We start from the raw sequence: 55,528 nt of genomic DNA, 5'->3' as shown, positions 1-55,528 counted from the left end.
TCGCCCAGACTTCATGAACCGCATGACGAAGGCAGGGATCACGATGACATCGACGCGCACGGAAACAGATACGTTCGGCCCCATCCAAGTGGCAAACGACCGCTATTGGGGCGCCCAGGCCGAGCGTTCCCTCGGCAACTTCAAGATCGGCTGGGAAAAACAGCCGGTCGCAATCGTCAGCGCGCTCGGCATCGTCAAGCAGGCCGCGGCCCGCACCAACATGGCGCTCGGTCGCCTGGATGCAACCATTGCCGATGCCATCGTCAAGGCCTCGCAGGAAGTCATCGACGGCAAGCTCAATGACCACTTCCCGTTGGTTGTCTGGCAAACAGGCTCCGGCACCCAGTCGAACATGAACGCCAACGAGGTCATCTCGAACCGCGCAATCGAAATGCTCGGCGGCGTCATGGGCTCGAAGACGCCGGTGCATCCGAACGACCACGTCAACATGAGCCAATCGTCCAACGATACCTATCCGACGGCGATGCACATCGCCTGCGCGGAGCGGGTGATCCATGATCTGCTGCCGGCGCTAAAGCACCTGCACGAGGCGCTCGAAGCCAAGGTCAAGGCGTTCGATCACATCATCAAGATCGGCCGCACCCACACCCAGGACGCAACCCCGCTGACGCTCGGCCAGGAATTCTCCGGTTATGCCGCCCAGGTCGCGTCCTCGATCAAGCGCATCGAGTTGACCCTGCCCGGCCTTTGCGAGCTCGCGCAGGGCGGTACCGCCGTGGGTACCGGCCTCAATGCACCCATCGGCTTTGCCGAGAAGGTCGCGGAAGAAATCGCCAAGATCACCGGCATTGCCTTCACCACGGCACCGAACAAGTTCGAAGCGCTTGCCGCCCACGATTCGATGGTCTTCAGCCACGGCGCTATCAACGCCGCAGCAGCTGCCCTCTTCAAGATTGCCAACGACATTCGCTTCCTCGGCTCCGGCCCGCGCTCGGGCCTCGGCGAGCTCTCGCTGCCGGAAAACGAACCGGGTTCGTCGATCATGCCGGGCAAGGTCAACCCGACCCAGTGCGAAGCGCTCACACAGGTCTGCGTCCAGGTGTTCGGCAACAACGCCGCACTGACCTTTGCCGGCAGCCAGGGCCATTTCGAGCTCAACGTCTTCAACCCGCTGATGGCCTATAACTTCCTGCAGTCGGTACAGTTGCTCGCCGATGCCGCGATCTCCTTCACCGACAACTGCGTCGTCGGCATCGAGGCCCGCGAAGACAACATCAAGGCAGCGCTCGACCGCTCGCTGATGCTGGTGACGGCGCTGGCGCCGAAGATCGGCTACGACAACGCGGCCAAGATCGCTAAGACCGCCCACAAGAACGGCACGACACTGCGCGAAGAAGCCGTCGGCGGCGGTTACGTCACCAACGAAGAGTTCGACGCCATCGTGCGTCCGGAAACGATGATCAGCCCGGCCTGATCCGTATACCCCTGCCGCGGCGCCTTAATCCGCGTCGCGGCTCGGCCCTCGCCCGGATCGACGGGACATTGCATTGTCTGCGTTAAGTCGAATTGTCTTCATTCGCAGAAGCAATCATTAAGACTTCGCAAATCATTTGCCCCTAAAAATCAGTACCTGTAAGCAATGAGTAATATTGGGGGTTTGCGAATGCAAACGGCCACCTCTGGAAAAACGCAAGCTCCGGATATCGCAGCACAAGTAACTCATGCGATGCGCATGATGGGCGTGTCGCCGATACCGCGCAATTACGAGCTTTATTACGAAGCCTACCTCGGTTCGAATCCGCAATTGTCCAAGGAACTCGCAGCTCTCGGCAGCCGCGCGACCCAGGAGGAACTCGACGCGATCGGCGCACAATATTTCAGCCATATCCATCGCTCGACCGGTATCGAGCGCGCCCACACCAGCCTTGCGGCCAAGCTGACCGAACTGGTCAACCTGTTGAAGGACGAGCAATATGCGCTCGAGACTTACAACAAGGTTCTCGACGAAGCCTATGTCAACATAACGAGCAAGAGCGCGTCCAGCGCCGACATCCTGCGCCACGCCATCGGTATCCTCACCGAGGCGACCGCCGACACGATGAGCCAGGGCAAGGAGCGCGTGCAGACCGTGGTGCAGAAGTCCTTCGAGATGGAGGTCATCCGCCAGGAACTCGACGAATACAAGCGGATCGCCAATACGGATTCGCTGACGCGGCTCGCCAACCGCCGTGCCTTCGACGACAATCTCGCCGCCGTCTACAACAACGATCATGAGAAGAACTTCACCGGCCTGCTGGTTGCCGATATCGACCACTTCAAGAAGGTGAACGACACGTTCGGCCATCCGGTCGGCGACAAGATCCTGGCGACGGTCGGCAGCGTCATCCGCGCCAATGTCCGCCGCGACGCCTTTGTCGCCCGCACCGGCGGAGAGGAGTTCGCGGTCATACTCAAAGACAGCAGCCAGGAAGAATGCCTGCAGGTCGCCGATCGCATTCGCACCGTACTGGCCGGCACGCCCTTTAGAAATTCCAAGACCGGCGTCAATTATGGCCCGATCACCCTGTCGGTCGGCGTCTGCATGGCGACCGCCGCGGAGGATGCCGTCGATCTCTACAACAAGGCGGATATCGCGCTCTATTCCGCCAAGAATGCCGGCCGCAACAAGACGATGCTGTTCGAAGACGGCATGCGCAAGGAATCCGGCCGCAACTGGCTGATCTACCGACGTTAGCAACGTCCGAGATACCCTTCATGAAAATGGCGTCCATCGGGCGCCATTTTCATGTCAGCACTCTCGTTCCCTTGGAAACAGCCAGGCCTGATTGCAATCGCTAGAACAGTTGCAACAGGGACCAACGGCTACGGAAAGCACGATCGGTTCCCACAATCCGAGGGGGAGAACCGACATGAAGCGCATTTTTGCAGCCGTCACCGCGATCGTCTTGATGACAGGATCAGCCGCAATCGCCGGCGAAAAGGCACAGGGTCAGATCACCGTCGCCTCCCTCGACAGCAACGCCGCCAAGACCGGTTGGCTTCAGGTCCTGTCGCAAGGCGGCGCCAGCTATAAGGCCAAGCGCGGCGACATCAGCCAGTCACCGATCGCGCGAGAACTCGTCGCCTTCCCTGAGACCGCCGCTCCCGGCACCATCATCATCGACAATTCCGAGCGTCGCCTCTACCACGTCGTCGGCCGCGGCATCGCAGTCAAATACGCCGTCAGCGTTGGGCGGAAGGGGTTTCTGTGGACCGGAACCAACACCGTGAGCCGCAAGGCCGAATGGCCCACCTGGGTGCCGCCCGAGGACATGCGCGTTCGTGAAGCCAAGAAGGGCAAGGTGCTGCCCGCCAGCATGGAGGGCGGCATCGACAATCCGCTCGGTGCCCGCGCCATGTATCTCGGCTCGACGATCTACCGCATTCACGGGACCAACCAGCCGCTGTCGATCGGCAAGGCGATGTCATCAGGCTGCATCCGCATGGCCAACGAGGATGTCGAGCACCTTTATGCCAATGTCCAGCTCGGCACGACTGTGGTCGTTCGCGACTGACCGACCAGTCAAGGCAAGGCGTCCACACTCAGCCTATCGACAGGCGGAGGCACCCGCCTGTCTTGCAATGGCGATCAGTTCCGGCCGGTACTCGAAATGCATGGTGTCGAAATGATACCAGCGGCCGCCCCAGATGAAACCATGCTTCTCGAAGACCTCGACGATCTCCAGCGGATAGCGGTTGCGGTAGGGCGCCGCGCCGCTCTTGCCTCCGCCCGCCCAGCGCCAGTAGCCGGCAAAGCCGGTGTTGAGATCGATCGCCGCGCCAAAACTGTGCACCGAGAGCGTGTGCGCGCCGGCAATGTTGCGCCAGTTGAAGGTCCCGGCACTGGGCACGAGATACCGCTTCAGCTTTGGTCGTGAGGCAAGCTCGCGCCCGACCGCCTGCAACGCCTTGGCCACACCGTGCCTGCTGGTGACGCTCAGGCGCTCGCCGAACCAGTCAACCACGACAAGATCGCGCCTGACGCCCGCAGCACTGCCCCCATAAAGACGTTTCATCAAGGCTTCGCTGCGGATGCGGCCCGGATCGAAATCCACACCCGGCGGCTTGGCACAGGGACCAAGCGGATAGATCTGCGAAAGACTGTCCTCGATATCGCCGGATGCGAGCTTTTCGGCGTGGCTCTTCTGCCTGCCATCATCGATCGGCAGCGCCGGGCCGCCATCGCGCAGGGTCAGCGTGTCTTGGCCGACCTCGGCGACCGCCTCCGGATAGGCCCTGGCGAGCAGTTCGAGCTTTTCGCTGAGCGTCGGCTCGGCCGCCAAGCCTCTGCTGACACAGGCCGAGACAAGCAGAACGGCGGCACCAAGACACGCGCTTATAGATCCACGTCGCATCACGTTTCCATCTCTGGCTTGCGTCGGCTCCGCGGTCGTTCGCAAACCCGCTCGGCCGTTCAGCCTACCACATGGTCTGGGCTGCGCGCTCCGGCCATTCGCGGTCATAGGTATCCCGATCGAAATCGGCCTTGGCGGCCTTCAGCAACGCACCGGGCGTCGGAAGCGTCGCGGGATCGATGAAGCGCTCAGGATTCCAGATCTGCGATCGCATCAAGGCGCGGGCGCACTGGAAATAGACCTCGCCGATGGTGACGACGAGGACGCTGCGCGGGTTCCTGCCATCGATCTCGAAGGAGTCAGTCAGCGCCGGATCGATGCTGACGACGGCGGTGCCGTTGATGCGCATGGTGGTGTTGGATCCAGGCACCAGGAACATCAGCGCCACGCGCGGGTCGCGCACGATGTTGGCGAGCGAATCGACGCGGTTGTTGCCGCGCCAGTCGGGCATCAGAACCGTCTTGTCGTCGGCGACCCGGACAACGCATTCGTCGTCGCCGCGCGGAGAACAGTCGAGCCCTTCGGGACCTACGGTCGCAAGTGCGGCAAAGGGAGATGCCTCGATCATCTGCCGGTACTCTGCGGTCAGCACTTTGGTGACCTTTGCCACCGATGCCTCGCTGACGCCGCCGTAAAGCGCGTTCAATTCCTCGACCGAGGTGATGATCGACATGCCGTCCTCCCGCAAATGCATGATGCCCAAACCGTTATCCGGCTTCATGCAGCCAACTCAATATCAGCAGCGGCGCTCGCCTCGCGAAAGACGGTAACACCGCGGTCGAAGTGATCCTTTCGACGGATAGCATGACGGGCATATGACGGCATCAGCGAAATCTTCCGAAGCCGTATCGGACGCGAGAACGCGGATGCGCGACCAGCCTTCGGTCAGGCAGCAGCCTTTCGATCCTCGGCATGGACGAAAGCATTGATCCTGTCGATCACCGGGCTTGCCGATACGATGCGGCGATGGCCGTAGCCATTCGCCCAGTGAAGCTCGACATTGGGTCCGGCCGCCGCATAGCGGCGCGCATGGTCGGCCGAAACCTCCTTGTCATCTTCCGCATGGATGATCAATGTCGGAACGGCCCGCACCTCAAGGATCCTGGCCGCATCGAAATCCTCCAGCCGGCGGCCGGACAGGCGTTCGACGACGCCTTCGAAGGCGCCCTGGGTTTTGGGTGAAAGGCGAAGAACTTTTCCGAAGCCCTTGAAAAGCCAGGTCATCTCGCTCGGTGCACCGATCAGGACAAGCTTTTTTGCGACATGACTAGGCACGTCGCAAACGAGACCACCGGCCGCACAGGCAAGGCTGGCGCCTCCGAAGGAATGGCCGACGCTGACGTCAAAGCCCCCGAAATGCCGCCAGGCGGCATCGATCGCCCTGACGGCGGCCGGCATCGTCAGCGTCCGCCCCGGCGAGGCGCCATGCCCGGGCCAGTCAAGTGTTACCACCTCGGCTCCGCTGGCAACCAGCCCTTCGATCATGGTGGCGAGATAATCGCTGCGCGATCCCCAGCCGTGAACCAGCAGCACGCGCTTGGCGTTGGCGGCATTGCGCGGGCTCGCGAAATGCCGTGCTAGGACCCACCCGCCGGCATAGGAAAGCGTCACCGGCTCGCCCTTGGCGATCACCGGGACGGCAGCGGCAAGGGCCGCGCGTTCCTTGGCGCTCTTCGGCTTGCGGCCGGGCGTAACACTGAACAGTTTGAAGGCGAGCCGGCCGGCGGCCTCGGGAGAAATGACCGACACGCCGGCAAGCGCATGGCGGATGACCTTGATCGCAAAGGATGCCATAGTGAGAATCTCTTGATATGTTCAATGCTGAACATTATTGTACAACGATGAACAAAAAGCAAGTGATGAACGAACAGCATCATTTCCCCTGGGACCACCCGCGTTTTCGTAGCTGGATTGCAGTCGCGCGCGCCTGTCAGTTGATGCAGCAGACGATGACGCGCTCGCTCGCGCATCTCGACATCAAGCCGCCTCATCTCGACATCCTGATCAACCTCTATCGCTTTGACGGGATCTCGCAGCAGGAGCTTGCCCGCAAGCTGCTGGTGGGGCGGTCCAACATGAGCATGCTGCTGCCGCAGCTGGAAAAACGCGGGCTGATCGAGCGCCGCGGCGACGACAAGGACAAGCGCGTGCTTCGGCTGTCGCTGACACCCACCGGGCGCACGCTGACGGAAGAGGCCATGGAGGTTCAGACCGGCCTCATCGAAAAGTCGATGGAGGGCGCACCGCTCGAGGACTGCATGGTCGTGGCACAATCCATGGAGCGGCTCATCGCCGTTCTGCTCAGGGACGAGAACGAACTCGCCTGACTGCCGGACCGGGCACGAGCCAGTCTTTAGCTGGCTGAGCCTTCCTGTGCCTCGCGGGCTTCCGCTTCCGCCCGCTCGCGCGCGGTTCGCGAGGCGATAATGTCGGACGGCTGCGCGTTGCCTCGGATCAGCTGTCGCCCGGCATAGATGCCGCCGATGGTTTCGAGCGCAAAGCGCTCCTTGTCGAGGTCGCGGAACTCTTCGATCACATCCGCAGCTGTTTCAGCATCCTCGCCCAGAACATTCAGCACTTCAGTGCCAAAAGCGAGCGCCGATTCGAACGTCTCGCGGATCTCGAAGTCCACCCCGGCGTGCAGGAGGTCGATGGCATGACCGCGGTCGAACGCGCGCGCCAGCACGGGCACCAGCGGAAACTCCTCCTTGGCGGTGTGGGCGATCTTGATCGCCGCCGCCTTGTCGTCGACGCAGATGAGGATTGCCCTTGCGGTGGCTGCGCCTGCCGCGTGCAGGATATCGCTGCGGGATCCATCGCCGTAAAAGACCCGGAAGCCGAAGTTCGAAGCGTCGCGCACGAAGTCCGCATCCTTGTCGATCAGCGAGAGCTTGTAACCGCGCGCCAGCAACGGCTGGCTGACGATCTGGCCGAAACGGCCGAAGCCGATCATCAGCACCGTGCCTTCGACATTCTCAGGCACTTCCAGATCGTCAGTCTTCGGCGGCTCGGGTTTGGCGAGACGGCCATGGATGAAGATCGCGATCGGGGTCAGCATCATCGACAGGATGATCGTCGCCGTTAGCGTCGCATTGGCTTCGGCATCGATGATGCCGGCCGAGACGGCGGCGGCATAGAGCACGAAGGCGAATTCGCCGCCCTGCGCCATCAGCACCGCCCGCTCCAGACTTTCGCTGTGGCAGGCACGCAGCAGCCGCGCGACCGCATAGATCAGCACGCCCTTCAGCGCCATATAGGCGAGCACGGAAATCACAACGACCTGCCAGTTGGCGGCGATCACCGACAGGTCGATCGCCATGCCGGCACCAAGGAAGAACAGGCCGAGCAGGATGCCGCGAAACGGCTCGATATCGGCTTCGAGCTGGTGGCGGAATGCAGACTCAGAAAGCAGCACGCCGGCAAGGAAGGCACCCATCGCCATCGACAGGCCGCTCTGCTGCATCGCCAGCGCCGAACCGAGGACCACAAGCAGCGCCGCTGCGGTCATCACCTCGCGTGCGCCCGCGGCTGCCAACAGCCGGAACAGCGGGTTCAACAGGTAACGACCGGCGATCACCAGCGCCACAAGCGCTGCAAAAGCAATGCCGATCGCCATCCAGCGCTCCGACGGCTCGCTCGCAGCCCCGCTGCTGCCAAGCAGGGTCACGAGCACCAGCAGCGGCACGATTGCCAGATCCTCGAACAGGAGGATCGCGATCATGCGCTGGCCCTTCAGCGTCGAAATCTCGTTTCGCTCCTGCAGCATCTGCATGACGATCGCCGTCGAGGTCAGCACGAAGCCGGTGCCGGCGATGAAGGAGGGAATGGGCGCAAAGCCGAGCTCTAACCCGACACCGGTCAGGCCGGCAATGCAGGCGAGCACCTGTGCCGCGCCAAGGCCAAAGATATCCTTGCGCATGCTCCAGAGCTTCGACGGCTGCATTTCCAGCCCGATGATGAACAGGAACATCACGACGCCGAGTTCGGCCACATGGAGGATCGCCTGCGGCTCGGTGAAGAAGCGCAGGCCGAACGGGCCGATCACCAATCCAGCAATGAGATAGCCGAGCACCGACCCGAGCCCGATGCGCTTGAACAGCGGCACGGCAACGACACCGGCGGTCAACAGCACGACCACCTGCATCAGGTCATTCGCATCAGATGCTTCGGCCAATAGACCCTCTCCTTTTCAGATGGTTCAGCGTGGCTTTTCGGTCTTGTCGCGCGACATGCCCTTGTCGGCGAGTTCCTGCTCGTAAGCCGCAAAAAGCTCCTCGCCCTTCTCGCCCAGCTCGCGGAGATAGGTCCAGGTAAAGATGCCGGTATCGTGAAAATCGTCGAAGCCGATCCGCACGGCGTAGTTTCCGGTCGGCTGCACCGAGATGATCTGGACGTTGCGCTTGCCCGGCACGGTCACCCGCTGACCCGGTCCATGCCCCTGCACCTCGGCAGACGGCGAAAGCACCCGCATCATCTCCGCCGAAAGGTCGAAGGTTGCGCCGTCATTGAAGGCGACGACGAGGCGGTGGCGATCTTTCGATACACGCAGTTCCGTCGGCCAGATTTCGCTCATGATGTCTGCTCCTGTTTTCAAGCTCACGCTTAACTGAAGAATCGCCCGTGGAGAATTACCCGGCTTTTCCAATCAACACTTTGCGACAGGATGCGCCTTGACGCGACCACGTTTGCTGGCGACATTGAAGGGGCTGGGAGAAAGACATTTGAACACAGCAGCGATAGTGAAAGCCGGCGCAAGGCCGCTTGAGGACAGAACCGCCCCGATGATCGATCCGTTCGGCCGGGCGATCACCTATCTGCGCGTGTCCGTTACCGATCGTTGCGATTTCCGCTGCACCTATTGCATGGCGGAACACATGACCTTCCTGCCGAAGAAGGATCTTCTGACGCTGGAAGAACTTCACCGGCTCTGTTCCGCCTTTATCGCCAAGGGTGTGCGCAAGCTGCGGTTGACCGGCGGCGAACCGCTGGTACGCAAGAACATCATGTTTCTGGTGCGCGAACTCGGCCGCGAGATCGAGGCCGGGCGCCTTGATGAGCTGACGCTGACGACCAACGGTTCGCAACTTGCGAAACACGCCGCGGAACTGGCCGATTGCGGCGTGCGCCGCATCAACGTCTCGCTCGACACGCTCGATCCCGCGAAATTCCACCAGATCACCCGCTGGGGCGATCTCGGCAAGGTCATCGAAGGCATCGACGCGGCCCAAGCCGCCGGCATCAAGGTCAAGATCAATGCCGTTGCGCTGAAAGGCTTCAACGACGCCGAGATCCCCGACCTGATGCGCTGGGCGCACGGTCGCGACATGGACCTGACATTGATCGAAACCATGCCGATGGGCGAGATCGAGGAAGATCGCACCGATCACTACATGCCGCTGTCGGAAATGCGCCGGCAGCTTGAGCAGCAGTTCACGCTGTCCGACATCGCCTACAAGACCGGCGGACCGGCCCGTTATGTCGAGGTCGCCGAAACCGGCGGCCGGCTCGGCCTCATCACGCCGATGACCCATAATTTCTGCGAAAGCTGCAATCGCGTCCGGCTGACCTGCACCGGCACGCTTTACATGTGCCTCGGCCAGAATGACGCCGCCGACCTGCGCACAGCACTGCGGGCCTCGGACGACGACGTGTATCTCGGCCAGGTGATCGACGAGGCAATCGGCCGCAAGCCGAAGGGCCACGACTTCATCATCGATCGTGAGCACAACCGCCCGGCCGTTGCCCGCCACATGAGCGTCACCGGCGGCTGATCCGCCCTCTTCTCCCCGCCAGCGGGGAGAAGAGCACGCGTGGCAGCGCTCTCGCCTCCCTTGAGCCTTGAGCCTGCGCGGCGGGCCGGACAAAGGTCAACCGCTACGAAGTGAGTCGGGCAAGGATGCGCGATCGACATGTTGGGAATGGCGCCGTAAACGAGCCGAAGCAGTCGAAAACCTGTCGCGTGGCACGTGCCCTCTCCCCGTCTGCGGGGAGAGGATTAGGGTGAGGGGCAGCCGGCAGATGCCGCCCGCCGGCTCGCTCAAGCCGCGTAGTTCGATCCATAGCCACGGCCATAGGCCTGGCTCGCGACCGTCGAGGTACCGGTCTTGAAACGCTCGATCTTTTCGTTGAGCGCCTCGACCTGCCGGCGCAGGCCGTGGATCTCGGCGGTGTTTTCCTCCACCATGGCCGCATTCTGCTGGGTGAGCAGCTCGACCTCGTGCACCGCCGAGTTGACCTCGTTGAGCCCCGTATATTGGTCGGCGGCGGCGGCCTCGATGTTGCTGACGAGCTGATGGATGGTGCCGATGTGGTCGTTGATCACTGCAAGCGCGTCGCCGGTTTCCTTCACCAGCGCCACGCCGCTTCTGACCTGCGCCGAACTGTCGGAAATCAACCCCTTAATCTCACGCGCAGCACCAGCACAACGCTGGGCGAGCTCCCGTACCTCCTGCGCGACCACGGCAAAGCCGCGACCCGCCTCGCCCGCCCGCGCCGCCTCGACGCCGGCATTGAGCGCCAGAAGGTTGGTCTGGAAGGCGATCTCGTCGATGACGCTGATGATCGTGCTGATCTTCTCGGACGAGCGGTTGATCTCCGCCATGGCGTCGATCGCCTTGGCGACGACCTGGCCAGAATGCTTGGCGTAGGAATTGGTCTCGTCGACCGAGACAGTGGTCTTGCGGGCGCTTTCGGCCGTCGAGCGAACGATCTCTGTCAGCTGGCGCAAGGCGCGCGAGCTTTCCTCGAGCGCGGCCGCCTGCTGCTCCGTCCGCCGCGCCAGATCGTCGGCCGAGGCCGAGAGATTGCTGGTGCCGCCGGTGATCTCGCCGGTCACCATACGCACATCGCTGAGCGTGGCGCGCAGTGCCTCGACAGCGTTGTTGTAGGTGCGCGCCATGATCACGTAGTCGGCCGGCAGGTCTTCCGCCATGCCTTCTTCGAGATTGCCGGCGGCAAGCTCCGCCAGCACGTCAGAAAGCGCGTTAAGCGCCTGCATCTGTTCGGCCTCGATCCTGGCACGCTCTTCGGCGCGGCGGGCTTCGTCTTCCGCCGATAACGTACGGGCGGCCTCCGCCTCGCGTCCCAACCGGACGTTTTCGACCGCGTTGTCGCGGAACACCGCTACAGAACGCACCATGTCGCCGATCTCGTCGCCGCGGTTGCGGCCTTCGATCGCCACGTCGAGATCGCCGTTGGCAAGCCGGGTCATCGTCTCGGTCACGCGCTTCAACGGGCCGCGCAGGGTCTCGACCAGCATCAGGCCGCCGACGATTGCAAGCAGCGTTCCGGCCACCATCGCCACGATCGACATGTCAGCCGAACGCTGGCTGTCGACCTTGCCGGCTTCCTGGGCGCTGCTGACGAAGCTTTCCAGCGTCGCACTCGCACCGGCAACCAGTGTCGAGGCCGCGGTCTTGGCTTCCTGCCAGCGCCCGCCGACGTCGATCAGCGCGGCCGTGCCCTTGTCGATGTTGTCGAGCGACGGCTTGAGCTTGGCCGGCAGGTCACGCAGCGCGGCATTCTTGCCACCAAGCTCCGACAGTTTCGCCGCGCTGTCACGAACGGCCTGAATATCGGCCAGCACCAGATCGCGGCCTTCCGCGTCGAGCTTGCGGTGTAGCTCGCTGATATGCAGCCGCGTGCTGTCTAGCCCCTTGAAGGTATCGCCCATCAGCGCGATCAGCGTCTTCAACTGCGAGATCTCGCTGTCCATGCCGACGAAACGCTTGGCGGCTGTGTCGGAGTTCTTGGCCGCTTCCTTGGCGAAGTCGGCCTCGTATTTCGAGAACTTGCTGAGGATCGGCACCAACGCGTTCTTCTTGGTCTCGCTGTCTTCAGCGCCGGCAAGGATCGCCTGGACCTTCAGCGCCAAATCCTTCAGCTCGGCAATCGGCTTTTGAACCTTTTCGGAAGCGATCGTCTCGGCGTCCTCGATCTGCTTGATGAGGTGCGGCAGCAACTTGCCCGCCTGATCGATCTTGGCGTCGGCGTTCGCCGCCATCGTCACCGGTAGGCGGAATTTCTTGATCCGCTCGGCGATCCCCTGATAGGCGGCGGCATCGAACAGCAGCGCCTTGGCAAACGCTTCCTTCTCACCCGATTCCTTGCGGATGATGTCGATCTGTTTGTAGGCGCTGTTGCCCTGCGTCGTCATGTCTGTCAGCGCCGCCTCGAGCGAAGCCGTCACCTGATCCTGTTCGACCTTGATCGACCAGAGCTTTTCGGTCTGGGCGCGCATGGCTTCACCGAGCGACAGCACGGAGGCGATCTCTGACTTGTCAGCCTCGCGCGTCAGTAAGCCGTCAAGCGAACGGACGCCGCTTTCCTGTTCGTCGATCTGGGCGCTGAGCGCCCCTCGCGTTTCTTCGCTCGGCGCATCGGCAAAACTCTGGAGCGCGCTGCGCAGCGCCTGGAAATCCGAGAGATTGTTGATGGTTTCGCGCGTCACGGTCATGTGGCCGTTCAGCGTTCGCGCCGTGAAGAAGCCGATGAGGCCGATACCCGCGATCAGAGCCACCAGAGGAACCACGAAGAGCAGAACCTTCGTGACGATTCGCAGTCGCTGTAATAGACGATCGATGAAAGACATTGCGGACCCCAGATTATTCTTATGTGAGACATGTCCGCGCGGTGGCTTCTTCTTGCTGGAAGCACGGGTGAAATATCGGCGGAAGCACCTCCCAGGCCCCGACCGACATCTCTGGAATGACGCGCCGCCAAGGTTCCGGCGCACGCCATCCACCGATCGCGTCATGCGATTGGAAGCGGAATCATCGATGACGATAGGCAGTGAAACTTAAGATTCCGCGAATAGAAACCGGTTCGGGAGAACGCATTTTCTGCACGGCGGACAGTCTTCGTCCGGGTTGATCTCGCCATTGCCCGAAAATTCTACTTGCGCTGGAAGAAAAATCCGCCGTCGGCGGGTTGGTGTTTGCACAAAATGGCGGCCGATGCTTAAACGGTATGCGAGATCCGGCAACGGATTCGCCTTCCCATCCGCCGTCAGGTTTCCGCCCGATCCGGCGCCGCAGGACAGCCCGCATGCAATGCTCCAGCAATTTCCGCGGCATCGTCTTCATGTGCCTGGCGATGGTCGCCTTCTCCTGCAACGACGCCTTGGTGAAATCGGTGACCGGGGCGATGAATGTCGGCCAAATCCTGTTCGTGCGCGGGCTGCTGACCACCTTGATGGTGATCGTCATCGCCCGGCATTTCCGGGCATTTCGTCCGCTTCGCACCATGATGAAGCCGGTCATCATCCTGCGCATCATCATGGAGGCGCTGGCGTCCATCACCTACATCTCGGCGCTCGGACAGATTCCGCTCGCCAATGCATCCGCGATCATGCAGGCGCTGCCGCTGGCCGTGACGCTCGGCGCCGCCGTATTCCTCGGCGAGCCGGTCGGCTGGCGGCGCTGGACCGCCATCTTCGTCGGCTTCATCGGCGTGCTGATCGTCCTTCGCCCGGGGCCGGAAGGTTTTACACCGGCCGCACTCACGGTCGTTGCCTGTGTCTTCTGCACAGCCACGCGCGATCTTTGCACCCGCCGCATCGACCACGACATCCCCTCGCTCTACATCACGGTGACGACGGCGCTCGTGACGACCCTGGTCGGTGCCGCAATGATCGTACCGCTTGGCGGATGGCAGTCGATGTCCTCGACCACGCTGACCCACATCGCTGCCGCAAGCCTGCTTCTGATGGTCGGATACCAGACGATCGTGCTTGCCATGCGCGGTGGCGATATCTCCGTTATCGCGCCCTTTCGCTACACCAGCCTGCTGTTTGCGATCACGATCGGCATTTTCTTCTTCTCGGAGAAGCCGGATGCATGGATGCTGCTTGGTGTTGCCGTGATCATCGGTTCCGGCCTCTACACCTTCTATCGCGAGAGCCGGCGCGGCAAGAAGCCGATAGCCCAAAGCTCGCTGACCGGACCGCTCGAATAGGAACAACGAAAGCCCGATGCCAACAGTCAAGACACCAGATGCGAGACACCCACCGTGGCCGGCCGTGATCCTTGCCGGCGGGCTTTCACGCCGGATGGGTCATCCGAAGTCCGGATTGAGCCTCGGCGGAAAGACGATGCTATCGCGGATTATCGACAGGCTCCGGCCACAGGTCGCAAGCATCGCCATCAACCTCAACGGCGCAGCCGAGCAGAAGACGATCGTGGGGCATCCTGTCATCGCCGATACCGTGCCCGGCTTTCTTGGCCCACTCGCCGGTGTATTGACCGCCATGCGCCACACGGCCGCCATCACGCCGGCAGCAACGCATGTCCTCGTCGTGCCCACCGATACGCCCTTCTTCCCGCACGACCTCGCCCAACGCCTGACCGATGCGATGACGCAGCGCGAGCAGATTGCCGTTGCGTTATCCGATGACGCCCTGCATCCGCTTTTTGCCCTATGGCCGGTCGCGCTCGCCGATGACCTAGAACACTGGATCACAACCGACCCAAAACGCCGCGTGCGCGCCTTCATCGAGCGCCATCCATCGGTCACGGTCGATTTTCCGATGACCACCACAGCCAGTGGATTGTTCGACCCCTTCTTCAACGTCAACACACCAGACGATCTGCTGCGGGCAGAGGAATGGCTTCGCATTCTCGGGGAGAACAGCGCATGACTGCGACGAAAATCTTCGGCATCGCCGGCTGGAAGAATTCCGGCAAGACCGGGCTTATGGTCCGGCTTGTCAGCGAACTGACACGGCGCGGCTTCGTCGTCTCGACCGTCAAGCACGCTCATCATGACTTCGACATCGACAAGGTGGGCGCCGACAGCTACCGCCACCGGGAGGCAGGCGCCCACGAAGTCACGATCGTGTCAGGCACGCGCTTCGCGATCATGCATGAACTGCGCGGCGGGCCGGAACCGAGTTTCGAGGAAATCATCGCCCGGCTCGCCCCGTGCGATCTGGTTCTGGTCGAAGGCTACAAGCGCGAGCCGATCCCGAAGATCGAGTCCCGTCGGCTGGAATCGGCCAACCGCGAACCTCTGGCTCCGACCGATCCGCATATCTGCGCCATTGCCGCCGATCACCCGGTTACGGACACGGATCTGCCCGTGTTCGATCTCGACGACACGAATACGATTGCCGATTTTGTCGAGCGCGTGACCGGCTTGCAAAGCAACAGCGGCGCTCGTTAACGCCGTCATGTCATTGCTGAGCAAGCGAAACGCAGGGCTTACCCGCGCGAAGTCACGACACGCGGTCGAACAGAGTCAGTTGGTGGCGCCGACTGTCATTTCATCGGGAATATCGTTGAGGCGGACGAAGCTGTAGCCCTTTGCCTTTAAGTCGAGAATACCGCGAGCGACGCCGGCGCCGGCGGCGTGCGTCGGCTGGTTGATATGGGCGATGATGACGTCGCCGTCCCGGGCGTTGCGGATGCGCTTCTCTGCCATGGCCGCCCCGAGCAGCGACCCGCCGTCGCCATTTACGGAATAGCCGGCGATGCGGTAGCCCATTTCGCGGATCTGGCTCATCGAGGTGTGGGTGTATTTCGCCGTCGCGCCGCGGAACCAGCGTGGTGCGGCAAGGCCATGCGCCTTGATTGCGGCCGCGCCACCGTCGACCTCGGCCGCAACGGCAGCGCTCGAGCCTGCCGCAGCCAACCCATAGACAGAGACCTTGATGTCGATCGGCGGCACATGCATGGCGCCATGATCCTCGATCTCGAACAGGTCCGGGTGCGCCTTCATCATCTCGACCACCAGCCCGTTGCGCTTCAACCAGCGCGCCGTCACAAAGATCGTCGCCGGAATGCGGTTCTCGATCAGGGTTCCGAGGATGCGCATGTCGGTTGCGCCGCTGCAGGCGTCAAGCGTCAACGCCACGCGCGGAGGTTGGTCCCTGCCCAAAGGATTGCTCGGAAGCCGCAGGTCCGGTTCGACGAGTGCCGGCGCCGCAGTGGCGGACTGGGCAAACAGGGCAAGGGAGGCAATGAGAAGAGCAGCGGTTTTCATGGCAATCCGGAATGAAGAAGAAGAATGGAAACGGCAGAAACCCGCCCTGTGACGGGCGGGTTTCCGAAGATTTGCGCGGGCGACTGTGCCCGCGCTTTGATCAGCGCTGGGCGACCGGGCGAACCAGCGGCGTCACGCGGCGAATGGTAACGCGGCGGTTCTGCTGCTCGGCGACCTCGGTGCGAACCTTGAGGAAGCGCTCGCCATAGCCCTGCGTCACCAGGTTTTCGGCAGGAATGCCGTAGACCTCGGTCAGAAGCGAGGCGACCGATTCGGCGCGCTGGTCGGAAAGCACCAGGTTCGAGCGGTCGGAGCCGACAGCGTCGGTATGACCTTCGATGAAGAAGGTTTCACCCGGATCCTTGGCCAGCACCTTCTCCATGGCGGCGGCAACGCTGCGCATGGTCTTTGCCTGCGACATCGACACTTCGGCACTGCCCGTCGGGAAGGTGATGGTGTCGAGGTCGATGCGGCGAACCTTGTCGCGCAGACGCGCGGAGTGCCGCACTTCGTCGATCGTATAGACGCGCTCTACGCGCTCCACCGGCGGTTCGGCCAGGAAGTCGTAGTAGTCACGGTCCGGATCTTCGGAAACATCGGCGATGTATTCGCGAACCGGGATGCGCAGGCGCATCGGCGGCAGCTCGTAGCCGACGTCGATGATCGCCGGACGCGGACCTTCGTCGCGCTCAGGCGCGTAGATCATCAGGTACTCGTTGCCATCACGGTCGACACGCGAGCGCTGCAGGATGTCGCCATAGCGGTTGTAGACCGTGACGATCCGGTAGCCGCCGGGACGAACGATGGTTTCGCGGGTGCGGCCACGCGGCAGCTCGTCGTAGAAGGTCTCTTCCGCATCGCGGCGAAGGCGTGGACGATCGTCGCCGCGAACGAAGATCTGGTCGCCAACGCCGAGGATGACGCGGTTGTCAATCTCCTGCACCACCTCCACATTGGTGACGTTGTTCGTCACGTTGTTGACGGTCGTGTTGTTGTTGATCACCGTGTTGTTGACAATGGTGTTGTTGACGATGTTGGTCGTCTCGGGAACGGCGAATACCGGCACTTCCTCGACGCGCGTGCCCTTCTCGTTCAGGTTCGCTTCGATCTTCTGAGGCAAGTCAGCCTGAATCTCTGCCGGTATCTGCGCCTGCGAAGAGGCGTCATCGGTCGGCGCCGGAGCGGCTTCTTCCTGCGCACGCAGTTCTTCGCGCTGCTTCTGTCGGTCTTCGCGCGACTTGTTGCCGCCGGCATTGTCGGCGTCCTTGTCGCTGTCGAGAACGGCAGCGCCGTTTTCAACCGGCAGAACGACAGTTTCGTCTGACGCCGCGGGATCTTCGGCGATCTTCTGCTTTTCTTCCTCGGTGCGGGTGTCGACCACCTCCGGTACTGGCTGGACCTGAGGCTGCTGCTCAGCCGTCGCCGGCTGCTCGGTGCCCGGAGCCGGCTGTCCCTCGCCTGTCTGCGGCTCGGTTTGAGGCTCGACGGCGGGTGCTACGGCTTCGCCGGCATTCTGCCCGTCGGTTGCAGGCGGCTGTTCACCGGCGTTCTGGCCTTCGGTCGCCGGCGGCTGACCGGTCGTCGCTTCGCCACCAGCCGGCGGGCAAGCGGTGGATGCATCCTGGCCTTCCGGCACGACGCACTCGCCCTGCTGGGCCTTCTTGGCTTCATCGGCCTGGCGCTTGGCTTCTTCCTCGGCGGCCTTCTGCTGCTCGGCCGCCTGGCGGGCGGCTTCGTCCGCAGCCTTCTGCTCGTCCGCGGCCTTCTGCTGGGCTTCGCCTTCGGCAGCCTTCTGCTCGTCGGCGGCCTTCTGGGCTTCGGCGGCCTTTTCCTGTTCGGCAGCCTGGCGCGCAGCTTCGTCTTCGGCCGCCTTCTGCTGTTCGGCGGCCTTCTGTTGTTCTGCCGCCTGACGGGCCGCCTCCTCTTCGGCAGCCTTCTGGGCTTCGGCAGCCTTTTCCTGCTCGGCGGCCTGGCGTGCGGCTTCTTCTTCAGCCGCCTTCTGCTGCTCAGCCGCTTGCTGTTCCTGCTGTTTCCGCGCGGCTTCCTCTTCCGCAGCTCGCTGCGCTTCGGCAGCCTTCTCCTGCTCGGCGGCCTGGCGTGCGGCCTCTTCCTCGGCAGCGCGCTGCTGCTCGGCCGCCTGGCGGGCAGCCTCCTCTTCGGCGGCCTTCTGCTGTTCGGCGGCCTGCTGTTCCTGTTGCTGGCGCTGCGCTTCGGCTTCCGCCGCACGCTGCTGCTCCTCAGCGGCCCGCTGTTGTTCTTCCGCTGCGCGCTGCTGCTCTTCCGCCTGGCGCTGCTGCAGCAGAAGCTCTTCTTCCGATGGCTGCCCGCTTCCTTCCTGCGCCACTTCGAACGGCTTCATCAGGCTGTCGGCAAGGGCTGGTTGCACCGCAAGCGACACCGAGAGCACCGGTAGCGCCACGGTTGCGAATAGTCTGGATCGAATCGACATAGTCTTCCTTCCTCGTCCTGGGAGGTCCCTTACCTGCCACTGTTACCCACCGGACAGCCAGTTCGGCAACAGGGGGTAGGCGTGAATTCTCAAGGGCCTTGATCCAAGCTTCCGGCTTTTTTGTGTTGCCGGCCAAACGAGCCGCCAACCCAACGCCCGCACCTCAGATCGGTTCCCGTAATAGGGCTAACCAAAGCAAGATTAACCGCCCCTGAACGCACCGTTCATGTTCGCTTGGATCATGGCCAGTGCAATCTCCGGTCGAAATTCTTTTCCCGGCGAGCGTTGTCGCTTTCCAGTTGATTTTTGCGGGAAAACAGTACGAATATCGCCTCAACCGGTGGCAAGCGCCCCGGTCAAGATAGGCATCCGTGAAGAACAAGAAACCGGATGTCGGCCAACAGAGAGGACTATCATGCGTATTTCCAGACGGCTGGCAGCCGCCGCATCGGCTGCCGTTTTCGTGCTCATGGCTGGCTCTGCCATGGCAGATGGCGAAAAGGTCGTTATCGGCACGGAAGGCGCCTACCCGCCCTTCAACAATCTCGAATCAGACGGCACGCTGACCGGCTTCGACGTCGACATCGCCAAGGCCCTCTGCGTCGAGATGAAGGTCGAATGCACGTTCGTGACGCAGGACTGGGACGGCATCATTCCGGCACTAATCGCCAAGAAGTTCGATGCAATCATCGCCTCCATGTCGATCACTGCCGAGCGCAAGGAAAAGGTCGACTTCACCAACAAGTACTACAACACGCCGCCGGCGATCGTGGTGCCGAAGGATTCGCCGATCACCGAAGCAACCGAGGCAGCACTTGCCGGCAAGTCGCTTGGTGCTCAGGGCTCGACCACCCACTCCAACTATGCCGAAGCGCATATGAAGGAAGCGGACATCAAGCTCTATCCGACCGCTGAAGAGTACAAGCTCGACATCGTCAACGGCCGCATCGACGCGGTGATCGACGACGTCGTCGTTCTTTCCGAGTGGCTGAAGTCGGCTGACGGCGCATGCTGCAAGCTGCTCGGCACGCTGCCGGTTGATCCTGTCATCAACGGCGAAGGCGCCGGCATCGCGGTGCGCAAGGGCGATGACGCGCTGCGCGAGAAGTTCAACAAGGCGATCGAAGCCATCCGCGCCAACGGCAAGTACAAGGAAATCAACGAAAAGTACTTCCCGTTCGACGTTTATGGCAGCTGATCGACGGCTTCCGGCCTGTTTTCCTAGTGAATCATGCCGGAAAAACGTTGGTTGATGAAAAAAATGCAACGGCGGATGGCTTGCCCTTCCGCCGTTTTTGTTTGACAAGAAACTAAAACATAAGCGCGATCCATATCCATAAGAACAGCGCAAAGGGGAATTCTCTGACATGAGCGGGTTGTTTACCGGCTTCTACTCGATCCTAGCCTGGATCGGCTCCATCGTGGATCCATTGTGCGGCCCTGTCGGCGTCTTTCGCTGGCTGGCACCCGGTACGCTCCTTGCCTGCGGCGACGCCGGCTGGGGCGACGAGATCGCCTACGGCTTCGTTGTCACCGCAAGCCTTGCCATCGCGACCTTGCCGGTCGGCCTTCTGATCGGCTTCTTCGTTGCACTCGGCAAACAGTCAGAAGAGCGCACGGTCCGCCTGGCATCGAACATCTACACCACCATCTTCCGCGGTCTGCCGGAACTGTTGACGCTGTTCATCGTCTACTACGGCCTGCAGATTCTGGTGCAGCAGCTTCTGGCATCGTTCGGCTACGAAGGGCCGGTCGAGATCAACGCCTTCTTTGCCGGCATGATCGCGCTTGGCGTGGTCTTCTCGGCCTATTGCTCCGAGGTTCTGCTGTCGGCCTTCAAGGCGATCCCGCATGGCCAGTACGAGGCGGGTGCGGCACTCGGGCTCCATCGCGGCCGCACCATGCGGCTGATCATCCTGCCGCAGCTCGTGCGCATCGCCTTGCCGGGCCTCGGCAATCTCTGGATGGCGCTGCTCAAGGATACGGCTCTGGTCTCGGTCGTCGGTCTGCCCGACATCCTGCGCCAGACCGGCATTGCCGCCCGCGTCACCAAGCAGGCCTTCGAGTTCTTCGGCATGGCCTGCATTCTCTTCTTGGTGCTGGCCATGGTTTCGTCGATCATATTCTCGAACCTTGAACGCTGGACCAAACGCGCGGAGATGGGTCGATGAGCTTCGTCGAAACGATGATCCCGCCGCAAGCGCCGCCACCGGCGCCGCCCAAGCCTTACACCCTGGCGCGCTTCGTCGGCAGCGTAACGCTCGGCATCTGGCTCGCCCTCGGCGTCGGCGTCTTCCTGACTGTCGTCAACGGCTGGGATCCGGCGAAATTCGCCAAATACGGTCCGAGCTTCCTGTCGGGTCTTGGCGTCACCTTGATGCTGGTCGCCTGCTCGGTGGTGCTCGGCGCCCTCCTGTCGCTGCCGGTCGCGCTCGGCCGCATGTCGAAGAACAAGATCTGGTCTTGGCTTGCCTATGGCTACGTCTACTTCTTCCGCGGCACGCCGCTGATCGCCCAGCTCTTCCTGATCTACTACGGCCTCGGCAGTTTCCGCCCGCAGCTCGAATCCGTCGGCCTCTGGTGGTTCTTTCGCGAGGCCTGGAACTGCGCCCTCTTTACCTTCACGCTGAACACCGCCGCCTACCAGGCGGAAATCCTGCGCGGCTCGATCGAGAGCGTGCCGCGCGGTCAGCGCGAAGGTGCAGCCGCCCTCGGGCTGCCGGAGCGCATCGCTTTCTACAAGATCATCCTGCCGCAGGCGATGATCGTGGCGCTGCGCCCCTACGGCAACGAGATCATCCTGATGATCAAGGGTTCGGCCATCGTCGCGATCGTCACCGTGTTCGACCTGATGGGTGAAACGCGCCGCGCCTTTTCGCGCACCTTCGACTACCAGATGTATGTCTGGGCGGCGATCCTCTATCTCCTGATGGTGGAAGTGCTGCGCAATATCTGGGCCTGGCTCGAAAACCGCCTGACCCGGCATCTGAAGCGCTAAAGCGTTATCTCGCCAAGACCGAGTTGAAATGAAATAGCGTGGCAGCACTCTGCATGGAGTGCTGCCAGGCTATTGTTTTTACGCCTAAATTTCATATTGAAGCAAATATTAGAACTTGATTAATAAATCAAGCGTTTCATCATAAAGACCAACCTTTGCGAGAAGTGAGGTTCATATGACGAACGAAATGGAACTGCAGCTGAAGGGCTACGGCGTGACCACGGCCCAGATCCTCTACCGCATGCCGGATCATCCGACATTCCTGCAGACCTACATCTGGCAGCACTACGACATCGCCCCGGATTTCCCGGAGATGCGCAGCTTCCTGAAGTTCTGGCAGGAAAAGCTGGATGGCCCGTTGCATTCGGTACGCTACGTCCACCGCAAGCTGATCTCGGCCACCGAATGGCGGGCACTCAACGGCGAGTTCATCCTGCACTGAACCCGCCCTCCGCTGCATCAGGTTTCTATTGAGCGCAAAATCATGCAGCCAGGTTGCTGCGCGCCCGGCCCGTCACACTTGACGCGCGGTGCTGTAGAGAACGACGCACCGCCGTCGGCCACAAATGCAACAATCCTTGGCGCCTATGCCGCGTCAGACATGGACCTCGCCATGGGCAAGCTCGCCCTCGCCCGGTTCCTTGTGCAGCGAGCCGTAAAGCACCACTGCGTAGAACAGCACCACCACCATGATGACGGGCCAGCCGGGCAAAGGGCCTAGCGCTGCATTCTCCGTGACATCGATCCAGGAGCGCACGTGCCCGAAGGGCTCGCCATTGGTCGACAGTTTCGGCGACGAGATCTTGAGGGCCCAGGCGAGCAGCAGGATCAGGTACATCCAGCAGTAGTTGCGCTGCAGCCGGCGGCACAACGCCTCGCGGTAGCTCATCAGGAACGCCGGTTTGCGCAGGCTCTTGGCAATCGACGCGGCCCAGTTAAGGTTGGCAGTGCCGTCCGGCGCCAGGATCTGCGCGAAATACCCGCGCTCGAGCTGGCGCACGCGGGCGCGGTAGACGTCGAAGAAGCGATAGCGGCGAGCCTCGATCAGAAGCAGTAACGTGATCAGCAGCATCGCGAACAGCAGCACGCCGTGATGGGAGTTGGGCGTCGACAACGATACCGACAGCAGGGCGGCGACCACGGTAATCGCCCAGTTGGACGTGCGGTCGATGCGATCCCGCCAGCCGGCCATCCGCCCCAATTCGCCGCGATAATAATGCACGACGGCATTGATCTGCTCCTGCGAGGTCTGGGGCAGTGGCGGGCCCTTCGGCTCCTTGATTTCCGTGCCCACAAGCAGCGGACTGAGTTCGGCAGCCATCGGCATTTCCTCCGTCTTTTCTTGTTGTTGCGATCATGAACCCTTTCCCCCTCCGGATAAATCCCGTGCTCGCCGCCGGCCGTCGTTTTTTGCATTTTCGGCGCCCCGGAGACCCAAGGATCTCGGCGGGCTGCATCTTGCGGCGCATTGCCAAAAGCGGCCTTCGGACGTAAGAAGCGCGCATGACCCAGAACACCACGAAAATCGACGAGGAAGCGCTGGCGGAAGCCTACAACCGCGCCCTCACCCTGGAAAAATCCGGCAACTTCGATGCCGCCGCCGATGCCTATGCCGAAGTGCTGGCGCTCGATCCCGAGGATCACGGCGGCGCATCCGTGCGGCTCGCCTCGATGGGGCGCGGCGAAACACCGGTGAAGGCGCCGGACGCCTATGTCGCGACGCTCTTCGATCAGCATGCCGACGTGTTCGACAACGTGCTTGTCGAGCAGCTTGGCTACTGCGTGCCGCTGCTCGTGCGCCAGCGCCTGCAGGCGCTCGAACTCGGTCCTTTCAACCGCGTGCTCGACCTTGGCTGTGGCACGGGCCTGACCGGCGGCGCCCTGCGCGACATGGCCGAAGACATCACCGGCATCGACCTCTCCGAAAACATGGTTGAGATCGCCCACGAGAAGGAGCTCTACGACACCCTCTACGTCGCCGAAGCGGTGGACTTTCTCGACGACAACGACGACGAACCCTTCGACCTGATCGTCGCAACCGACGTTCTGCCCTATATGGGCGCGCTCGAGGCATTGTTCTTCGGCGCCGTCGACAATCTCGTACCCGGCGGCCTGTTCATCTTTTCGAGCGAAACGTTGCCGGCCGAGATCTTCGCCGGTCGCCCCTTCATGGTCGGCGCGCACCAGCGCTTTGCCCATGCCGAGACCTATCTGCGCGAACGCCTGACGGCGACCGGTTTCGAAGTAATCGAAGTCGGCGACATCACCGTACGCATGGAAGAAGGCGAGCCGATCGCCGGCCACCTCGTGATCGCCCGCTTCAAACCTTAAGCAGAAAACAAAAGCTTGCGAGGGAACAGGCGTCCGCCTGTTCCCTCGCCCCTTTCGCGCACCCGCGCCATCGGCTAAACCTCACCCAGAGCAATCGGGAGTGTTTTGGAAATGGCAAAGGTCGCATTCATCGGTCTCGGCGTGATGGGTTACCCCATGGCCGGCCACCTTAGGGTACGTGGCGGACACGAACTGACGGTCTATAACCGCACCTTCGCCAAGGCCGAGAAGTGGGCCGCCGAGTTCGGCGGACGTGCAGTCAAGACGCCGGCGGAAGCGGCCGATGGCGCCGATTTCGTCTTCGCCTGCGTCGGCAACGACGACGACCTGCGCTCGGTCACCACAGGCAAGGACGGCGCCTTCGAAACGCTGGCGGCTGACGCCATCTTCATTGATAACACCACGGCCTCGGCCGAAGTCGCCCGTGAACTTTACGAGGCGGCCCAGGCCCGTGGCGCCCATTTCGTCGATGCGCCCGTGTCCGGCGGTCAGGCCGGCGCCGAGAACGGCGCGCTGACGGTGATGTGCGGCGGTGACGAGCCTGCCTTCGAGCGCGCCAAGCCGGTGATCGACGCCTTTGCCCGCATGGTCGGCTTGATGGGACCGGCCGGCGCCGGCCAGATCACCAAGATGATCAACCAGATCTGCATTGCCGGTCTCGTCCAGGGCCTCGCCGAAGGCATTCACTTCGGCAAGAAGGCCGGTCTCGACATCGAGAAAGTCATCGACGTCATCTCCAAGGGCGCTGCAGGCTCCTGGCAGATGGAAAACCGCCACAAGACGATGAATGCCGGCAAATATGATTTCGGCTTTGCCGTCGACTGGATGCGCAAGGATCTCGACATCGTGCTGACGGAAGCGCGCCGCAACGGCGCCAAGCTGCCGGTGACCGCCCTCGTCGACCAGTTTTATGGCGACGTGCAGGCCATGGGCGGAAACCGCTGGGATACGTCTTCGCTGCTCGCTCGGCTGGAAAAATGAGCCTTTCGCCGACCTCGGGCGCCGGCGACATCATCGAGCACTTGCGGACGCTGCGTTCGCAGGAGAACCTCGCCGGCATGGCACGGTTCGGCATCGTCACCGAGACGGCGCTTGGGCTCTCGAATGTCGAGCTCCACCGGATCACGCGGCTGGTGAAGGTCAACCATGCCCGCGCGCTCGAACTATGGCAGTCCGGCATCCGCGAGGCACGTATTCTCGCCGCCTTCACCGCCGACCCGAAGACGTTGACGCTCGATGATGCAAGGCTCTGGGCCGATGATTGCAATTCCTGGGAGGTCGTCGACACCATCGCCGACGTCTTCGTGGCTGCGCGCTTCGAACAGGTCCTGATCCCGGAGTTCGCGGCGGACACCCGAGAATTCGTTCGCCGCATCGCATTCGCGATGATCGCGACCGCCGCGGTGCATCTGAAGAAGGAGCCGGATGCAAGCCTTCTTGCCTGGCTGCCGCTGATCGAGCGCCACGCCAAAGATGAACGCAACTTCGTCAAGAAGGCGGTCAACTGGGCGCTGCGCCAGATCGGCAAGCGCAACGCCGCCTGTCATGGTCCTGCACTGGCACTTGCCCAAAAACTCGCAGGCAGCACCGATCGCACAGCAAGGTGGATCGGCAAGGACGCCCTGCGTGAACTGAGCAGCGACAAGGTATTGGCGAGGCTCGGTGTCGTCGGCGCCAGCACGGATCGCGCTCAATCCTAGATCGGATCGCCCAACACAAGACGGCTGCTTTGTCGGGCGCAAACCGAACGATCCGGGTCTTCTCAAGAGCTTGACGAATCAAAACGGCAACGCCATCCTTCCCTTGGCGTGACCTTCGCCTAACCTCCCAAGGCCTTCCTCAGCATGGTCTTAAACGGAGGCAAAGGGACTTCTGTCTCGGGCTATTGTCTTGGTCCGATCGTTTCGGACGTGGTTGCTGGGGAACTGACGTCCGCGACGTGAAAGGCCCGACAATGACAAAAAATGGAAATCTCAAGCGCCGCGTCCGTGCTCGCGCAGCCAAAACGGGCGAGTCCTATACATCAGCTCTCAGACACGTTCGGCAAACATCCCCTGATCATCCCGGCGCCAAATCGGTGCGTTTGGCTGTCGCGCAAACGTCGCTCTTCGACGACCCCCACGACATTTCAGGCCTTCGTGCCAGCGGAATGGAAATGCGACGCCTCATGCGGGAAGCACGCGAGACCGGCGCGCGCTTAATACATTTCCCCGAGGGAGCAACGTGCGCGCCCAACAAGCGCATCATGTCTGAAACCGGTCCCAGAGAGATCGGCCCATCCGATTGGAGCAGGTTCGAATGGACGGTTTTGCGTGAGGAGCTAAGCGTAACCAGCCAGCTAGCGAGAGAACTCAAGCTGTGGACGGTATTTGGCTCGGTCCATCAACTCACGCCACCACATTGCCCGCATAACAGCCTTTATGTCGTTTCCGATCACGGAGAACTGGTGACGCGCTACGACGAGCGCATGCTGTCGAACACGAAGATCTCGTTCATGTACGCGCCAGGGAAAATCCCGGTGACATTTGAGGTTGATGGCGTCCGCTTCGGATGCGCACTGGGTATGGAAACGCATTATCCCGAAATCTTCCGAGAATATGAAGGGCTGGACGTCGATTGCGTCCTCTTCTCAACGACAGGCGAAGTCCCTTCCGCTGCGCCGGCTTTCGCGGCTGAGGTGCTGGGCCATGCCGCGAGCAACGCATTTTGGGTCAGCTATTCCGCCCATGCGCGCCAAAGTGTAGTCGTTCCCTCGGGAATAGCCGCGCCCGACGCTCAATGGGCCGCGCAATCTTCGTCAGACGGCACCCCCGCAATCGCTATCGCGGATATCAATCCCAATCCGGAGCATCCTGCACGGCTATGGAGACGAACGGCCGGGCCGATCTTTACATGCCGCATCAGATCCACAGTGATCCAAGGAGCGACGGCCGCAACACATTCTAAGCGGCGTTCTCCGCCGCCCGTTTACCAAGCCTCAATCCTCGCTGGATTTCGCCTGATCGATCATCATGTAGTCGAGCGGAAGCTCGGTCGTGTACTTGATCTGCTCCATCGCGAAAGCTGAGGAGACGTCACGGATCTCGATCTTGGCGATCAGCCGCTTGTAGAAGGCGTCATAGGCGGCGATATCGGGAACGACAACCCGCAGCAGGTAGTCGACGTCGCCGCTCATGCGGTAGAACTCGACGACTTCGGGGAATTCGCCGACCACTTCCGAGAAGCGCCGGAGCCATTCGATCGAATGCGTGTTGGTGCGGATCGACACGAACACCGTAACCTTGGTGTTGATCTTCACCGGATCGAGCAGCGCCACACGGCGGCGGATGACGCCGTCCTCTTCCATCTTCTGGATGCGCCGCCAGCAAGGTGTGGTCGACAGGCCCACCTTCTTGGCGAGGTCAGCAACAGCCAGCGTGGAATCCTCCTGCAACAGGCGCAGGATTTTGCGGTCTAGACGATCCATGATGTCCCTCTCGAATTATTTTTCTTTCTATAGCGTGAAATCGACAAAGATAAAGAATATTTTTTCAGACAATCAACAGACCGACGCGCTCGCGCAGGAACGGCAAAACCTCCGCTTCGAACCACGGATTGCGCTTCAGCCAGCCGGTATTGCGCCAGCTCGGATGCGGCAATGGCAGGATCGCAGGCATGGCGTTGCGCATGGCGTAACGACGCCAGCCGACGACGGTCGCGGTCATTGATTTCGGACAGTCCGGCCCGATATGCCAGCGCTGCGCATAGTGACCGATGGCCAGCACCAGCTCCACCTGCGGCATCGCCGCCATCACGCTCGTGCGCCAATAAGGCGCGCATTCCCGCCGCGGCGGCAGATCGCTGCCATGGGCATCGTAGCCGGGGAAACAGAACCCCATAGGCACGATCGCCAGCTTGTCCCTGTCGTAAAACGTCTCGCGATCGACAGCGAGCCATTGCCGCAGCCGGTCGCCGGAGGCGTCGTTGAAGGGCAATCCGCTTTCATGCACCCGCAGGCCCGGTGCTTGACCCGCGATCAGCACCCGCGCGGAGCTGGAAATGACCGCAACCGGTCGCGGCTCGTGCGGCAGCCGGTCTTCCGCCCCGCGCGCCGGCTGGTCGCGACAGATACGGCAGGCGGCGATAGCGGCGCGAAGTGCTGCGAGATCATCCCGTTCCTCACCCATCGCCGATCCTCGCAAACAGCGCCGATAGGTGGTCGAACAGCCAAAGCCGGATCGCCTCAAGCCAACCGTCAACCACATGCGGCGCCTCTTCCGCATGGCGGTTGCTGCGGCGCCAGGCCTGCGGCCGGGTGAACTCGCCGGCCCAAAGCCCGACCCTCTGCCTTTCGGCCGTTGCCTCCTCCTTCTGATAGCGGCCGTAGCTCACGGCATAGCCGGTCGCCACCATCTGGCGCCCGACGTCTCGCCCATTGGTCTCGCAGGTGCCGAGATCGCGGCCATATTTGTCGCGTCCATGCAGGCGACACAGCGTCGTGCCGCCCGAGACCATTGCCTTCAACCGCTTGCGGGCATCCGCCCCACAGTCCCACTCCGCTCCATCGCGTCTGCAGGTCTGGCCGATCTCGGGCGCATCGATGCCTTCTAGGCGTATGCGCCGGCCGTCAAGGCGCAGGCTGTCGCCATCGCTCGCGGTCGCAAACCCCGAGAGTTCTCCTGTCACGGTCCGCTCTGGCGGCGGCAGTTGCGAGGCGACATAGGCGCCGGCGCAGAGCAGCAGGAAAATGACCCAACCGCCGATGGTCCCGATGTGCCCGGCAGGCGCGCCCTTTCCGCCTCCGCCCGTGAACCGATATCTCGATCTGCCCGATCTCAACTTGTCCGCATCCCCTTGTTTTTCGGTGTCTCAAGGCGATCGCCAAACACGATCGCGCCACAATGGTTGTCGAATCCTTCACCTGAGGCAGCAACTTCTTAAGGATTGCTGTCTAGACTGCAACCAGCTGTAACCTTTGCATATATGAGCATGAGTATCGCCGTCAGCACCTCGACAGATAAGATCATCGTCGACAAGTCGCGAAGCCATCGAAACAAGGCTGTTTCGAAGACGGTACGCGCGACGCGCGAACGGCTGCAAACCGGTTCGTCCGCCCCTTCCGGCTTTGAACGCGAAATGCTCAATCTCTATATCGGGTCCGCCTTGCATGGCGCCATTGCCGTGCCGTTGCTGGTTGCGCTCATCACTGCGGTCGGCATCTACCTTTCTGGCAATCTGAGCATCGTCGTCTGGGCCGTGATGACGCTTTCGACTCACGCCGTCACCGTCTTCCTGGCGCGAAAGGCGCGCAAGGAGGACATCGCCGCCGATAAGGTGCCGGTGTGGCGCCGCCGCTTCCTGATCGGCCAGCTGCTGATGGGCCTTTGCTGGGCGACGTTCGTCACGCAGGACTGCGCAACCTGCGGCGATATCCGCTATGGCCTGTTCGAAGGCGCCGGCCTGTTGATCGCGCTTGCTGCCACCGCGATGGGCACCTTCCTGCTGCGCAATGCCCTGCTCTACACGTTCGTACCTGTCGTCGCCGCTCTCGCCTTTTCCTCGCTGACCACGGCCGATCCGGTTCACGTCGGTCTCACCGGCGTGATCTCGCTGTCTCTGCTGTTCCTCGTCTTCATGACCGACCGCATGAACCGCGCCAATGTGCACATTCTGTCGATGCAATCGGAGAAGGACGACCTGATTGCCGAGCTCGAAGTGGCAAAATCGATGTCGGACGAAGCCCGTCGGCGCGCCGAGGAAGCGAACCTTGCCAAGTCGCGGTTCCTCGCCTCGATGTCGCACGAGCTGCGCACGCCGCTCAACGCCATTCTCGGCTTCTCCGAGGTCATGTCGACCGAAGTTCTCGGGCCGCTCAACAACCCGACCTACAAGGAATATACCAGCGACATCCACCGCTCGGGCGAACATCTCCTGAACCTGATCAACGAGATCCTCGATCTGTCGCGTATCGAGGCCGGCCGCTACGACCTCAACGAAGAGGCCGTCAGCCTGGTCGATATCGCCGACGATTGCATCGGCATGGTCCAGCTTCGCGCCCGCGCCAAGACGATTGCCATCCACGCGCAGTTCGAGCAGGGCATGCCTGCCGTCTGGGTCGACGAAAAGGCCATGCGCCAGGTGATCCTCAACCTGCTGTCGAATGCGGTGAAGTTCACCAGTTCCGGCGGGGAAGTCACCGTCAAGGTCGGCTGGACGGCCGGCGGCGGTCAATATCTCTCGATCAAGGACAATGGCCCGGGCATTCCCGATGAGGAGATCCCGATCGTGCTTTCGGCCTTCGGTCAGGGTTCCATCGCCATCAAGAGCGCCGAACAGGGCACTGGCCTCGGCCTGCCGATCGTGCAGGCGATCCTAGCCAAGCACAATGGCGAGTTCATCCTGCGCTCCAAGCTGCGCGAAGGCACCGAAGCCATCGCCATCCTGCCGGCCCGCCGCGTGCTCGAAAGCCTGCCCGCGGTCGAGGATGTGCCCGCCCCTGCCCGCCGCCGCAAAAGCTTCGCTTGATCCATGCAGATTGAGACACAACGCCTGCGGCTCCGGCCCTGGCAGGAGCGCGACGTCTCGCCTTTTGCGGTCATCAATGCCGATCCTGAAGTCCGGCGCTACTACTATCCCGCCATCCTGACACCTGAAGAAACCGCGGGCGTCATCGCAGAGTGTGATGCCCACTTGCGCCAACACGGCTTTGCCTTCATCGCACTGGAGCGCAACACGGATGCGGCCCTCATCGGCGGGCTCGGCCTTTCCATTGCCGGTAACGAAATTCCTGATGGTCCGCATGTCGAGATCGGCTGGATCCTCGGAAGGCCCTACTGGGGCAACGGCTATGCGCTGGAGGCGGCCTGCGCTTGCATGCAATATGCCTGGACGACGCTCGGACTTGCCGAAGTCATCGGCTACACCTCGCAGATCAACCATCCCTCACGGGCATTGATGGAAAAGCTGGGAATGCGGACCGATCCGGCTGAGGATTTCGACGACGTCACGGTGCCCGAAGGCAATCCGCTGCGGCCGCACGTGCTTTATCGGATCAGTCCGGCTGACCGATGAGCATTCCTTGGAAAAATGCGACGCGTTTTCCGCAATGAAATGTTGAAAAAGGAGATCGAGCGTTTCTACGAGTCCGTGGAAACCGGAAACGCTCTCGTGCTCAGCTCATGAAGCCGACGAAGATCACCACGTAGCCGGCATAGACGGCGTTGGCGACGATGAGGCAGAGGCAGGCGAAGGAGCCGAGGTCCTTGGCATTCTTGCCCATCTCCGAGATTTCCGGCGAGACGCGATCGACGATCTCTTCGATCGCCGTGTTGATCGCCTCGAACGCCATCATCAGCAGGAACAGGATCGCCATGGCGACATACTGGAAGAAGGTGGCGCCGGCGATGGCGAACGCGACCATCGCCACCGCGAAGGCGATCAGCTCGTGCCGGAACGCCGCCTCGCCGATCAGCCGTTTGGCGCCGCCCAGCGAATAGCTGGCGGCAGCGAACAGATGGCGGATCCCGGTCTGCTTTTCGACGGGGCCGGTCTGGCCGCGGCGGGGCGTGGTGTTGTTGGCGTCCATTTCATCTCGACTGGCTATAAACTGCGCTGCTTCGACATCGTCATTGAGGCGAATGCAAGGCGGTCTCGGTTGCAGAGACGCCGGCAGGTGGCTGCGGCGTGCATCTGCGCCTCTGGATAGGCGAGAAGAATGCGGCCAGCAAGGCCCGACACGCGTAGCGAAGCAGCGACGACAGCCAATCGACAGCAAACGGCGGGCCTTTGCTCAAAGGCCCGCCGTTTCTTCGTCAGTTCTTGTTGCTGACGCCGGCCTGCGCAAACGTCGCCATGCCGCCGTGGCAGGCGGCAGCCGCCTTGACGATGCCGGCGGCAAGGGCTGCACCCGTGCCCTCGCCAAGCCGCATGCCGAGCGCCAGCAGCGGCGTCTTGCCGAGCTTCTCGATCGCCCGCATATGCCCGGGCTCGCCGGAGACGTGGCCGATCAGGCAATGGTCGAGCGCCGAAGGATTGGCAGCCTTGAGGATGGCGCCAGCGGCCGTCGCGACGTAACCGTCGATGATGACAGGCACCTGCTGCATGCGGGCTGCCAGGATGGCGCCGGCCATGGCCGCGATCTCACGGCCGCCGAGGCGGCGCATCAACTCGAGCGGGTCGGACAGATGGTTGCGGTGCAGCGCGACTGCCTTTTCGACGGCGGCGATCTTGCGCTTCAGCACCTCTCCTTCCGAACCGGTGCCCGGACCGACCCAGTCTTCGGCAGAACCGCCGTAAAGGCCGAGATTGATCGCCGCGGCGATGGTCGTGTTGCCGATGCCCATCTCGCCGATGCACAAGAGGTCGGTACCGCCGGCGACAGCCTCCATGCCGAAGGCCATCGTTGCCGCGCAGTCGCGCTCGGAAAGTGCTGCCTCCTCGGTGATATCACCGGTCGGATAGTCGAGCGCCAGATCGAAGACCTTCAGGCCGAGATCGTGGCTGACGCAGATCTGATTGATCGCGGCACCGCCTGCGGCAAAGTTCTCGACCATCTGTGCCGTCACCGACGAGGGAAATGGCGTCACGCCCTGGCGGGTGACGCCGTGGTTGCCGGCGAAGATCGCGACGAGCGGCCGGTTGACCGCCGGCGGCTTGCCCGTCCAGGCGGCGAGCCAGAAGGCGATCTCCTCGAGCCGCCCGAGCGCGCCCGGCGGCTTCGTCAGTTGCGCATCGCGATCGCGCGCGGCAACCAGCGCGGCCGAATTCGGGCCTGGCAGGTTGCGCAACAATTCGCGGAAATCATCAAACGGCAGGCCGCTGGCGCTCATGGAGAAGAATCCTTGCATTTCGTGAAGTTCAATCCACGCTCCTCATAGAGGGCGAGGAAATTTCGGGCAACGACATTTGCGCCAATCCGCGTCGCCGGAGCATGATCCGCCGAACGCGCGGCGATTCGGCGCACCGGAATTTGGAGGGGCCATGACCTATCTTCGCGACTTTTGTGACGATGTGGCGCGCTCGGTCGCCTTCCTCAGCCGCATCCACATGCCGCAACGCCATTTTGTTGACTATGACGGCCGGCTCAATCGCGCCGTTCGCGCCTTTCCGCTGGCGGGCATGCTGATCGCCCTGCCCGCAGCCGCGGTCGCCTCCTTGCTGATTGCGCTTCAGGTCAGCTCCCTCTTCACCGCTTTCGTGGTCGTCGCGGTGCAGGCGCTCATCACCGGCTGCCTGCACGAGGACGGGCTCGGCGACACCGCCGATGGTTTCGGCGGCGGGCGAGACCGGGAGGCGGCGCTGGTGATCATGAAGGACAGCCGCATCGGCTCCTATGGCGCCGTGGCGCTGATCCTTTCCTTCGGCCTTCGCGTGTCGGCGCTTGCATCCTTCCTGCCGCTGTTCACGCCGACTGGCGCAGGCCTCATGATCCTCGGTGCCGCCGCCCTCAGCCGTGCGGCCATGGTCTGGCACTGGTCACGGCTGCCGCCGGCACGCCGCGACGGGGTTGCCGCCTCGGCCGGCGAACCGGACCCGGCAGCGACATCCTTCGCGCTTACCTCGGGCGTGCTCGCCGCCATGCTGCTCTTCTATTTCGCCAAGGCCCCGGCCCTTGCCCTCATCCTCTCGCTCGTCGCTTTCATCGCAACCGTTGCCGCCTTCGGCCGTCTGGCCACCCGCAAGATCGGCGGCCACACCGGCGACACCATCGGCGCTACCCAGCAACTGACGGAGATCGCTGTTCTCAGCGCCCTTGCGCTGACAGTTTGAAACGCCGATATAATCATTCGAAACAACGCTACAGTGCCGCACGTCTTGTCAGACGTGCAAAGGTCGCTGTAGCACTTTGAAATGCTGCATGTTTCCCCAAACCGGATGGGATTTGAGGAACATGCAGTCCCATTCGCCGCAACCCGGGACCGTCAGTTCAGGACCATGGAATCTCCCTGCATTCTCGTCTGTTCTATCGATGAAAAGACCGGCTACTGTTTCGGCTGCGGTCGCACACGAAACGAGATCGGCGCCTGGACGCTCTACACCGATGCCGACAGACACGCGATCATGCTGGCGCTCCCGGCAAGGCTTGAAACAATGGTGCGAAAGCCCCGGCGCGAAACGCGCCGCGCGCGCATGGCCAGGGAACGCGGCGACGCATGACACGTCTTTTGATCCTGCTCTCGATCCTTGCGATCGGCCTCCTGCTGCTGATCGTCAATCACGACGTCGGCCGCACCTTCGGACTGGCAAATGACGATTTCGGCCAGCTCGTTTCACTCGGCGCAATTGCCACGCTCTTGAGTGCCGGCATCTGGCAAAGCCGCCGCCGCTTTGGCGAAGGCGCCCGACAGGCTGCGATCTGGCTGCTCATCGTGCTGGCGCTCGTCTCGGCCTATGTCTACCGCTTCGAGTTTCAGGGCTTCGGCAACCGGGTGCTCTCCGGTCTGATGCCGGGCCGCGCGACTGTGATCACCGACAGCGAGGGTCGTCAGGAAGTGGTGCTGCAGAAGATGATCAACGGTCATTTCGAGACCAATGCCGCGGTCAACGGCAAGGAAATCAACATGCTGGTCGATACCGGCGCCAGCAGCATTGCGCTGACCTATGAAGATGCTGAGCGTATCGGTCTCGATCCGGCGAATCTGAGCTACACGATGACGGTCATGACCGCCAATGGGCAGGCGATGGCCGCACCCGTATTGCTTTCCGAGGTCGCGATCGGCCCGATCGTGCGCAACGACATCCGTGCGACGGTCGCCGCTGAAGGCAAGCTCGACCAGAGCCTGCTCGGCATGACCTTCCTCTCGACGCTCGACTTCCTGCAGATGCGCACCGACGAGCTTCGACTGCGCGATTGATCGGGCATTTGCGGCGAACGCGTCTTCGTGCATGTTGGCGAGATCCGGCCTGCGCCTATCGCCATCGCAAAACCGCCGATTATTTTTGCACGACAGACGTCAAGGAGAAGCGCCTCATGGATTTCATGCGATTGCTGAAGTCGATCGAAGAGCTTCTCTATGAACTCGTGTCATGGCTGCTGTTCTATCCGCTGACGATGTGGCGCACACTGCGGCAACCGCAGGCGATGATGCGCTATGCTGATGTGGAGCTGACGGACGATGTGTCCGAGCAATATACCGAGACGCTGAGCCCGCCACTCTTTCTGCTGCTCGCCCACGGCGTCGAACTCGGGCTTGTCAACCAGACGACGCCTTGGGCACCGCCGCCGCTGCTTGCAAGCCATTCCAATCTGTTGATGTTTCGCGCCGTCGCCTTCAGCATTCTGCCGCTGCTGATGGCAGTCAAGTTGCTGCACCGCAAGGGCGTGCGGCTGACCAGACACACGCTGAGGGCGCCCTTCTACAGCCAATGTTACATCACGGCGCCGTTCGCGCTTGCACTCAGCATCGGTACGCTGCTCTCCCGAGCGGAAAACCAGAAGGCGCTTGCCGCAGGCCTCGCCTTCATCCTTGTCGCGTTCGTCTGGTACGTGATCGTCGAAACGCGCTGGTTCAAGTCCGACCTCGGTCTGTCGACATCACAGGCGGCCCTGCGCGTCGTGTGGACTTTGTTTCAAGCGCTGATCGCTATTTTCCTGGTTGGCGCCGCTATCGTCTTCGGCACAGGCGCAACGCCCGCCTGATATCGGCTGGCGCCCGCAGGTTTTGGCTCTCCGCCGTCAGTTCCGCAGCCGGTAGCCGGTGCGGAAGATCCAAGCGAGAACCGACAGGCAGATCGTCAGGAACACCAGGATGATCGCGGCGCTGAAGACTGGGTTGACGTCGGACACTTCAAAGAAGCTCCAACGGAAACCGCTGATGAGATAGAGCACCGGGTTGAAGTGGCTGACCGCCTGCCAGAACGGCGGCAGCATGTCGATCGAGTAGAAGCTGCCGCCCAGGAACACCAGCGGCGGAATGACCAGCATCGGGATCAGGTTCAACTGCTCGAAGTCCTTGGCCCAGATACCGATGATGAAGCCGAACAGGCTGAACGACACGGCTGTCAGCACGAAGAAGAACACCATCGCGATGGGATGGGCGATCGAAAGATCGACGAACAGCGAAGCCGTCAACAGGATGATCGTGCCGATCATCAACCCCTTGGTCGCCGCCGCGCCGACATAGCCGAGCACGATCTCGATCATCGAGACCGGCGAGGACAGCACCTCGTAGATCGTGCCGGTGAACTTCGGAAAATAGATGCCGAACGAGCCGTTGCCGATGCACTGCGTCAGAAGCGTCAGCATGATCAGGCCCGGCGTGATGAAGGCGCCATAGGAGACGCCGTTGATCTCCTGGATGCGCGCGCCGATCGCCGCGCCGAAGACGATGAAGTAGAGCGAGGTGGAAATGACCGGCGACACCACGCTCTGCAACAGGGTGCGCCGCGTGCGCGCCATCTCGAAGAAATAGATCGACTTGATCGCTTCGATGTTCATCGTCCTGCTCCCACGATCTCGACGAAAATATCCTCCAGCGAGCTCTGCCGCGTGGAAATATCCTTGAGGCGCACGCCGGCCTCGGCAAGAGCCGCCAGCAGCGAGGTTATGCCGGTGCGGTCGGCGCTGGTGTCATAATCGTAGATCAGACAATGACCATCACCCTCAAGCATCAGGTTGTAGCCCGAGAGCGTTTCGGGCACGGCTTCCAGCGGATGCGACAGGTCGACCCGCAACTGCTTGCGCCCAAGCTTCGACATCAGCGCCGTCTTGTCCTCGACCAGCAGAATCTCGCCGCCGTTGATCACCCCGATGCGGTCGGCGATCTCTTCTGCCTCTTCGATGTAGTGCGTCGTCAGGATGATCGTCACGCCCGAGGCGCGCAGCCGCTCGACGACTTCCCACATGCTCTTGCGCAGGCTGACGTCGACGCCGGCCGTCGGCTCGTCGAGGAAGAGCACGCGCGGTTCATGCGACAGCGCCTTGGCGATCAGCACACGACGCTTCATGCCGCCGGAAAGCTCGCGCAGCATGTTGTCCTTCTTGTCCCACAGCGACAGATCCTTCAGCACCTTTTCGATATGGGCCGGGTTCGGCTTCTTGCCGTGCAGGCCGCGCGAAAAGGTGACGGTGTTCCAGACGGTCTCGAAGGCGTCCGTCGTCAGTTCCTGCGGCACCAGACCGATCATCGACCGCGTCTCGCGAAAATCGCGCACGACGTCATGGCCGTTGACCGTCACGGTACCACCACTCGGGTTGACGATGCCGCAGATGATCGAGATCAGCGTGGTCTTGCCCGCCCCGTTCGGACCAAGCAGGGCCAGGATCTCGCCCTGCTCGATATCGAGGCTAACGCCTTTCAGCGCCTTGAAGCCCGAGGCATAGGTCTTCGAAAGATTGGAAACGGAAACGATTGGTGCCATGAAGCTGATCCGGAATGCGGGGGGCGAAGTCGGCAGGTCACGCCTATATGGGCCGTTTCATCACGATTTGCAGCCCGCGCCCCGCAAAAAACAAGGTGACAGAGCGTCAACATCAGGACAATCGGCCGCTTTCCATTCCGATCGGACCTCGGCCCTCACCTTGCTGACGCGATCCCACCCGCGGCAACCGGTCGTGCAGCACCATGCCGGCAAGCATGGCGACCACGAAGAGTGCCGTCGCCGGCAACCCGAGCGACAGCGATGCCAGCGCGGGGCCAGGACATAGGCCGACAAGGCCCCAGCCGACACCGAAGATCGCCGAGCCTATGATCAAGCGACGGTCGATCACGCGGTTCGAAGGCAGATGAAAGGCATCGTCGAGCAGCGGGCGCCGCATGCGCCGGGTCAAGAGAACGCCAAGCGCCGAGACGGCGACAGCGCCTCCGAGCACGAAGGCAAGGCTCGGGTTCCAGTCGCGCGTGACGTCGAGAAAGCCGCGAACGCGGGCCGGATCCAACATGCCGGAGAGCGACAGGCCGATACCGAAGATCACGCCGGAGGCAAGCGTTGCCAACAGGCGCGGGAAGGCGCTGCCGTTCATTGGACGAAACCTTGGAGATAGACGGTGACGACGGCAGCGATCATGAAGGTCGCAACCGCTGCAATCGACCGGCGGGAAAGCCGGGCGAGACCGACGACACCATGTCCGCTGGTGCAGCCTGAACCCATGCGCGAGCCAAAGCCGACAAGCAACCCGCCGACCACCAGCAACGGCCAGGAGGAGGTGACGGTGACGGTTGGCCAGATGCCGGAGAAAAGACGGTAGATCACCGGGCCAGCCAGCAGGCCAAGAACGAAGACGATGCCGGTCGAGGCCTGCACACCCTGCAGCAGCCTGCCGGCAATTCCGCTGACACCGGCCACACGTCCGTTTGCCACCATCAGTATTGCCGCCGAAAGCCCGATCAGCAGGCCTCCGGCAAGCGCATTCCAGTACTCATTCATTTTTTCGCGCCTTCGCGACAGAAGATTTGACAAAGCGTGCCCACGAGCCGGGCGACCTTATCATGGCTCAGGCGATAGAAAACCTGCTTGGCCTGCCGCCGCGTCGAAACGACGCCGGCTTCCCGCAGCACAGTCAGTTGCTGTGAGAGCGTCGGCTGTCGGATTCCGAGCAATTCCTCAAGTGCCGCCACCGAATGCTCCCCTTCGAGAAGCGTCGTCACGATCAGCAGTCTGTTGCGATTGGCAAGCGTGCGCAGGATCTTCGAAACTTCTGTGGCATGCGCGGTCATGTCGGCGCGCACGCCGGGAAATCGCATCACAGTTCCCATGCCGTCCTCCCGTCGTATCAAGGAGTGAGTAGAACCCTAAAACAATGCGTCCGGGACAAGCCCGGATTCTATCCATGATTGTTATATGAAGTAATATAATATCATATTACTTATACGCAAGCCAGACGACACACAAACGCGTTACCGACCCACTTCGGCCCGCACCGATCCTCACAGAGAAAATAATACCGCAAATTCAGCTTGTTACAATTGCGCACCACGGGAGAACGACGCGCCAAAGTTGGGTCGATTCCTGAAATCAACCATGAGGAAGCGCTAAAACCTACGGTATAAAAACGGCTTAACCGTACAGGCTGTAGAAAAAACGGGCTGCAATCAGAATCATGAAAATGCCGAATCCGACCTCGAGCTGCCGGCGGTTCATGGCGTGAGCGGCGCGCACGCCGAGTGGCGCAACCAGCAGGGTGATCGGTATGATCAGGCCAACGGCGATCCAGTTGATGAAGCCGGTCGAAAACGGCGGCAGGCCCGGCATGCCCCACCCGGCCCAGACGTAGCCGAACAGACCAGGGATAGAGATCAACACACCGACGCCCGCAGACGTCGCGACCGCCTGGTGAATCGGGCGGTTATAGAGCGTCATGAAGGTGTTGTTGAGAACGCCGCCACCGATGCCCATCAGCCCCGAGAGGATGCCGATCGCCACGCCGACCAGCCATTTCACCGGATTGGCCGGCAGGTCGGATCCAAGCCGCCAGCTCGCGCGGTTGAGCAGCATGCGAAAGGCGACGGCAAGCGCGATCACCGCAAAGATCAGCCGAAGCGTTCCGCTGCTGATAGAAGCCGCGATGACCGACGCAAGGATCGCGCCAAGCGGCACGGCAATGGTCCAGTTTCGCAACAGCGCCATGTCGACGACGCCGCGTTTGTAGTGCGACAGGAAGGACCGCACCGAGGTCGGCACGATGATGGCAAGCGACGTCCCGACCGAAAGATGCATGCGAACCGCATCGTCGATGCCGAGCAGCCCAAAGACCTGGTAAAAGACGGGAACGAGGATCGCTCCGCCGCCAATGCCAAAGAGACCGGCAAGCAGCCCTGCGACCACGCCGGCGGCGGCCAGCGCCAGGGCAAACATCATCAGTTCCGAAACCGGCGGCACGGCGTGCTCCATCGTAATAGTGGGAATCCGGCGAACGAACGCAACATTGCCGCCGACGCGGCAGTTCTGTCACAAAACGGTGATGCTTTTCAATCAGTTTGGCGTGGCACGCGGCACGCCCGCCACGTGATTTGCACGCATCACTTGATCTCCGGAGCCTCCCCCTTTCTCCGGATACAGGCCGGCACCACCTCCGCCGGCCTCTTTTTTTGCCGGCTCACGATAGGCGCGATGCTGACGGATGCTCAATCACAGTGACGATAACCGGTCTTGCGCGTCCGCAGGTCGAAGTGGAAATGATCCTTGTGAAAGGGATCGCTGCCGGGGCCGAGAACCGTATTGAAGTATTTGCAGCTGTCGGTGCGAACGGCCTTCAAAAGCCCCTTCTCGCGAAAGGCGAAGAAGCCCTTCTTGCGCACGTCGATTTCCTTGCCGTTCTTCAGCACGAACTTGCCGACATCGATGGCGTTGCCATGCGCATGCTCGGACATCGGGTTGCCCCGGCGCGAGTTCATGGTGCGGCAGGAGTAGCCGCCGAGCGGCTTGATCGTCTTGACGCCGGACCAGTAGCGATAGCGCGACGATGGCGCCAGCTCGTATTTCACCCACTTCGCGAAGGCTTCGGTCACTTCGCAGTTGAGCTTGACGGCGGGCTTGACGTCGATGCCGCCCGACAGACCGCCGAGTTCGATCGGATAGTCGATGCCGCAGGAAGGGCCGTTGCTGATGCGCGGGATATCGCGGAACTCGACGCCGAGCTTGCGCAGCCGCTGGCGGCAGGCGACTTCAGAGCGAGGCATCTGGCCGGTATATTGTGATTCCGGCTCCGCCATCGGATTGCGGGTGCGCGGCAGCATCGCCACCTGCTGCGGCTCCTGAGCGCGCTGCATCGCCTTTTGCCGCTCGAAGGCACGGATACGCTCAGCCTCTTCGGCTGCAATCTGTTCTTCCGTCAGCGGTGGCAGATCCGGGTCGCCGCCAAGGCTCGCCTGCGCCTCGTTCAAGGTCTGCGGCGGACTGCCAAGTTGGCGGACATTGTCCTCGCCGATACCACCGACGACAGGCTGGCTGGCATTGCCCTCGGCGATCTCGTTGCTCTGCTCCTCCGCCAGCCCGACCACCGGCTCCACGCCAAGCATCTGATCCATGTTGACGCCTTCGGACGGAATGGCGGTCGAACCAGTGTTGACCTGCTGGGCGCCCGAACGCGCCGCCTCCTCGCTGTCGATCATCGGCAAGGCGCGGCGTTTCTGCTGATGCGTCGAGGCAGGCATTGTTGTGCCGCCGCTGTTGCTGAAAGTCGAAACCGGCTCTCCGGAAGGATAGGCGGCTACCTCCTGCTCGGGCACGGCATCGACAGGAACGGGCCTGATCGCACCGACGCGTTCGCCGCCGTCGATACGGGCCGAGGGCGTCAATACATCGGTCGTGCAGGCGACAAGAGAGAGCGACAGCGCGAGCGCCGCCAACGGACGATGGAGTGAGGAAACATACGCCATACCGATTTGCCGCCTTCATCCAGCGTATGCGCCCGAAAATCGGCATCGATTTTCGAAGAAGCCCATACGTGCGCACCCACCCGAAATCAAAACGGTGCAGGCCGCCTGTGTCGCAAACCGGGCACGCCGCCGAAAAAGCCCGATTTGGAACCTATTTTATGCAAACACGGTAAATGAAGCCTTGCGAGGCACACCCAACATCAAGCAGGTCGGCAGTCGAAATCGTGTCGGGCTTACAGCGCCGCGCTGACGCGCAAAGGACGCTGTAACGCATGAAACCTGCGGCATGATTTTCTCCGCGGCGACGCCGGCATCAGCGATACCGATGGCATGCCGACGCAAAAAGGCCCGCGCAGATTGCTCGACGCGGGCCTTTGTTCTTACAGCTTACAGCGCCGCGCGTCTTATTAGACGCGCAAAGGTCGCTGTAGCACTTTGAATTGCTGCAGTTTTTATCCTTAAATCGAATACGATTTGAGGAAACATGCAGTAGGCGTGCTTAGCGGCACTCACCGGGGTGTACGACCCGGAAGCCGGCGCCGCCCGCTTCGCAGGAATTCGGGAAGGTCTGAACTCTGCTGCCGCGTTGACCGCAGACCGGTGCGTATTCGCGGGTGCAGAACTGGCCCTGCGGCGGACGGTCGTCGTCGCGGCGGCATTCGCCTGGCGAAACCACCCGGAAGCCATCGGCCCGCGCCATGCAGGCATTCGAGAACGTCTGCTGCTGGCGACCGCGCTGGCCGCACACCGGAGCATATTCACGCGTGCAGGCCTGCGGCTGCGGCTCCGGCGGACGGTAATCCGGGCGGCACTCGCCGCGGTGGATTACGTTGAAGCCGTCGGCCCGCGCCTGGCACGAATTCGAGAAGGTACGCGTGCGGTTGCCCCGCGCCCCGCAGACCGGCGCATATTCCATCGTGCACATCGGCGGACGGATCGGCCCCGGACCGGGCCTCGGCTCGTCAACCACGACGGTACACGCGGACAGAAATCCGAATGCCAACAGAATTGCCGCCCCCGGCCGCGTAAAAAGAAGTCTGAGAAGCGCCATCAATATCCCTCTAACACCGGCAGACAGGCGACCCGGCGCCATGCCGCGTCATTCCACCTCCCGTTCAGCCGTATCTATCTCCGCACACGGATTGGTCAAGCCCGCTCCCGCTTCGACAAACCAATGGTTGAACTGCTCGGTCGTCAACGAACGGGAGCAAGCCGAACCCGCCTCACACCGCACTCAAATTTCAGCTTGATCGGCGCGTGCCGCATACAGTCCGAAATGCAGAAAGGCCCGCGTGCTGCCGCACACAGGCCCTTCATTGATCACGCTGGCGTCGTGCTCAGGCAGCGCGACCGTAAGCGGTCTGCCTTGCTGTTTCCCGCAACCGGAACTTGGTCAGCAGCATCTTCAGTTCGCGGCTCTCGGCTGCGAGCGTCTGGCTTGCTGCCGTCGTCTCCTCCACCATGGCGGCGTTCTGCTGGGTCATCTGGTCCATGCTGTTGACGGCGGTATTGACCTCCGCCAGGCCGGTCGCCTGTTCGCGGGCTGCCGTTGCAATCAAGGCGACCTGTTCGTTGACGCGGTTGACCAGCGCTTCGATCTCCGTCAGCGCATCGCCGGTCGAGCGCACGAGCTCGACGCCGGCGCCAACTTCGCGCACCGATGTTCCGATCAGTGCCTTGATCTCCTTGGCGGCACCGGCAGAACGTTGCGCCAGTTCGCGCACTTCCTGCGCAACCACGGCAAAGCCACGGCCGGCTTCGCCTGCCCGCGCCGCTTCGACGCCGGCGTTCAGCGCCAGAAGGTTGGTCTGGAAGGCGATCTCGTCGATCACGCCGATGATCTGGCTGATCCGGCTCGATGAGGTCTCGATCCGCCCCATGGCGTCGATGGCATTGCGCACGATGCCGCCGGATTTCGCAGCACTCGCCCTGGTCTCATCGACCATGTTGCGCGCTTCGTTGGCCCGGTCGGAGGAATGACGCACCGTCGACGTAATCTCGTCGAGGGCAGCTGCCGTCTCTTCCAGTGCCGCCGCCTGCTGTTCGGTACGGCGCGACAGGTTGTTGGCCGCCTCCGAAATGTCTCCAGCGCTGGCGGTGACGATCTCGGTCGAATGCGAGATTGAACCGATGACATCGCGCAGAGCAGCAACGGCCGTGTTGAAGTCCTGCCTCAGCTTGCCGTACTCAGGGGCGATATCGCCAATTTCAGCCGTCAGGTCACCGCTTGCCAGCAGTTCGAGGGCGGCACCGACTGTCTCCATCGCATCGGCCTGTGCGTCGGCCGTTGCCCGCTGGCGCTGCTCATTGCCGCGCCGCTCGGACGCCAGCCTGTCCTGTTGCTCGGCCTCGCGGAAGCGCAGCTCCAGTCGCTCGCGCACCGAGTCGCGCAGCACGACGAGAACCTTGGCCATCTGGCCGATCTCGTCTCCGCGGTCGGTTTCCGGCACTTCGGATGACAGGTCCTCATCGGCAATCGACCGCATCGAGGCCTTCAGCTTTTCGACCGGCTTGACGACGCTGCGCACGATCGCCAGCGCCGCCATCACGATCGCCAGCGCCGCGGCGAGAAGAATGCCGGCCACCTGCCACGCGCGTTCACGGAACATGGCGGTGAGGTCGTCGGAATAGACGCCGGTGCCGACCACCCAGCCCCAGGGCCTGAAGCCGGCGAGGTGCGAATACTTCAGCACAGGCTCGTCGGCGCCCGGCTTCGGCCAGTAGTAGTCGACGAAGCCCTGCCCGCTCTTTTCCACCGTCTTCACAAATTCGACAAAGAGGTGCTTGCCATTGGGATCCTTGTTGGCGGAAAGATCCCTGCCATCCAGTTCCGGCTTGATCGGATGCATGATCATCGTCGGATGCATGTCGTTGATCCAGAAGTAACCGCTGCCCTGGTAGCGCATCGCCTTGATCGCTTCGAGGGCGCGCTTCTGCGCGTCTTCGCGCGACAGCGTGCCGGCCACTTCCTGTTTGTGGTAGGCGTCGAACACCGCAATGGCGTTCTCGTTCATTGCCGACAGCATCGCCTTGCGTTCGCCCACGAGCTTGTCCTGCGCCTGAAGCAGACCGAAGGTCAGCGCCGCCGCCATGGTCAAAAGTGCGAACGCGACGAGCGCGTAGAGCCGCACCGAAATCCTGAATCGTTTCATCCCCAGTCCCCTGCCTCCAGTAGAAGCGTGCAGGATAGGGACCGCGCTTTGCAAAGCCCCTAACAAACGATCCCTAATTTTTACAATTCTGAATTATCACCTTCGAAAGGAATGGCGTTCGCCATCATGGACTAACGCGATTTGTCGCCCGCCGCTCTTCCCTGACGAAGCAACCATGCGCTACATCTTTCCCGACACAGGGAGACAGGCCGCATGACCGCAGACAACAAACCGACCGGCGAACTGACCTTGCGCACGCTCGCAATGCCTGCCGACGCCAATGCCGCCGGCGATATTTTCGGCGGCTGGGTCATGGCGCAGATGGACCTTTCCTGCGGCATTCGCGCCGCCGAGCGGGCCCGTGGCCGCGTGGTGACGGCAGCGGTGAAGGAAATGGCCTTCGCGCTACCGATCAAGATCGGCGATACGCTCTGCATCTACACCGATGTCGTCAAGGTCGGACGCACATCGATGACGCTCAAGGTCGAGGCCTGGGCGCAGCGCTATCTCTCGCATCTGATGGAAAAGGTGACCGACGCGATCTTCGTCATGGTCGCGCTCGACGAAAATGGCAAGCCGAAGGCGGTACCGGAGGAATAGGAGGAGCGTTCATGGATCCGACCCTACCTGATCCGGCGATTTTCTCGCATATCCGCGTCGTCATGGGCATGGTCGTCAGTCTCAGCCTTGCGAGACTGCTGAGCGGGCTTGCCCTCTTCGTGCAGCATCCGGGAAAGACCGGGGTCTACTGGATCCACCTCGGCTGGGTCCTGTTCATGTTCGTCTTTCTCGTGCACTTCTGGTGGTGGGAATTCCACCTCCATGCCCTGCCTGTGCTTGACGTCACCGTCTATCTCTTTCTCATCCTCTATTGCTGCGTCTTCTTCTTTCTTTGCGTGCTCTTGTTTCCGACGACACTGGAGGATTACAGCGACTACGAGCATTACTTCATGTCGCGGCGAAGCTGGTTCTTTGCGTTTCTGGCACTCGCCTTTGCCGTCGACCTCGTCGACACCGCGCTCAAGGGCAAGGCCTATATCACGTCCTACGGACTGGAATACCCGATCCGCAACGTGACCTACATTGTGCTCTGCCTGATCGCCGCCTGGACGCCGAACCGGCGTTTCCATGCCGCGTTCCTCATCGGCGCCGTCACCTATCAGCTTGTCTGGATGTACCGCGCCTTCGACCTCTTGGATTGAACACCGCCAAGGCTGTTCTTGACCACCACAATGACGTTATTCCCGAGCTGCCTCTCCTGCCGCAAAAGCGTTCCGCAAAATGCGCCGACAACAAAACAAACAAACTCCATAAATTTTATATTCTTCTCTTACACTGATCCCAGTTCACCGGACGGCGCCCTAGGCCCGCCAGCAAACAGGAGCGGGACAGATGTTCAAACTGACCAGACGGCTTTTCGGCACCGGCCTCTTCACCGCCGCAGTACTGGCCTCCTTCGGCGTCATGGCCGAAGAGCTGAAGGAATTCCGCATCGGCTTCCAAAAGACCGGCCTGCCTGTTGTCGCCCAGCAGCAGAAGGTTATCGAGAAAGCGCTGGAGCCGAAAGGCATCGCCGTTTCCTGGGTGGAGTTCACCGCCGGGCCACCGCTGGTCGAAGCGTTGAACGTCGGTTCCATCGATGTCGGCTGGACCGGCGACGCACCGCCGATCTTCGGCCAGGCCGCCGGCTCGGCGATCGTCTATGCCGCTGCACTTCCGTCGAACGGCAAGGGCGAAGCGATCTTCGTCAAGCCGGGCTCGCCGATCCAGACGCTCGCGGATCTCAAGGGCAAGAAGATCGGTGTCGGCAAGGGCACCAGCGCCCACAATCTGGTGGTCGCTGCTCTGGAGAAGGCAGGCATCGGCTTCGGCGACGTTACCCCTGTTTATCTGAGCCCCGCCGATGCGGCGGCCGCCTTCGCCAGCGACAAGATCGATGCCTGGGCTGTCTGGGATCCATTCTTCGCCATCGCCGAAACGCGCTACAAGCCACGCATTCTGACGACGTCGGCCGAGACCTTGAAGGTCAACACCTATTTCCTCGCCAACCGCGACTTCGCTGCCAACCATGCAGACGCCGTCACCACCACGATTGCAGCGCTGAAGGAGGCCTCCGTCTGGGCCGACGCCAACCGCGACAAGGTGGCGGCCGCCTTGCATGAGGTGACCGGCGTGCCGCTTGAGGCACAGACGATCGCGGCGAACCGCAGCGTCTTTTCGATCGGGCCGATCACCGACGATATCGTCGCCGGCCAGCAGCAGACCGCCGATCGCTTCTTCAAGCTCGGGCTCATCCCCAAGCAGATCACCATTTCCGATGCTGTCTGGACGGCGCCGGGCAACTGATCCCTCTCCCTCCCAAGGCGAGAACCGGCCGGCGTCGAGACGGAAGTTTCGGCGCCGGCGCCGCGAAGACAGAAGGCCCCGAACAGACGAGGACCTAAGCCATGGTGAGAACCGCACCGAACACCGTCGCGCGCAACCTTGCGGGCTGGCTGCTGCCCGCCGCCCTGATCCTTGCCTGGGAAGCGGCTTCCCGCGCGGGCCTGATTTCCGAGAGCGTGATGGCGCCGCCCTCGGCCGTGCTTGCCGCCTTCGTCCGTCTCCTCGCCTCGGGAGAGCTTGTCGAAAACATCGGCATCAGCACGCTGCGGGCACTTTCGGGTTTTGTCATCGGCGGTTCGATCGGTTTTGCGTTCGGACTTGCCAACGGCCTGTCACGCTTGAGCCGGGATCTGACCGACACGACGCTGCAGATGGTGCGCAACATTCCGCATCTGGCACTGATCCCGCTGGTCATCCTGTGGTTCGGCATCGACGAAGAGGCCAAGCTGTTCCTCGTCGCGCTCGGCGTCTTCTTCCCGATCTACGTCAACACGCTGCTCGGCATCCAGGGAGTCGACCCGCAGCTCGTGGAGATGGGCCGGATCTACGGCATGTCGAGGCGCGAACTCTTCTTCCGCGTCATCCTGCCAGGCGCCCTGCCGGCAATCTTCGTCGGCCTGCGCTATGCGCTCGGCATCATGTGGCTGACGCTGATTGTGGCCGAGACGATCGCGGCCTCCTCAGGCCTCGGCTACATGGCGATGCAGGCACGGGAGTTCCTGCTGATCGATGTCGTCATCCTGTCGATCCTGATCTACGCGCTGCTCGGCAAACTCGCAGATAGCTTCGCACGGTTGCTCGAGCGACTGACGCTGCAATGGCACCCGGCCTTCCAGCCGGCCTGATTGCCGTTGAACTGGACGAGCCCGATCCCGAGGAAAAATGGAGCAATCCCGATGTCCGTCATCGCCCTACATCCAAAACAGAAACAGGAAGCGAGCGACACCCCCGCGACCAGCCTGGCTCCCACCTCGCCGTCACCAGTTTCGACAAACGCTCCGCTCGCCTTCTCGCTCCGCGGCATCACCAAACGCTTCGGTGACAAGACCGTTCTCGACGGCATCGATCTCGATGTACCGCAGGGGCAGTTCGTCGCCGTTATCGGCAAGAGCGGCTGCGGCAAGAGCACCTTGCTGCGCATCCTCGCCGGGCTGGATAGCCCAACGAGTGGCACCCTGACCGTTGCCGGCGGCAGGGCGTCGGAGCGGCGCAGCCGCATCATGTTTCAGGAGCCGCGGCTTTTGCCCTGGGCGAGGATCGGCCGCAATGTCGAAATCGGCCTCACCGGCATCGCCAAGGGCGAAGTCGCCCGCGACCTCTCGCTCCAGATCCTTAAAGACGTCGGTCTTGTCGACCGCGCTGAGGAATGGCCGTCGGTGCTGTCGGGTGGGCAGAAGCAGCGCGTGGCGCTGGCCCGGGCGCTGGTCGCTCACCCCTTCATCCTGGCGCTTGACGAGCCGCTTGGCGCACTCGACGCCCTGACGCGCATCGAGATGCAGCAGCTCCTGGAGCGCATCTGGCAACAACAGAACTTTACCGCCGTACTTGTCACCCACGATGTGGCCGAGGCCGTGGCGCTTGCCGACCGCGTCGTCGTCATCGATGAAGGCCGCATTGCGCTCGACCTGTCGATCCCGCTCGCCCGCCCGCGCCGACATGGCAGCCCCGAAACCGCCCGGCTCGAAGGGCAAATCCTGGATCGATTGTTCGGCCGGGGATAAGGTGCCGCTTTCGATCGCTGTTTGGGACGATGCCCATTGACGAACACAACCCTCCGTGGAAGCAATGCAATCATTGCCCGCATAGTAGGTTGGAACATGAACTCAGCGACCGCCGATACCGTTCCTCCGCGTTTCTTCTGGCGCCGCTTCGCAGCCTTTGTGATTGACACTCTGCTCTTTTACGTCGTCGCAATCGTTATTGCGGTCACCCTTGCGTTCGTTCTTCCCTGAGCGCCACGCTTCTTCGTTTCCGCGACAACCCAATGCGAACCTGCCGGGCAGAGCGCGCTTGCAGATAGAATCGACCGCGAATGGCCGCTCGCCACAGGACAGACGCGTGAGAACCAGATCTGCATGACGTCCATATGGGGAGTGCCCGAAGGCAGGGCGTTCGTTTCAACATTGATCGATGTTGATGACAAACCGGCACAACGCTCGATCAGTCTTGCGATCGACGAGACCGGCAAGCCGATTGAATTTGAATCCATGCAGGTCGGACGCGGCGTTCTGGACCAACTCGCGCCGCTGGTTTTCTTCTGCTTGTGCAGTGCCGGCTTCATAGCACGCTTCGGCACCACGCCCGGCAAACGGCTGCTCGCCTTGCGCGTGGTTCAGGGCAACGGCGAACCGCTGCCGTTTGCCTCGGCCGCCAAGCGAGAGACGTTACGGATGCTGCCGTCAATACTGCTCACTGTATTCGGTGCGCCGATGATGCTCCTGTCGGCGTTAGCGATCTTTGGCACCGGCGACATTCTGATGGATGCAGTCGAAACCGTGACTGTTTTCGGCGCTCCCGCCCAGGTCATCCTGTTGGCCAGCTTTCTGGTCTTCACGCTTTTCGCTCTGATCTGGTGGGTTTTTCCCTTCATGCGCTGGCGCGGCCAGACAATCTACGATCGTCTGACTGGCTCCCATGTCGCGTCAGGCGAACCGTTCAGCGAACGGCGGGTTCACCTGCAGCGACAGCGTCCTGACGGACAGATGACGCCATTACAGCGCCGCGCGTCAAACAGGACGCGCCAAGAACGCTGTAACGCTTTGAACTAGCTGCATAATTTTACCGCTAAAGCAGATTCGATTTAAGGAATTATGCAGTAGGCTGACCCGCTCACCCCTTGAAGATGAACGAGGCACCGATGGCGATCAGGGAGAAGCCGACGAGATGGTTCCAGCCGATCGATTCCTTCAGCCAGAAGACCGAGAACGCCGCGAACACCAAGAGCGTGATTACCTCCTGCATCGTCTTCAACTGTGCCGCGGAGTAGACCTCGTGGCCGATACGATTTGCCGGCACGGCCAGACAATATTCGAAGAAGGCAATGCCCCAACTGGCGACGATCGCCATGTACAGCGGCGACGACGTGTATTTCAGGTGCCCATACCAGGCGAATGTCATGAAGACGTTGGAGATCAGGAGCAGCAGGATCGGCCAGAGATAGGCCGGATTGATGGAGAACGACATGAGGATCCTCGAAGGCGCGAATCGTTCCGGCAGGATGATCTTGCCGCTCGCGCTATGACAAGCGCAAACATCATCTGAGACGCGCGATCGGCAGCGCACGAGACCTGAATTTGTCGTTGAAAAAATCCCGGTAACTGCTGTAAAGACGTTAATTTGCGCCGGTCGGCGCAGCTATGCCGCTGATCGTCGTCGCATGGAGTTATGCGTTCGAGGAACAGCGACGCGCCGGCATCCATCAACTTCTGCCGCCCGACCTCCGGCGCCTTGGTGCGCGGTCGCCCGACCTTTGCGGCCGCCCGCGTCGATTCCTGTTCCTTTCCATGGCTTTGCCCGTTCTGCCGCATTCGGCTACAATTGACATTGCTGCCTTAATTAGGGCCCGAAGATGCGATCAATGGATCGCGGTGCCTGCGCCAGGGGCCAGGCAGAACACAAAAATAACGCACCAAACCCAGAAAACACGGCGATATCTAACCCAAATGGATTAGATTGCGCACGAATATTCGTATTTTTTGCCCTTTGCCACAATTTTGCACCAGACGGTGAGCAAAGTCCGCGCACCGTCCGACGGGACAGGCAGGGGAATACCACACTCCGACGGCAATCGCCGTGAAGTTGGCACCGCGTTTCATCGCGGTTCGCCGACGCGCTGATGCTGCGTTCAAGGTGCAACGCACGAGGCGCGAACCGCCGATATCCCCGAAAACAGTGATCGATGCAGATGAAAACCGGGGGCAGTGTTCGGCGATCGCCAGGCACATCCGGGATGCACGCACCAAACAACTTGGCAAGGAGACCTGACCATGAAGGTCCTGGCGTTTCTCGCGGCTGCCTATGTCGCGCTTTTGACACCGGATGTGGCCACGGCGGGCATGTTGGCCCAGGCCCAGCAATATAACGGCCTGCACGAGGTCAAGAACAACAAGCGGCTCCGGACCGCGCTCGGCATCAATCCGGCCCGCACCCCCTGGTGCGGCCACTTCATGGGCTTGATAGCCCGTAAGGCTGGCCGAACACCGCCACAAAGCTTCGGCATCGCCCGCTCCTGGCTGCGTTTCGGCGCGCCGGTCAAGCTGTCCTATGCCCGTCCCGGCGACATCATCGTTGTGCGCACCGGCCGCAGCTATCACGTCGGCATCATCTCCGCCCTGTCCAAATCGACGGCGAAGGTGATTGGCGGCAACCAATCGGGTCGCGTCACGGTTTCGCAGTTCACCCGCGGTCAGGTGGTCGCAGTTAGACGTTAGCCGACGACGGAAAGATCTGCGGTCAACGAACGAGGCTATCGTCGCGCATGTCCGGCTGCGCACCGTCGAGCGACAGGCGCATCGCGCAGCGCCGCTCGGCCGGTAGGCCGTTTGTCGCCTCCTTCGCCAGGATCTGGGCCAGCCGCGAGCCGAGCTCTTCTTCGCCGAGCGTCAGGAAGCCGAGCTTGCGATAGAAGCGCTCGTTCCAGACGAGTTCGCGGAACGTGGTCAGCGTCACCTCGCCAAGCGAGCGGTCGCGCGCATGCGCGATAGCGGCTGCGAACAAGGCGCGCCCAAGTCCAAGGCCTTGCCGCTCGTGCAGCACCGCGAGCTGCCAGATGTGCAGAGCACCATCGCTGATCTCGGCGCAAAGAAATCCAAGCGGGCGGTCGCGATCGTCGACCGCAACCCAGGAAAGACCGGAGCGAACGAATTCCAGATGCGATGCGACCGACTGGACGTCGTCGTCAGCAATCCAGGCAAGCTCGGGCACGGTGCGAAATGCCTCACCCGACGATCTCTCGATATCGGGCAGCGCTGGCGCATCGTCTTCACGGGTCAGTCGTATCAGGGCGTTCATGGCGGCATCCTATCGACGGAATTTGGTCCGTCGAAACAGTCTTTCGATAGAACGCCCAAGTAAGCGATAACGACGATACGTTTCTAGAGTTTTCTCCATGAAGACAAACGCTTATCCCCATATCTTCGCCAACCACACGCGATCCGCCCCCGGCGGAACCGTCAGGCGCATAACGCACAAGCCCGCCGGCAGCATCGAAACCGCCAATGACCGTGGCGATGGTCAGCCGGTTGACGAACCAGTCGAGCGGCTGCTTCGCCTCATCTTCAAAGGCGGCGCCGAACGCCTCTGGATGGCGCGAATGACCATCGAGGCATAGCGCCCGATGGAGGTCGACGTCTGGGGCAATCAAGCCGGCGGGGTTGAAAGGAAGACAGCACGGTTCCAAAATTGGCTGCTGGGCGAAAGATCCTCTCCGCATAGACCCGCCGCGTCACGGCAATCCGTGATGCCGGCAACCGGATTCCGAATTTTAAATCTTCGCCCTAAACACCTGAATCAACAATCAAACACTCTACTCATCGCGCAACCCGCGAGGCCATCTGCGCGATCTGTTCCAACGCGGCGCTCAGCCCCGCAGACGGGCTCGTCAAGGGGCGCGTTCCTCGACGCACAAGCTCGGCCGCCCCGGCCATGGAGGCTTGAGCGAGAGCGACAATCGCCGCGCCATCGTTATAGGCGGCGTCGGCTGCATCGGCGATTGCGGCGAGATAGCCATCGCGGTCACCGGCCTTGAACAGACCCCATGCGCCTGCGACGAGACGCACCTCGAGCGCCACACCCTTTCGCTTCGTGGCCTCGGCAAAAAGCGCAGTGGTCGGCGCCACGGTCGTTTCGACGGCGCAGAGCGCCACCACCTTTTCTCCGATCGCCGCTGCCTTTTCGGCAAGCGCGGCATCAGTCCGCAACACCGGCACCGGCGCTTCACGCACGATCGCGGTACTCGGCCCGAGCGTCGAACAGGTGAGGAGCACGGCGTCGGCGCCGCCTGCAAGCGCCGTCAGCGCTGCAGCCGTCTCCTCGGCTATATCGTCGGTGAGCCCGCCTGCCCGTTCCGCAGCCTCGAGCAGGTCCGGCCGCACCGCATGGCGAAGCACGCCCGCGGCAAGGCCGAGTTCGCGCGCGGCGGCTTCGAAGACGGCGACGTTGCTGTCGGCGGTATGCAGGCACGCGATGATCAAGATGCTTTCCCTCACGCTGGATTCGCGCTTTGCGGTCGCCGTCGGCCACTCGCTGCCGGTAAACTTCGCACGTTACGTCGCCGGCTGGAAACAGGGATTGAGGCCCCCAACACAACGCAGGTCCTTCCATCGCTTCAAACGTGCAATCCACGGGCGAAAGCGCCTTCGGCCCGCAAATGGCCCCAAAATCGGCGCAGCAATCGATGCCGACACACGATCGCCGCGCTTTTCGCGCTTCTAGATATTGCTAAATTACGTTACCCTTAATTTCCTCTAGCTGTACGCCGCGGGAGGGGCTTGCCCCTTTGGAACGGAAGCTCGCAGTCATCCTCGCTGCCGATGTCGCTGGCTATAGTCGCCTCGTCGCGACCGACGAGGAAGGTACGCTTGCGACGCTGGGCACCTATTGCGCCACGATCGGCGACCTCGTCGCCGAGCATGGCGGTCGCATTTTCAGCACTGCCGGTGACAGCGTCGTCGCCGAGTTCCACAGCGCCGTCCAGGGGGTCCGCGCCGCCGTTGCTATCCAGCGCGCCCTGCAACGCCGCAATGCCGATCTGGCGCCGGAGAAACGCATGGAGTTCCGCATCGGCATCAATCTCGGCGACGTCGTGGTCGAAGGCACAAACCTGTTGGGCGACGGCGTCAACGTCGCAGCGCGGCTGCAGCAGGTGGCGCGACCGGCCGGCGTCTGCATCTCGGGAACGCTGCACGACCAGATCGAGGGCAAGCTCGACTTCCCCATGGTCAAGCTCGGCGAGCAGACGCTCAAGAACATGCCGCGGCCGGTGCTGGTGCACAGCGTCGACTGGCGCGAAGACCCGACGGTGCCCGACCTGCCCGGCATGCCGCTCCGCCTGCCGAACAAGCCGTCGATCGCCGTGCTCCCCTTCCTCAACATGTCGGACGATCCCGGCCAGGACTACTTCGCCGACGGGTTGACCGAGGACATCATCACCGGGCTCTCGCTCTGTCGCTGGTTCTTCGTCATCGCGCGGAACTCCTCCTTCGCCTACAAGGGGCACGCAGCGGACGCGAAGCAGATCGGCCGCGATCTCGGCGTGCGCTACATCGTCGAGGGCAGCGTGCGCCGATCAGGAAGCCGCGTGCGTGTCACCGGGCAATTGATCGAGGCCGAGACCGGCGTGCATCTCTGGGCGCAGCGCTTCGATCGCGAAGTGGCGGACATCTTCGCCATCCAGGACGAACTCACCCAGCACGTCGTCGCCGCCATCGAGCCGGAAATTCTGATCGGCGAAAATCGGCGAGCGCTGTTGCGCGGCACCGAGAACCTCGACGCCTACGAATGCCATATGCGCGGCACGCTGCTGCACAACGCCCAGGACACGGCCGCGCATTTCTCCGAGGCGATCGACTGGCATCGTCGTGCCATCGCGCTCGATCCGGATTTCGGCCGCGCCCATATGATGCTGGCGCGTTCGCTCTACGCCCGATGTTTCTTCGGCTTCAGCGACGATATCGACCGCGACAGGACTGAACTGCTCGCCGCAGCCGAGCGCGCCATCGCGCTCGAAGATCGGGATCCCTATTCGCACTACGTCATGTGCCTTGCCAATTTCGCAGCCCATCGTCCGCATGCGGCCGTTGCCGAAGCGCAGCAGGCGATCGATCTCAACCCCAATCTCGCATTGGCCTATATGGCACTCGGCTGGGCCCGCATTTTCATCGGCCGCTTCGCCGAAGCGCTCGATCCACTGCACAAGGCCTTGCGTCTGAGCCCGCACGATCCGCTGACCTATCTCTTCCTTAACCGGCTCGCGCTTGCCCACTATCATCTCGGCAATTACGAGGAGGCGCAGCACCATGCCGAGCGCGGACTGCTGTTGCGGCGCACCTATTTCAATCTGGTCGTTGTGCTCGCCTGCCTCGGCCAGCTCGGGCGCACGGAGGATACCTGCAAGCTTATCGACGAGGCGATCGCCAACGCCCCCTCTGATCTCAAGCGCTACTGGCAGATCCTCACCGCCTATGTCGATCCCGCCGACTACGCGCATTTCACCGACGGGCTGCGCAAGGCGGGCCTGCCCGCTATACCGTGAGGCGCCATGACACGTGCGCAACAGCTCGGCGTCGTGATCGGTCTGGCCGTCGTGGTAGTCCTGACATTGCTGCGCGCCAGCGATCCGCAGCTTCTGAAACAGGCGCGCGACGTCACCTTCGACGAATATCAGCGGCTGTCCCCGCGCGCCTACGAGCCGATGCCGGTCAAGGTCGTCGATATCGACGAAGCCTCGCTGCGCGCCTTCGGGCAATGGCCCTGGCCGCGAGACCGGCTGGCGAAGCTGACGGACAGGCTGGCGGAGATGGGGGCGTCGGCGATCGCCTTCGACATCCTGTTTGCCGAGCCGGATCGGCTGTCGCCACGCAACGTAT

At 62.1% G+C, this 55,528-nt stretch carries 57 protein-coding genes and 1 pseudogene (1 of these 58 cut by a window edge); 32 read left to right on the top strand and 26 right to left on the bottom strand.

The features are described from left to right. Positions 1-13: 13 nt before the first annotated feature. From fumC to ASD03_RS16225, 3 genes are all read left to right on the top strand, one after another. Entirely contained in the window at positions 14-1,435 is a 1,422-nt protein-coding gene (gene fumC / locus ASD03_RS16235; protein WP_107027596.1) for a class II fumarate hydratase, read from the top strand. A 189-nt stretch (positions 1,436-1,624) separates the two neighbouring features. Then, positions 1,625-2,695 carry a GGDEF domain-containing protein gene (locus ASD03_RS16230; RefSeq protein WP_025427244.1) on the top strand — a complete coding sequence of 357 codons (1,071 nt, stop codon included), beginning with the start codon at positions 1,625-1,627 and terminating at the stop codon, positions 2,693-2,695. A 175-nt stretch (positions 2,696-2,870) separates the two neighbouring features. Beyond that, positions 2,871-3,515 carry a L,D-transpeptidase gene (locus tag ASD03_RS16225; protein WP_025427245.1) on the top strand — a complete coding sequence of 215 codons (645 nt, stop codon included), beginning with the start codon at positions 2,871-2,873 and terminating at the stop codon, positions 3,513-3,515. Positions 3,516-3,548: 33 nt separating this feature from the next. Here ASD03_RS16225 and ASD03_RS16220 read toward each other — a convergent pair whose 3' ends face one another. From ASD03_RS16220 to ASD03_RS16210, 3 genes are all read right to left on the bottom strand, one after another. After that, positions 3,549-4,355 carry a M15 family metallopeptidase gene (locus ASD03_RS16220; RefSeq protein WP_057214302.1) on the bottom strand — a complete coding sequence of 269 codons (807 nt, stop codon included), beginning with the start codon at positions 4,353-4,355 and terminating at the stop codon, positions 3,549-3,551. 64 nt (positions 4,356-4,419) lie between these two features. Continuing rightward, a complete protein-coding gene (locus ASD03_RS16215; RefSeq protein ID WP_025427247.1) occupies positions 4,420-5,028 on the bottom strand; it encodes a pyridoxamine 5'-phosphate oxidase family protein in 609 nt (202 codons plus the stop codon). 212 nt (positions 5,029-5,240) lie between these two features. Beyond that, positions 5,241-6,149: an alpha/beta fold hydrolase gene (locus ASD03_RS16210; RefSeq protein ID WP_025427248.1), complete on the bottom strand. Its 909-nt coding sequence runs from the start codon at positions 6,147-6,149 to the stop codon at positions 5,241-5,243. A 47-nt stretch (positions 6,150-6,196) separates the two neighbouring features. On the opposite strand from ASD03_RS16210, the gene ASD03_RS16205 reads away from it, so the two are divergent. Then, positions 6,197-6,682 carry a MarR family transcriptional regulator gene (locus tag ASD03_RS16205; RefSeq protein WP_025427249.1) on the top strand — a complete coding sequence of 162 codons (486 nt, stop codon included), beginning with the start codon at positions 6,197-6,199 and terminating at the stop codon, positions 6,680-6,682. A 26-nt stretch (positions 6,683-6,708) separates the two neighbouring features. Here the strand turns inward: ASD03_RS16205 and ASD03_RS16200 are convergent, their stop codons facing one another. Both ASD03_RS16200 and ASD03_RS16195 read right to left on the bottom strand, forming a co-directional pair. After that, positions 6,709-8,529, bottom strand: coding sequence for a monovalent cation:proton antiporter-2 (CPA2) family protein (locus ASD03_RS16200; RefSeq protein ID WP_025427250.1), 1,821 nt, complete (start codon positions 8,527-8,529; stop codon positions 6,709-6,711). 24 nt (positions 8,530-8,553) lie between these two features. After that, on the bottom strand, positions 8,554-8,928 hold the full coding sequence (locus ASD03_RS16195; RefSeq protein ID WP_025427251.1) for a DUF971 domain-containing protein: 375 nt from the start codon (positions 8,926-8,928) through the stop codon (positions 8,554-8,556). 148 nt (positions 8,929-9,076) lie between these two features. Here ASD03_RS16195 and moaA point away from each other — a divergent pair, with 148 nt between their 5' ends. Beyond that, positions 9,077-10,126 (top strand): GTP 3',8-cyclase MoaA, encoded by a 1,050-nt coding sequence (moaA, locus tag ASD03_RS16190; RefSeq protein WP_025427252.1) that lies wholly within the window; start codon positions 9,077-9,079, stop codon positions 10,124-10,126. 266 nt (positions 10,127-10,392) lie between these two features. On the opposite strand, the gene ASD03_RS16185 is transcribed toward moaA, so the two are convergent. Beyond that, a complete protein-coding gene (locus ASD03_RS16185) occupies positions 10,393-12,945 on the bottom strand; it encodes a methyl-accepting chemotaxis protein (RefSeq protein ID WP_025427253.1) in 2,553 nt (850 codons plus the stop codon). A gap of 455 nt (positions 12,946-13,400) precedes the next feature. Here ASD03_RS16185 and ASD03_RS16180 point away from each other — a divergent pair, with 455 nt between their 5' ends. Genes ASD03_RS16180 through mobB form a run of 3 tightly spaced genes read left to right on the top strand, consistent with a single transcriptional unit; the run spans position 13,401 to position 15,515 of the window. Continuing rightward, positions 13,401-14,309: a DMT family transporter gene (locus ASD03_RS16180; protein ID WP_057214299.1), complete on the top strand. Its 909-nt coding sequence runs from the start codon at positions 13,401-13,403 to the stop codon at positions 14,307-14,309. 16 nt (positions 14,310-14,325) lie between these two features. Continuing rightward, on the top strand, positions 14,326-14,991 hold the full coding sequence (gene mobA / locus ASD03_RS16175) for a molybdenum cofactor guanylyltransferase MobA (protein ID WP_051509168.1): 666 nt from the start codon (positions 14,326-14,328) through the stop codon (positions 14,989-14,991). Next, positions 14,988-15,515 (top strand): molybdopterin-guanine dinucleotide biosynthesis protein B, encoded by a 528-nt coding sequence (mobB, locus tag ASD03_RS16170; protein ID WP_025427256.1) that lies wholly within the window; start codon positions 14,988-14,990, stop codon positions 15,513-15,515. The genes mobA and mobB overlap by 4 nt, the downstream gene beginning before the upstream one ends. Positions 15,516-15,590: 75 nt before the next feature. Here mobB and ASD03_RS16165 read toward each other — a convergent pair whose 3' ends face one another. Together ASD03_RS16165 and ASD03_RS16160 are read right to left on the bottom strand one after the other, a co-directional pair. Continuing rightward, positions 15,591-16,334 (bottom strand): polysaccharide deacetylase family protein, encoded by a 744-nt coding sequence (locus ASD03_RS16165; RefSeq protein ID WP_025427257.1) that lies wholly within the window; start codon positions 16,332-16,334, stop codon positions 15,591-15,593. A 100-nt stretch (positions 16,335-16,434) separates the two neighbouring features. Then, on the bottom strand, positions 16,435-18,783 hold the full coding sequence (locus ASD03_RS16160; RefSeq protein WP_025427258.1) for an OmpA family protein: 2,349 nt from the start codon (positions 18,781-18,783) through the stop codon (positions 16,435-16,437). A gap of 415 nt (positions 18,784-19,198) precedes the next feature. On the opposite strand from ASD03_RS16160, the gene ASD03_RS16155 reads away from it, so the two are divergent. The 4 genes from ASD03_RS16155 (at position 19,199) to ASD03_RS16140 (ending at position 22,223) form a co-directional block, all read left to right on the top strand. Beyond that, a complete protein-coding gene (locus tag ASD03_RS16155; protein WP_057208703.1) occupies positions 19,199-19,981 on the top strand; it encodes an ABC transporter substrate-binding protein in 783 nt (260 codons plus the stop codon). 169 nt (positions 19,982-20,150) lie between these two features. Continuing rightward, entirely contained in the window at positions 20,151-20,954 is an 804-nt protein-coding gene (locus ASD03_RS16150; protein ID WP_025427260.1) for an ABC transporter permease, read from the top strand. Next, the gene (locus ASD03_RS16145) at positions 20,951-21,781 is read left to right on the top strand and encodes an ABC transporter permease (protein ID WP_025427261.1); all 831 of its coding nucleotides are present in this window, start codon (positions 20,951-20,953) and stop codon (positions 21,779-21,781) included. Before ASD03_RS16150 ends, ASD03_RS16145 begins: the two co-directional genes overlap by 4 nt. A 175-nt stretch (positions 21,782-21,956) precedes the next feature. Then, positions 21,957-22,223 carry an usg protein gene (locus tag ASD03_RS16140; RefSeq protein WP_025427262.1) on the top strand — a complete coding sequence of 89 codons (267 nt, stop codon included), beginning with the start codon at positions 21,957-21,959 and terminating at the stop codon, positions 22,221-22,223. A gap of 153 nt (positions 22,224-22,376) precedes the next feature. Here the strand turns inward: ASD03_RS16140 and ASD03_RS16135 are convergent, their stop codons facing one another. Continuing rightward, entirely contained in the window at positions 22,377-23,102 is a 726-nt protein-coding gene (locus ASD03_RS16135) for a DUF2270 domain-containing protein (protein ID WP_025427263.1), read from the bottom strand. A gap of 182 nt (positions 23,103-23,284) precedes the next feature. On the opposite strand from ASD03_RS16135, the gene ASD03_RS16130 reads away from it, so the two are divergent. The 4 genes and pseudogenes from ASD03_RS16130 (at position 23,285) to ASD03_RS16115 (ending at position 27,058) form a co-directional block, all read left to right on the top strand. Beyond that, positions 23,285-24,112: a class I SAM-dependent methyltransferase gene (locus ASD03_RS16130; RefSeq protein ID WP_057208705.1), complete on the top strand. Its 828-nt coding sequence runs from the start codon at positions 23,285-23,287 to the stop codon at positions 24,110-24,112. Positions 24,113-24,223: 111 nt separating this feature from the next. Then, entirely contained in the window at positions 24,224-25,093 is an 870-nt protein-coding gene (locus ASD03_RS16125; protein ID WP_025427265.1) for an NAD(P)-dependent oxidoreductase, read from the top strand. Then, entirely contained in the window at positions 25,090-25,812 is a 723-nt protein-coding gene (locus ASD03_RS16120; protein WP_025427266.1) for a DNA alkylation repair protein, read from the top strand. Before ASD03_RS16125 ends, ASD03_RS16120 begins: the two co-directional genes overlap by 4 nt. A 254-nt stretch (positions 25,813-26,066) precedes the next feature. Beyond that, a pseudogene (locus tag ASD03_RS16115) lies at positions 26,067-27,058 on the top strand (carbon-nitrogen hydrolase family protein). Positions 27,059-27,089: 31 nt separating this feature from the next. Here the strand turns inward: ASD03_RS16115 and ASD03_RS16110 are convergent. From ASD03_RS16110 to ASD03_RS16100, 3 genes are all read right to left on the bottom strand, one after another. Beyond that, the gene (locus tag ASD03_RS16110) at positions 27,090-27,578 is read right to left on the bottom strand and encodes an Lrp/AsnC family transcriptional regulator (RefSeq protein ID WP_025427268.1); all 489 of its coding nucleotides are present in this window, start codon (positions 27,576-27,578) and stop codon (positions 27,090-27,092) included. 64 nt (positions 27,579-27,642) lie between these two features. Continuing rightward, positions 27,643-28,278 carry a uracil-DNA glycosylase family protein gene (locus ASD03_RS16105; RefSeq protein WP_057208708.1) on the bottom strand — a complete coding sequence of 212 codons (636 nt, stop codon included), beginning with the start codon at positions 28,276-28,278 and terminating at the stop codon, positions 27,643-27,645. Beyond that, entirely contained in the window at positions 28,271-28,930 is a 660-nt protein-coding gene (locus tag ASD03_RS16100) for a thermonuclease family protein (RefSeq protein WP_081788859.1), read from the bottom strand. The genes ASD03_RS16105 and ASD03_RS16100 overlap by 8 nt, the downstream gene beginning before the upstream one ends. Positions 28,931-29,080: 150 nt before the next feature. Between ASD03_RS16100 and ASD03_RS16095 the strand changes: the two genes are divergently transcribed. After that, positions 29,081-30,616, top strand: coding sequence for a HAMP domain-containing sensor histidine kinase (locus ASD03_RS16095; protein WP_025427271.1), 1,536 nt, complete (start codon positions 29,081-29,083; stop codon positions 30,614-30,616). A gap of 3 nt (positions 30,617-30,619) precedes the next feature. Next, positions 30,620-31,162: a GNAT family N-acetyltransferase gene (locus ASD03_RS16090; RefSeq protein ID WP_025427272.1), complete on the top strand. Its 543-nt coding sequence runs from the start codon at positions 30,620-30,622 to the stop codon at positions 31,160-31,162. A 100-nt stretch (positions 31,163-31,262) separates the two neighbouring features. On the opposite strand, the gene ASD03_RS16085 is transcribed toward ASD03_RS16090, so the two are convergent. Further along, complete coding sequence (locus ASD03_RS16085) at positions 31,263-31,676, bottom strand: diacylglycerol kinase (protein ID WP_025427273.1); 414 nt, start codon at positions 31,674-31,676, stop codon at positions 31,263-31,265. Between the two features lie 226 nt (positions 31,677-31,902). Further along, positions 31,903-32,919 (bottom strand): nicotinate-nucleotide--dimethylbenzimidazole phosphoribosyltransferase, encoded by a 1,017-nt coding sequence (cobT, locus tag ASD03_RS16080; RefSeq protein ID WP_025427274.1) that lies wholly within the window; start codon positions 32,917-32,919, stop codon positions 31,903-31,905. 151 nt (positions 32,920-33,070) lie between these two features. On the opposite strand from cobT, the gene ASD03_RS16075 reads away from it, so the two are divergent. From ASD03_RS16075 to ASD03_RS16060, 4 genes are all read left to right on the top strand, one after another. Further along, positions 33,071-33,859: an adenosylcobinamide-GDP ribazoletransferase gene (locus tag ASD03_RS16075; protein WP_025427275.1), complete on the top strand. Its 789-nt coding sequence runs from the start codon at positions 33,071-33,073 to the stop codon at positions 33,857-33,859. 165 nt (positions 33,860-34,024) lie between these two features. Beyond that, positions 34,025-34,246 (top strand): DUF1289 domain-containing protein, encoded by a 222-nt coding sequence (locus ASD03_RS16070; RefSeq protein WP_025427276.1) that lies wholly within the window; start codon positions 34,025-34,027, stop codon positions 34,244-34,246. Further along, positions 34,243-34,944, top strand: coding sequence for a TIGR02281 family clan AA aspartic protease (locus tag ASD03_RS16065; protein WP_025427277.1), 702 nt, complete (start codon positions 34,243-34,245; stop codon positions 34,942-34,944). The genes ASD03_RS16070 and ASD03_RS16065 overlap by 4 nt, the downstream gene beginning before the upstream one ends. A 116-nt stretch (positions 34,945-35,060) precedes the next feature. Continuing rightward, entirely contained in the window at positions 35,061-35,729 is a 669-nt protein-coding gene (locus ASD03_RS16060) for a hypothetical protein (protein WP_057214295.1), read from the top strand. Between the two features lie 36 nt (positions 35,730-35,765). On the opposite strand, the gene ASD03_RS16055 is transcribed toward ASD03_RS16060, so the two are convergent. The 9 genes from ASD03_RS16055 to ASD03_RS16015 all read right to left on the bottom strand — a co-directional run bounded on the left by ASD03_RS16055 (position 35,766) and on the right by ASD03_RS16015 (position 44,558). Beyond that, a complete protein-coding gene (locus ASD03_RS16055; protein ID WP_025427279.1) occupies positions 35,766-36,527 on the bottom strand; it encodes an ABC transporter permease in 762 nt (253 codons plus the stop codon). Next, positions 36,524-37,450 carry an ABC transporter ATP-binding protein gene (locus tag ASD03_RS16050; protein WP_025427280.1) on the bottom strand — a complete coding sequence of 309 codons (927 nt, stop codon included), beginning with the start codon at positions 37,448-37,450 and terminating at the stop codon, positions 36,524-36,526. The genes ASD03_RS16055 and ASD03_RS16050 overlap by 4 nt, the downstream gene beginning before the upstream one ends. 112 nt (positions 37,451-37,562) lie before the next feature. After that, entirely contained in the window at positions 37,563-38,051 is a 489-nt protein-coding gene (locus ASD03_RS16045; protein ID WP_025427281.1) for a YeeE/YedE family protein, read from the bottom strand. After that, positions 38,048-38,455, bottom strand: a complete 408-nt coding sequence (locus tag ASD03_RS16040; RefSeq protein ID WP_025427282.1) for a YeeE/YedE family protein — start codon at positions 38,453-38,455, stop codon at positions 38,048-38,050. Before ASD03_RS16040 ends, ASD03_RS16045 begins: the two co-directional genes overlap by 4 nt. Further along, entirely contained in the window at positions 38,452-38,784 is a 333-nt protein-coding gene (locus ASD03_RS16035; protein ID WP_025427283.1) for a metalloregulator ArsR/SmtB family transcription factor, read from the bottom strand. Before ASD03_RS16035 ends, ASD03_RS16040 begins: the two co-directional genes overlap by 4 nt. A 301-nt stretch (positions 38,785-39,085) precedes the next feature. Further along, positions 39,086-39,907, bottom strand: coding sequence for a sulfite exporter TauE/SafE family protein (locus ASD03_RS16030; protein WP_025427284.1), 822 nt, complete (start codon positions 39,905-39,907; stop codon positions 39,086-39,088). Between the two features lie 245 nt (positions 39,908-40,152). Beyond that, the gene (locus ASD03_RS16025; RefSeq protein WP_025427285.1) at positions 40,153-41,406 is read right to left on the bottom strand and encodes an extensin family protein; all 1,254 of its coding nucleotides are present in this window, start codon (positions 41,404-41,406) and stop codon (positions 40,153-40,155) included. A gap of 499 nt (positions 41,407-41,905) precedes the next feature. After that, positions 41,906-42,457, bottom strand: a complete 552-nt coding sequence (locus ASD03_RS16020; protein WP_025427286.1) for a Kazal-type serine protease inhibitor domain-containing protein — start codon at positions 42,455-42,457, stop codon at positions 41,906-41,908. A gap of 286 nt (positions 42,458-42,743) precedes the next feature. After that, positions 42,744-44,558 carry a methyl-accepting chemotaxis protein gene (locus ASD03_RS16015; protein ID WP_057214291.1) on the bottom strand — a complete coding sequence of 605 codons (1,815 nt, stop codon included), beginning with the start codon at positions 44,556-44,558 and terminating at the stop codon, positions 42,744-42,746. A gap of 213 nt (positions 44,559-44,771) precedes the next feature. On the opposite strand from ASD03_RS16015, the gene ASD03_RS16010 reads away from it, so the two are divergent. From ASD03_RS16010 to ASD03_RS15985, 6 genes are all read left to right on the top strand, one after another. Next, positions 44,772-45,158 (top strand): acyl-CoA thioesterase, encoded by a 387-nt coding sequence (locus tag ASD03_RS16010; RefSeq protein WP_025427288.1) that lies wholly within the window; start codon positions 44,772-44,774, stop codon positions 45,156-45,158. An 11-nt stretch (positions 45,159-45,169) separates the two neighbouring features. Beyond that, the gene (locus tag ASD03_RS16005) at positions 45,170-45,760 is read left to right on the top strand and encodes a hypothetical protein (protein WP_057214289.1); all 591 of its coding nucleotides are present in this window, start codon (positions 45,170-45,172) and stop codon (positions 45,758-45,760) included. A 190-nt stretch (positions 45,761-45,950) separates the two neighbouring features. Then, positions 45,951-46,904: an aliphatic sulfonate ABC transporter substrate-binding protein gene (locus ASD03_RS16000; RefSeq protein ID WP_025427290.1), complete on the top strand. Its 954-nt coding sequence runs from the start codon at positions 45,951-45,953 to the stop codon at positions 46,902-46,904. Between the two features lie 101 nt (positions 46,905-47,005). Then, positions 47,006-47,788 (top strand): ABC transporter permease subunit, encoded by a 783-nt coding sequence (locus ASD03_RS15995; protein WP_051509170.1) that lies wholly within the window; start codon positions 47,006-47,008, stop codon positions 47,786-47,788. Positions 47,789-47,839: 51 nt separating this feature from the next. Further along, a complete protein-coding gene (locus ASD03_RS15990) occupies positions 47,840-48,664 on the top strand; it encodes an ATP-binding cassette domain-containing protein (protein ID WP_025427292.1) in 825 nt (274 codons plus the stop codon). 402 nt (positions 48,665-49,066) lie between these two features. Next, a complete protein-coding gene (locus ASD03_RS15985; protein WP_158071673.1) occupies positions 49,067-49,711 on the top strand; it encodes an RDD family protein in 645 nt (214 codons plus the stop codon). A 61-nt stretch (positions 49,712-49,772) separates the two neighbouring features. On the opposite strand, the gene ASD03_RS15980 is transcribed toward ASD03_RS15985, so the two are convergent. Next, positions 49,773-50,126, bottom strand: coding sequence for a DMT family protein (locus tag ASD03_RS15980; RefSeq protein WP_025427294.1), 354 nt, complete (start codon positions 50,124-50,126; stop codon positions 49,773-49,775). Positions 50,127-50,929: 803 nt separating this feature from the next. Between ASD03_RS15980 and ASD03_RS15970 the strand changes: the two genes are divergently transcribed. Continuing rightward, on the top strand, positions 50,930-51,373 hold the full coding sequence (locus tag ASD03_RS15970; protein WP_025427296.1) for a TIGR02594 family protein: 444 nt from the start codon (positions 50,930-50,932) through the stop codon (positions 51,371-51,373). A gap of 22 nt (positions 51,374-51,395) precedes the next feature. Here the strand turns inward: ASD03_RS15970 and ASD03_RS15965 are convergent, their stop codons facing one another. Beyond that, a complete protein-coding gene (locus tag ASD03_RS15965) occupies positions 51,396-51,953 on the bottom strand; it encodes a GNAT family N-acetyltransferase (protein WP_025427297.1) in 558 nt (185 codons plus the stop codon). Between the two features lie 97 nt (positions 51,954-52,050). Here ASD03_RS15965 and ASD03_RS15960 point away from each other — a divergent pair, with 97 nt between their 5' ends. Then, complete coding sequence (locus ASD03_RS15960; RefSeq protein ID WP_025427298.1) at positions 52,051-52,272, top strand: hypothetical protein; 222 nt, start codon at positions 52,051-52,053, stop codon at positions 52,270-52,272. Positions 52,273-52,471: 199 nt separating this feature from the next. Here ASD03_RS15960 and ASD03_RS15955 read toward each other — a convergent pair whose 3' ends face one another. Next, entirely contained in the window at positions 52,472-53,134 is a 663-nt protein-coding gene (locus ASD03_RS15955) for an aspartate/glutamate racemase family protein (protein ID WP_025427299.1), read from the bottom strand. Between the two features lie 305 nt (positions 53,135-53,439). Between ASD03_RS15955 and ASD03_RS15945 the strand changes: the two genes are divergently transcribed. Together ASD03_RS15945 and ASD03_RS15940 are read left to right on the top strand one after the other, a co-directional pair. Then, a complete protein-coding gene (locus ASD03_RS15945) occupies positions 53,440-55,194 on the top strand; it encodes an adenylate/guanylate cyclase domain-containing protein (protein WP_025427301.1) in 1,755 nt (584 codons plus the stop codon). 6 nt (positions 55,195-55,200) lie between these two features. Next, a protein-coding gene (locus tag ASD03_RS15940) for an adenylate/guanylate cyclase domain-containing protein (protein ID WP_025427302.1) crosses the window boundary here: on the top strand, positions 55,201-55,528 show its start. 1,844 nt of this gene lie beyond the right edge of the window; the window shows 328 of its 2,172 coding nt (coding positions 1-328); it begins with the start codon at positions 55,201-55,203; the stop codon falls past the right edge of the window.

It is taken from the genome of Ensifer sp. Root127, assembly GCF_001425225.1.
GTDB classification, from domain to species: Bacteria; Pseudomonadota; Alphaproteobacteria; order Rhizobiales; family Rhizobiaceae; genus Ensifer; species Ensifer canadensis.
Note: the sequence above shows the minus strand (reverse complement) of the source record. Positions and strands in the feature narration are given on the sequence as shown.

Excerpts from the sequence above, each read along its gene's own strand:
- fumC (WP_107027596.1), top strand. The coding sequence starts at position 14 with ATGAACCGCATGACGAAGGCAGGGATCACGATGACATCGACGCGCACG.
- ASD03_RS16230 (WP_025427244.1), top strand. The coding sequence starts at position 1,625 with ATGCAAACGGCCACCTCTGGAAAAACGCAAGCTCCGGATATCGCAGCA.
- ASD03_RS16225 (WP_025427245.1), top strand. The coding sequence starts at position 2,871 with ATGAAGCGCATTTTTGCAGCCGTCACCGCGATCGTCTTGATGACAGGA.
- ASD03_RS16220 (WP_057214302.1), bottom strand. The coding sequence starts at position 4,355 with ATGCGACGTGGATCTATAAGCGCGTGTCTTGGTGCCGCCGTTCTGCTT.
- ASD03_RS16215 (WP_025427247.1), bottom strand. The coding sequence starts at position 5,028 with ATGTCGATCATCACCTCGGTCGAGGAATTGAACGCGCTTTACGGCGGC.
- ASD03_RS16210 (WP_025427248.1), bottom strand. The coding sequence starts at position 6,149 with ATGGCATCCTTTGCGATCAAGGTCATCCGCCATGCGCTTGCCGGCGTG.
- ASD03_RS16205 (WP_025427249.1), top strand. The coding sequence starts at position 6,197 with ATGAACAAAAAGCAAGTGATGAACGAACAGCATCATTTCCCCTGGGAC.
- ASD03_RS16195 (WP_025427251.1), bottom strand. The coding sequence starts at position 8,928 with ATGAGCGAAATCTGGCCGACGGAACTGCGTGTATCGAAAGATCGCCAC.
- ASD03_RS16185 (WP_025427253.1), bottom strand. The coding sequence starts at position 12,945 with ATGTCTTTCATCGATCGTCTATTACAGCGACTGCGAATCGTCACGAAG.
- ASD03_RS16180 (WP_057214299.1), top strand. The coding sequence starts at position 13,401 with ATGCAATGCTCCAGCAATTTCCGCGGCATCGTCTTCATGTGCCTGGCG.
- mobA (WP_051509168.1), top strand. The coding sequence starts at position 14,326 with ATGCCAACAGTCAAGACACCAGATGCGAGACACCCACCGTGGCCGGCC.
- mobB (WP_025427256.1), top strand. The coding sequence starts at position 14,988 with ATGACTGCGACGAAAATCTTCGGCATCGCCGGCTGGAAGAATTCCGGC.
- ASD03_RS16165 (WP_025427257.1), bottom strand. The coding sequence starts at position 16,334 with ATGAAAACCGCTGCTCTTCTCATTGCCTCCCTTGCCCTGTTTGCCCAG.
- ASD03_RS16160 (WP_025427258.1), bottom strand. The coding sequence starts at position 18,783 with ATGTCGATTCGATCCAGACTATTCGCAACCGTGGCGCTACCGGTGCTC.
- ASD03_RS16155 (WP_057208703.1), top strand. The coding sequence starts at position 19,199 with ATGCGTATTTCCAGACGGCTGGCAGCCGCCGCATCGGCTGCCGTTTTC.
- ASD03_RS16150 (WP_025427260.1), top strand. The coding sequence starts at position 20,151 with ATGAGCGGGTTGTTTACCGGCTTCTACTCGATCCTAGCCTGGATCGGC.
- ASD03_RS16145 (WP_025427261.1), top strand. The coding sequence starts at position 20,951 with ATGAGCTTCGTCGAAACGATGATCCCGCCGCAAGCGCCGCCACCGGCG.
- ASD03_RS16140 (WP_025427262.1), top strand. The coding sequence starts at position 21,957 with ATGACGAACGAAATGGAACTGCAGCTGAAGGGCTACGGCGTGACCACG.
- ASD03_RS16135 (WP_025427263.1), bottom strand. The coding sequence starts at position 23,102 with ATGGCTGCCGAACTCAGTCCGCTGCTTGTGGGCACGGAAATCAAGGAG.
- ASD03_RS16130 (WP_057208705.1), top strand. The coding sequence starts at position 23,285 with ATGACCCAGAACACCACGAAAATCGACGAGGAAGCGCTGGCGGAAGCC.
- ASD03_RS16125 (WP_025427265.1), top strand. The coding sequence starts at position 24,224 with ATGGCAAAGGTCGCATTCATCGGTCTCGGCGTGATGGGTTACCCCATG.
- ASD03_RS16120 (WP_025427266.1), top strand. The coding sequence starts at position 25,090 with ATGAGCCTTTCGCCGACCTCGGGCGCCGGCGACATCATCGAGCACTTG.
- ASD03_RS16110 (WP_025427268.1), bottom strand. The coding sequence starts at position 27,578 with ATGGATCGTCTAGACCGCAAAATCCTGCGCCTGTTGCAGGAGGATTCC.
- ASD03_RS16105 (WP_057208708.1), bottom strand. The coding sequence starts at position 28,278 with ATGGGTGAGGAACGGGATGATCTCGCAGCACTTCGCGCCGCTATCGCC.
- ASD03_RS16095 (WP_025427271.1), top strand. The coding sequence starts at position 29,081 with ATGAGTATCGCCGTCAGCACCTCGACAGATAAGATCATCGTCGACAAG.
- ASD03_RS16090 (WP_025427272.1), top strand. The coding sequence starts at position 30,620 with ATGCAGATTGAGACACAACGCCTGCGGCTCCGGCCCTGGCAGGAGCGC.
- ASD03_RS16085 (WP_025427273.1), bottom strand. The coding sequence starts at position 31,676 with ATGGACGCCAACAACACCACGCCCCGCCGCGGCCAGACCGGCCCCGTC.
- cobT (WP_025427274.1), bottom strand. The coding sequence starts at position 32,919 with ATGAGCGCCAGCGGCCTGCCGTTTGATGATTTCCGCGAATTGTTGCGC.
- ASD03_RS16075 (WP_025427275.1), top strand. The coding sequence starts at position 33,071 with ATGACCTATCTTCGCGACTTTTGTGACGATGTGGCGCGCTCGGTCGCC.
- ASD03_RS16070 (WP_025427276.1), top strand. The coding sequence starts at position 34,025 with ATGGAATCTCCCTGCATTCTCGTCTGTTCTATCGATGAAAAGACCGGC.
- ASD03_RS16065 (WP_025427277.1), top strand. The coding sequence starts at position 34,243 with ATGACACGTCTTTTGATCCTGCTCTCGATCCTTGCGATCGGCCTCCTG.
- ASD03_RS16060 (WP_057214295.1), top strand. The coding sequence starts at position 35,061 with ATGGATTTCATGCGATTGCTGAAGTCGATCGAAGAGCTTCTCTATGAA.
- ASD03_RS16055 (WP_025427279.1), bottom strand. The coding sequence starts at position 36,527 with ATGAACATCGAAGCGATCAAGTCGATCTATTTCTTCGAGATGGCGCGC.
- ASD03_RS16050 (WP_025427280.1), bottom strand. The coding sequence starts at position 37,450 with ATGGCACCAATCGTTTCCGTTTCCAATCTTTCGAAGACCTATGCCTCG.
- ASD03_RS16045 (WP_025427281.1), bottom strand. The coding sequence starts at position 38,051 with ATGAACGGCAGCGCCTTCCCGCGCCTGTTGGCAACGCTTGCCTCCGGC.
- ASD03_RS16040 (WP_025427282.1), bottom strand. The coding sequence starts at position 38,455 with ATGAATGAGTACTGGAATGCGCTTGCCGGAGGCCTGCTGATCGGGCTT.
- ASD03_RS16035 (WP_025427283.1), bottom strand. The coding sequence starts at position 38,784 with ATGGGAACTGTGATGCGATTTCCCGGCGTGCGCGCCGACATGACCGCG.
- ASD03_RS16025 (WP_025427285.1), bottom strand. The coding sequence starts at position 41,406 with ATGGCGTATGTTTCCTCACTCCATCGTCCGTTGGCGGCGCTCGCGCTG.
- ASD03_RS16020 (WP_025427286.1), bottom strand. The coding sequence starts at position 42,457 with ATGGCGCTTCTCAGACTTCTTTTTACGCGGCCGGGGGCGGCAATTCTG.
- ASD03_RS16015 (WP_057214291.1), bottom strand. The coding sequence starts at position 44,558 with ATGAAACGATTCAGGATTTCGGTGCGGCTCTACGCGCTCGTCGCGTTC.
- ASD03_RS16010 (WP_025427288.1), top strand. The coding sequence starts at position 44,772 with ATGACCGCAGACAACAAACCGACCGGCGAACTGACCTTGCGCACGCTC.
- ASD03_RS16005 (WP_057214289.1), top strand. The coding sequence starts at position 45,170 with ATGGATCCGACCCTACCTGATCCGGCGATTTTCTCGCATATCCGCGTC.
- ASD03_RS16000 (WP_025427290.1), top strand. The coding sequence starts at position 45,951 with ATGTTCAAACTGACCAGACGGCTTTTCGGCACCGGCCTCTTCACCGCC.
- ASD03_RS15995 (WP_051509170.1), top strand. The coding sequence starts at position 47,006 with ATGGTGAGAACCGCACCGAACACCGTCGCGCGCAACCTTGCGGGCTGG.
- ASD03_RS15990 (WP_025427292.1), top strand. The coding sequence starts at position 47,840 with ATGTCCGTCATCGCCCTACATCCAAAACAGAAACAGGAAGCGAGCGAC.
- ASD03_RS15980 (WP_025427294.1), bottom strand. The coding sequence starts at position 50,126 with ATGTCGTTCTCCATCAATCCGGCCTATCTCTGGCCGATCCTGCTGCTC.
- ASD03_RS15970 (WP_025427296.1), top strand. The coding sequence starts at position 50,930 with ATGAAGGTCCTGGCGTTTCTCGCGGCTGCCTATGTCGCGCTTTTGACA.
- ASD03_RS15965 (WP_025427297.1), bottom strand. The coding sequence starts at position 51,953 with ATGAACGCCCTGATACGACTGACCCGTGAAGACGATGCGCCAGCGCTG.
- ASD03_RS15960 (WP_025427298.1), top strand. The coding sequence starts at position 52,051 with ATGAAGACAAACGCTTATCCCCATATCTTCGCCAACCACACGCGATCC.